Annotated in this window: 55 protein-coding genes (1 of these 55 only partly in view); 26 read left to right on the top strand and 29 right to left on the bottom strand. The window is 74.0% G+C overall.

Annotation, left to right across the window (positions count from 1 at the left end; genetic code table 11):
* On the top strand, positions 1–560 hold a 560-nt coding region (locus MNY62_RS08250; RefSeq protein WP_242343673.1), incomplete at its 5' end, for a hypothetical protein.
* 10 nt (positions 561–570) lie between these two features.
* Here the strand turns inward: MNY62_RS08250 and MNY62_RS08255 are convergent.
* Together MNY62_RS08255 and MNY62_RS08260 are read right to left on the bottom strand one after the other, a co-directional pair.
* The gene (locus MNY62_RS08255; RefSeq protein ID WP_242343674.1) at positions 571–3,174 is read right to left on the bottom strand and encodes a fimbria/pilus outer membrane usher protein; all 2,604 of its coding nucleotides are present in this window, start codon (positions 3,172–3,174) and stop codon (positions 571–573) included.
* The gene (locus MNY62_RS08260; RefSeq protein WP_242343675.1) at positions 3,164–3,910 is read right to left on the bottom strand and encodes a fimbrial biogenesis chaperone; all 747 of its coding nucleotides are present in this window, start codon (positions 3,908–3,910) and stop codon (positions 3,164–3,166) included. The genes MNY62_RS08255 and MNY62_RS08260 overlap by 11 nt, the downstream gene beginning before the upstream one ends.
* Positions 3,911–3,972: 62 nt before the next feature.
* On the opposite strand from MNY62_RS08260, the gene MNY62_RS08265 reads away from it, so the two are divergent.
* From MNY62_RS08265 to MNY62_RS08275, 3 genes are all read left to right on the top strand, one after another.
* On the top strand, positions 3,973–4,473 hold the full coding sequence (locus MNY62_RS08265) for a Csu type fimbrial protein (protein WP_242343676.1): 501 nt from the start codon (positions 3,973–3,975) through the stop codon (positions 4,471–4,473).
* Positions 4,474–4,707: 234 nt separating this feature from the next.
* Positions 4,708–5,214, top strand: coding sequence for a Csu type fimbrial protein (locus tag MNY62_RS08270; protein WP_242343677.1), 507 nt, complete (start codon positions 4,708–4,710; stop codon positions 5,212–5,214).
* A gap of 264 nt (positions 5,215–5,478) precedes the next feature.
* Positions 5,479–7,758 carry a response regulator gene (locus MNY62_RS08275; RefSeq protein WP_242343678.1) on the top strand — a complete coding sequence of 760 codons (2,280 nt, stop codon included), beginning with the start codon at positions 5,479–5,481 and terminating at the stop codon, positions 7,756–7,758.
* A 15-nt stretch (positions 7,759–7,773) separates the two neighbouring features.
* On the opposite strand, the gene MNY62_RS08280 is transcribed toward MNY62_RS08275, so the two are convergent.
* A complete protein-coding gene (locus MNY62_RS08280; protein WP_242343679.1) occupies positions 7,774–8,436 on the bottom strand; it encodes a hypothetical protein in 663 nt (220 codons plus the stop codon).
* A 149-nt stretch (positions 8,437–8,585) separates the two neighbouring features.
* On the opposite strand from MNY62_RS08280, the gene MNY62_RS08285 reads away from it, so the two are divergent.
* The 9 genes from MNY62_RS08285 to MNY62_RS08325 all read left to right on the top strand — a co-directional run bounded on the left by MNY62_RS08285 (position 8,586) and on the right by MNY62_RS08325 (position 16,724).
* Positions 8,586–9,245, top strand: a complete 660-nt coding sequence (locus MNY62_RS08285; RefSeq protein WP_242343680.1) for a hypothetical protein — start codon at positions 8,586–8,588, stop codon at positions 9,243–9,245.
* Between the two features lie 26 nt (positions 9,246–9,271).
* A complete protein-coding gene (locus tag MNY62_RS08290; RefSeq protein WP_242343681.1) occupies positions 9,272–10,153 on the top strand; it encodes a phosphatase PAP2 family protein in 882 nt (293 codons plus the stop codon).
* 80 nt (positions 10,154–10,233) lie between these two features.
* Positions 10,234–11,190 carry a COX15/CtaA family protein gene (locus tag MNY62_RS08295; RefSeq protein WP_242343682.1) on the top strand — a complete coding sequence of 319 codons (957 nt, stop codon included), beginning with the start codon at positions 10,234–10,236 and terminating at the stop codon, positions 11,188–11,190.
* A gap of 129 nt (positions 11,191–11,319) precedes the next feature.
* Positions 11,320–11,937 carry an OmpA family protein gene (locus tag MNY62_RS08300; RefSeq protein WP_242343683.1) on the top strand — a complete coding sequence of 206 codons (618 nt, stop codon included), beginning with the start codon at positions 11,320–11,322 and terminating at the stop codon, positions 11,935–11,937.
* A 382-nt stretch (positions 11,938–12,319) separates the two neighbouring features.
* Positions 12,320–13,276, top strand: a complete 957-nt coding sequence (locus MNY62_RS08305; RefSeq protein WP_242343684.1) for a DUF5996 family protein — start codon at positions 12,320–12,322, stop codon at positions 13,274–13,276.
* Between the two features lie 95 nt (positions 13,277–13,371).
* Positions 13,372–13,779 (top strand): bacteriohemerythrin, encoded by a 408-nt coding sequence (locus tag MNY62_RS08310; protein ID WP_242343685.1) that lies wholly within the window; start codon positions 13,372–13,374, stop codon positions 13,777–13,779.
* 207 nt (positions 13,780–13,986) lie between these two features.
* Entirely contained in the window at positions 13,987–14,916 is a 930-nt protein-coding gene (locus tag MNY62_RS08315; protein WP_242343686.1) for a zinc metalloprotease, read from the top strand.
* Between the two features lie 200 nt (positions 14,917–15,116).
* Positions 15,117–15,266 carry a hypothetical protein gene (locus MNY62_RS08320; RefSeq protein ID WP_242343687.1) on the top strand — a complete coding sequence of 50 codons (150 nt, stop codon included), beginning with the start codon at positions 15,117–15,119 and terminating at the stop codon, positions 15,264–15,266.
* 441 nt (positions 15,267–15,707) lie between these two features.
* A complete protein-coding gene (locus MNY62_RS08325; protein ID WP_242343688.1) occupies positions 15,708–16,724 on the top strand; it encodes an aldo/keto reductase in 1,017 nt (338 codons plus the stop codon).
* 12 nt (positions 16,725–16,736) lie between these two features.
* On the opposite strand, the gene MNY62_RS08330 is transcribed toward MNY62_RS08325, so the two are convergent.
* Positions 16,737–17,579 (bottom strand): S1/P1 nuclease, encoded by an 843-nt coding sequence (locus MNY62_RS08330; RefSeq protein WP_242343689.1) that lies wholly within the window; start codon positions 17,577–17,579, stop codon positions 16,737–16,739.
* 243 nt (positions 17,580–17,822) lie between these two features.
* Between MNY62_RS08330 and MNY62_RS08335 the strand changes: the two genes are divergently transcribed.
* From MNY62_RS08335 to MNY62_RS08350, 4 genes are all read left to right on the top strand, one after another.
* Complete coding sequence (locus MNY62_RS08335) at positions 17,823–18,479, top strand: hypothetical protein (RefSeq protein ID WP_242343690.1); 657 nt, start codon at positions 17,823–17,825, stop codon at positions 18,477–18,479.
* Positions 18,476–19,630 (top strand): M48 family metallopeptidase, encoded by a 1,155-nt coding sequence (locus MNY62_RS08340; protein ID WP_242343691.1) that lies wholly within the window; start codon positions 18,476–18,478, stop codon positions 19,628–19,630. Before MNY62_RS08335 ends, MNY62_RS08340 begins: the two co-directional genes overlap by 4 nt.
* Positions 19,627–20,196 (top strand): hypothetical protein, encoded by a 570-nt coding sequence (locus MNY62_RS08345; RefSeq protein ID WP_242343692.1) that lies wholly within the window; start codon positions 19,627–19,629, stop codon positions 20,194–20,196. Before MNY62_RS08340 ends, MNY62_RS08345 begins: the two co-directional genes overlap by 4 nt.
* Positions 20,197–20,270: 74 nt before the next feature.
* Positions 20,271–21,425, top strand: coding sequence for an MFS transporter (locus MNY62_RS08350; protein WP_242343693.1), 1,155 nt, complete (start codon positions 20,271–20,273; stop codon positions 21,423–21,425).
* Positions 21,426–21,451: 26 nt separating this feature from the next.
* Here the strand turns inward: MNY62_RS08350 and MNY62_RS08355 are convergent, their stop codons facing one another.
* The 3 genes from MNY62_RS08355 to MNY62_RS08365 all read right to left on the bottom strand — a co-directional run bounded on the left by MNY62_RS08355 (position 21,452) and on the right by MNY62_RS08365 (position 24,038).
* A complete protein-coding gene (locus MNY62_RS08355; protein ID WP_242343772.1) occupies positions 21,452–21,934 on the bottom strand; it encodes a DoxX family protein in 483 nt (160 codons plus the stop codon).
* Positions 21,935–22,064: 130 nt separating this feature from the next.
* Entirely contained in the window at positions 22,065–22,928 is an 864-nt protein-coding gene (locus MNY62_RS08360) for a putative RNA methyltransferase (protein ID WP_242343694.1), read from the bottom strand.
* A 57-nt stretch (positions 22,929–22,985) separates the two neighbouring features.
* The gene (locus MNY62_RS08365) at positions 22,986–24,038 is read right to left on the bottom strand and encodes an NAD(P)H-dependent flavin oxidoreductase (protein ID WP_242343695.1); all 1,053 of its coding nucleotides are present in this window, start codon (positions 24,036–24,038) and stop codon (positions 22,986–22,988) included.
* A 221-nt stretch (positions 24,039–24,259) separates the two neighbouring features.
* Between MNY62_RS08365 and MNY62_RS08370 the strand changes: the two genes are divergently transcribed.
* Positions 24,260–25,114, top strand: a complete 855-nt coding sequence (locus tag MNY62_RS08370) for a DoxX family membrane protein (RefSeq protein WP_242343696.1) — start codon at positions 24,260–24,262, stop codon at positions 25,112–25,114.
* A gap of 7 nt (positions 25,115–25,121) precedes the next feature.
* Here the strand turns inward: MNY62_RS08370 and MNY62_RS08375 are convergent, their stop codons facing one another.
* From MNY62_RS08375 to MNY62_RS08425, 11 genes are all read right to left on the bottom strand, one after another.
* Positions 25,122–26,717: a methyl-accepting chemotaxis protein gene (locus tag MNY62_RS08375; RefSeq protein ID WP_242343697.1), complete on the bottom strand. Its 1,596-nt coding sequence runs from the start codon at positions 26,715–26,717 to the stop codon at positions 25,122–25,124.
* A 101-nt stretch (positions 26,718–26,818) separates the two neighbouring features.
* Entirely contained in the window at positions 26,819–27,667 is an 849-nt protein-coding gene (locus MNY62_RS08380; protein ID WP_242343698.1) for an ABC transporter permease, read from the bottom strand.
* Positions 27,664–28,122 (bottom strand): nitrous oxide reductase accessory protein NosL, encoded by a 459-nt coding sequence (locus tag MNY62_RS08385; protein WP_242343699.1) that lies wholly within the window; start codon positions 28,120–28,122, stop codon positions 27,664–27,666. Before MNY62_RS08385 ends, MNY62_RS08380 begins: the two co-directional genes overlap by 4 nt.
* Entirely contained in the window at positions 28,119–29,042 is a 924-nt protein-coding gene (locus MNY62_RS08390) for an ABC transporter ATP-binding protein (protein WP_242343700.1), read from the bottom strand. The genes MNY62_RS08385 and MNY62_RS08390 overlap by 4 nt, the downstream gene beginning before the upstream one ends.
* Positions 29,039–30,433, bottom strand: a complete 1,395-nt coding sequence (gene nosD / locus MNY62_RS08395) for a nitrous oxide reductase family maturation protein NosD (protein ID WP_242343701.1) — start codon at positions 30,431–30,433, stop codon at positions 29,039–29,041. The genes MNY62_RS08390 and nosD overlap by 4 nt, the downstream gene beginning before the upstream one ends.
* A complete protein-coding gene (locus tag MNY62_RS08400) occupies positions 30,430–31,110 on the bottom strand; it encodes a hypothetical protein (RefSeq protein ID WP_242343702.1) in 681 nt (226 codons plus the stop codon). The genes nosD and MNY62_RS08400 overlap by 4 nt, the downstream gene beginning before the upstream one ends.
* Before the next feature lie 14 nt (positions 31,111–31,124).
* Positions 31,125–33,029, bottom strand: a complete 1,905-nt coding sequence (gene nosZ, locus MNY62_RS08405) for a Sec-dependent nitrous-oxide reductase (protein ID WP_242343703.1) — start codon at positions 33,027–33,029, stop codon at positions 31,125–31,127.
* Entirely contained in the window at positions 33,026–34,297 is a 1,272-nt protein-coding gene (locus MNY62_RS08410; protein WP_242343704.1) for a c-type cytochrome, read from the bottom strand. Before MNY62_RS08410 ends, nosZ begins: the two co-directional genes overlap by 4 nt.
* A 3-nt stretch (positions 34,298–34,300) precedes the next feature.
* On the bottom strand, positions 34,301–35,656 hold the full coding sequence (locus MNY62_RS08415; RefSeq protein WP_242343705.1) for a cytochrome b: 1,356 nt from the start codon (positions 35,654–35,656) through the stop codon (positions 34,301–34,303).
* A gap of 9 nt (positions 35,657–35,665) precedes the next feature.
* Positions 35,666–36,166 carry a QcrA and Rieske domain-containing protein gene (locus tag MNY62_RS08420; RefSeq protein WP_242343706.1) on the bottom strand — a complete coding sequence of 167 codons (501 nt, stop codon included), beginning with the start codon at positions 36,164–36,166 and terminating at the stop codon, positions 35,666–35,668.
* Complete coding sequence (locus tag MNY62_RS08425; RefSeq protein ID WP_242343707.1) at positions 36,163–38,115, bottom strand: FAD-dependent oxidoreductase; 1,953 nt, start codon at positions 38,113–38,115, stop codon at positions 36,163–36,165. The genes MNY62_RS08420 and MNY62_RS08425 overlap by 4 nt, the downstream gene beginning before the upstream one ends.
* A 272-nt stretch (positions 38,116–38,387) precedes the next feature.
* On the opposite strand from MNY62_RS08425, the gene MNY62_RS08430 reads away from it, so the two are divergent.
* Positions 38,388–39,596 carry a glutathione-independent formaldehyde dehydrogenase gene (locus MNY62_RS08430; RefSeq protein WP_242343708.1) on the top strand — a complete coding sequence of 403 codons (1,209 nt, stop codon included), beginning with the start codon at positions 38,388–38,390 and terminating at the stop codon, positions 39,594–39,596.
* A gap of 106 nt (positions 39,597–39,702) precedes the next feature.
* On the opposite strand, the gene MNY62_RS08435 is transcribed toward MNY62_RS08430, so the two are convergent.
* Positions 39,703–40,014, bottom strand: coding sequence for a hypothetical protein (locus MNY62_RS08435; RefSeq protein WP_242343709.1), 312 nt, complete (start codon positions 40,012–40,014; stop codon positions 39,703–39,705).
* A 229-nt stretch (positions 40,015–40,243) separates the two neighbouring features.
* Between MNY62_RS08435 and MNY62_RS08440 the strand changes: the two genes are divergently transcribed.
* Positions 40,244–42,364, top strand: coding sequence for a cation:proton antiporter domain-containing protein (locus MNY62_RS08440; protein ID WP_242343710.1), 2,121 nt, complete (start codon positions 40,244–40,246; stop codon positions 42,362–42,364).
* An 81-nt stretch (positions 42,365–42,445) separates the two neighbouring features.
* Here MNY62_RS08440 and MNY62_RS08445 read toward each other — a convergent pair whose 3' ends face one another.
* Entirely contained in the window at positions 42,446–42,937 is a 492-nt protein-coding gene (locus MNY62_RS08445; RefSeq protein WP_242343711.1) for a hypothetical protein, read from the bottom strand.
* 406 nt (positions 42,938–43,343) lie between these two features.
* On the bottom strand, positions 43,344–44,711 hold the full coding sequence (locus MNY62_RS08450) for a sodium-dependent transporter (RefSeq protein WP_242343712.1): 1,368 nt from the start codon (positions 44,709–44,711) through the stop codon (positions 43,344–43,346).
* A 104-nt stretch (positions 44,712–44,815) separates the two neighbouring features.
* Here MNY62_RS08450 and MNY62_RS08455 point away from each other — a divergent pair, with 104 nt between their 5' ends.
* Positions 44,816–45,535 (top strand): alanyl-tRNA editing protein, encoded by a 720-nt coding sequence (locus MNY62_RS08455; protein ID WP_242343713.1) that lies wholly within the window; start codon positions 44,816–44,818, stop codon positions 45,533–45,535.
* A gap of 34 nt (positions 45,536–45,569) precedes the next feature.
* On the opposite strand, the gene MNY62_RS08460 is transcribed toward MNY62_RS08455, so the two are convergent.
* The 3 genes from MNY62_RS08460 to MNY62_RS08470 form a co-directional block, all read right to left on the bottom strand.
* The gene (locus MNY62_RS08460; protein WP_242343714.1) at positions 45,570–45,935 is read right to left on the bottom strand and encodes a VOC family protein; all 366 of its coding nucleotides are present in this window, start codon (positions 45,933–45,935) and stop codon (positions 45,570–45,572) included.
* A gap of 102 nt (positions 45,936–46,037) precedes the next feature.
* Positions 46,038–46,673: an outer membrane beta-barrel protein gene (locus tag MNY62_RS08465; protein WP_242343715.1), complete on the bottom strand. Its 636-nt coding sequence runs from the start codon at positions 46,671–46,673 to the stop codon at positions 46,038–46,040.
* 206 nt (positions 46,674–46,879) lie between these two features.
* Positions 46,880–47,308, bottom strand: coding sequence for a DoxX family protein (locus MNY62_RS08470; RefSeq protein ID WP_242343716.1), 429 nt, complete (start codon positions 47,306–47,308; stop codon positions 46,880–46,882).
* Positions 47,309–47,445: 137 nt separating this feature from the next.
* On the opposite strand from MNY62_RS08470, the gene MNY62_RS08475 reads away from it, so the two are divergent.
* The 3 genes from MNY62_RS08475 to MNY62_RS08485 all read left to right on the top strand — a co-directional run bounded on the left by MNY62_RS08475 (position 47,446) and on the right by MNY62_RS08485 (position 48,760).
* A complete protein-coding gene (locus MNY62_RS08475) occupies positions 47,446–47,778 on the top strand; it encodes an ArsR/SmtB family transcription factor (protein ID WP_242343717.1) in 333 nt (110 codons plus the stop codon).
* 83 nt (positions 47,779–47,861) lie between these two features.
* Entirely contained in the window at positions 47,862–48,095 is a 234-nt protein-coding gene (locus tag MNY62_RS08480; protein ID WP_242343718.1) for a hypothetical protein, read from the top strand.
* A gap of 62 nt (positions 48,096–48,157) precedes the next feature.
* Positions 48,158–48,760: a TMEM175 family protein gene (locus tag MNY62_RS08485; protein ID WP_242343719.1), complete on the top strand. Its 603-nt coding sequence runs from the start codon at positions 48,158–48,160 to the stop codon at positions 48,758–48,760.
* Between the two features lie 91 nt (positions 48,761–48,851).
* Here MNY62_RS08485 and MNY62_RS08490 read toward each other — a convergent pair whose 3' ends face one another.
* Together MNY62_RS08490 and MNY62_RS08495 are read right to left on the bottom strand one after the other, a co-directional pair.
* Positions 48,852–49,301 (bottom strand): DoxX family protein, encoded by a 450-nt coding sequence (locus tag MNY62_RS08490; RefSeq protein WP_242343720.1) that lies wholly within the window; start codon positions 49,299–49,301, stop codon positions 48,852–48,854.
* Positions 49,298–50,053 (bottom strand): YciI family protein, encoded by a 756-nt coding sequence (locus MNY62_RS08495; protein ID WP_242343721.1) that lies wholly within the window; start codon positions 50,051–50,053, stop codon positions 49,298–49,300. Before MNY62_RS08495 ends, MNY62_RS08490 begins: the two co-directional genes overlap by 4 nt.
* A 272-nt stretch (positions 50,054–50,325) precedes the next feature.
* On the opposite strand from MNY62_RS08495, the gene MNY62_RS08500 reads away from it, so the two are divergent.
* Both MNY62_RS08500 and MNY62_RS08505 read left to right on the top strand, forming a co-directional pair.
* Positions 50,326–51,204 carry a hypothetical protein gene (locus tag MNY62_RS08500; RefSeq protein ID WP_242343722.1) on the top strand — a complete coding sequence of 293 codons (879 nt, stop codon included), beginning with the start codon at positions 50,326–50,328 and terminating at the stop codon, positions 51,202–51,204.
* 164 nt (positions 51,205–51,368) lie between these two features.
* Positions 51,369–51,740: a hypothetical protein gene (locus MNY62_RS08505; protein ID WP_242343723.1), complete on the top strand. Its 372-nt coding sequence runs from the start codon at positions 51,369–51,371 to the stop codon at positions 51,738–51,740.
* 16 nt (positions 51,741–51,756) lie between these two features.
* On the opposite strand, the gene MNY62_RS08510 is transcribed toward MNY62_RS08505, so the two are convergent.
* From MNY62_RS08510 to MNY62_RS08520, 3 genes are all read right to left on the bottom strand, one after another.
* A complete protein-coding gene (locus MNY62_RS08510; RefSeq protein WP_242343724.1) occupies positions 51,757–52,365 on the bottom strand; it encodes a lysoplasmalogenase family protein in 609 nt (202 codons plus the stop codon).
* A gap of 115 nt (positions 52,366–52,480) precedes the next feature.
* The gene (locus MNY62_RS08515; RefSeq protein WP_242343725.1) at positions 52,481–53,674 is read right to left on the bottom strand and encodes an MFS transporter; all 1,194 of its coding nucleotides are present in this window, start codon (positions 53,672–53,674) and stop codon (positions 52,481–52,483) included.
* Between the two features lie 160 nt (positions 53,675–53,834).
* Positions 53,835–54,432, bottom strand: the 3' portion of a protein-coding gene (locus MNY62_RS08520) for an LNS2 domain-containing protein (RefSeq protein ID WP_242343726.1). Its footprint extends 419 nt past the window's final position; 598 of the gene's 1,017 nt are visible here — the last part of the coding sequence; the start codon falls outside the window, past its right edge — the gene reads right to left on this strand; it ends in the stop codon at positions 53,835–53,837.

Raw genomic sequence — 54,432 nt, forward strand, 5'->3', positions numbered from 1 at the left:
GCTGGCTCGCCGCCACGGGCGGCCTCGCCGCCGTCACCGGCGCGGTCGGCATCGCGCTCGCGCCCGCCGCGGCGCGGGCGGCCCTCGCGCTCCCCGCGGCGCTCGCCGCCCTCGTGGCGCTCCTCGTCTGGCGGCGGCTCGAGAAGACGACGTTCGGCGAGATCGTCGTGGCCGCCGCGCTCTCCTCGGCCGGGTGGGCCGTCGCCCTCGCGGGCCACGCGCCCGCGGAGGACGCGCTCGCGGCCGCGCTCGCGTGGATCCTGGCCTTCGCGGCGGCGACCCTCGGCGTGCGCGTCATCCTCGCCCGCGCTCGCTCGAAGGGCGCGGACGATCCCGGCAGGCTCCACGCCGCGCTCGCCGCCGCGCTCGCCGGCGTCGCGGTGCTGCTCTCCGCCGCCGGCCTCCCCGCGGCGCTCGCCTGGGCGACGCTCCCGACCGCGCTCCTCTCGATCGTGATCTGCCTCGCGCGGTTCTCGCCGAAGCGCCTGCGCCCGCTCGGCTGGGCCATCGTCGGCTCGTCCGCGGTGACGCTCGTGATCCTCGTCGCGGGCCTGCGGTAGCGCCTCACCCTCAGAGCAGCGGCTCGCGCGCCCCGCAGGTGAGGGTGCCGAGCTCGAGCACGCCCGTGCCACTCTGCGGGATCTCGAGCGGCAGCTCGCACAGCTCGCCCTTCCAGTAGATCCGCGCAGCGTGCGCGCCGGCGGGGACGTCCTCGAGCCAGAAGGCGCCGTCGGCGCCGACCGGCGAGCGGCGCGTGCCGCCGGGCACGTCCACCTCGAACGTCCCGTACGCCGGGACGTCGGCGCGGTCGCGCCGCGCGATCCGGAGCCAGCCCTCGACCGCGCGGAGCCGCGCGACGTCGAAGCGCACGAGCGCCGCCCCGCGAGGCCGCGCGGCGACGACATGCTCCGTGAGGCCGACGCGGTAGCTCTGCGGCACGTCCGCGTCCTCGATCCCGAGCCGGTTGCCGTAGTAGGGCAAGAGCCCCGGGACGAGCAGGTCGCCGTGCGCGTCGGTGCGCCCGACCGGGCGGCGGTCGAGGTAGGCGCGGACGCCGGCGACCCCCGGGACGCGCACGAGGGCGAAGCCCTGCTCGACCGGGCGCGTGGCGAAGAGCCGGCCTCCGAGGAGCACGAGCGCACCCGACGCCGAGGCCGAGCCGACGTCGGACCCGTCCGCGCGGTCGTAGCCGAGCTCGTAGCGCCCGAACTCGGGCTGCGCCTGCAAGAGGCCGCTCACGGAGCCGCCGGCGCCGGAGTCGGCGCGGAGCCGGTAGCCGACGCCCGGGCCGACCGGGACCGACCGCTGGAGCCCGCTGCTCGCGCTCGTGCCCGCGCGCTCGGAGCGGACGCCCGCGTCGAACGTCCCGCCGCCCGGCGCGGAGAGGACGAGCTGCGCGAAGAACGCCGCGGCCGGCTCCGCGGCGCGATCCTTCGTGAGCGAGGCGGACGCGAGGAGCCAGGCGCCGGCGCGGATGCGCAGGGAGGTGCGCGCCTCGAGCCGCTGGCTCGCGCCCGCGTCGCGCTGCTCCGCGCCCACCCACTGGAGCTGCACGCTCGCGCGGCCGCCGAGGGGCGCCGCGACGTGGGCGCTCGCGCGCCACAGCGCGCGATCGGCGCTCGCGGCGAGCGTGGAGTTCGCGTACCGGCTCGAGAGGAGCGAGGCGTCCGCGCCGAGCGCGAAGCGGCGCGCGGCGTGGCGCCAGGCGACGAACGCGGCGGCGCCGGGGGTGCGGTCGTCGGCGCTCGCGGCTCCGGCGAGCTCGAGCTCGCTCGAGCCGAGGCCGAGCGCGGCGGAGGCGCCGGCCTGCTGCACCCGGGGCCCGAGCTCCAGCCGGCCGCCGCCGGTGAGCCAGTCCGTGAGGCCGCGCCGCTGCCGCGCGACGAGGACGGGATCGCCGTAGGCGAAGCTCGCCGTGCCGAAGCGCTCCCGCACCGCGCCGAGCCACAGCCCGGGCTCGTCGAGGCCGCGGGCGAGCAGCCCCTGCGCCTGGTAGTGCGCCGCCTCGATCGCCTGCGTGCGCCCGAACGCGTCGCGCACCACGATCCGGACGTCGTTCGCGCCCGCGGTGACCGGCAGGTTGGAGAGGTCGTAGGTGCCCGGGGCGACCGTGAGCGTGCGCGCGAGCGCGCCGTTCACGTAGACGTCGACGGTGGAGGGCGTGGCGGCGAAGGCGGTGGCGCCCGGGAGTGGCGTGCGCGCGAGGTAGGGGTCGAGCGACACGTCCCGCGCGAGGCCGACGCCGCCGAGGAGCGGCGCGCCGGAGAGCGCGTCGGGCGGGACGAGCGCGTCGCCCGCCGTCAGGCGCAGGAGCCGCTCCGGGCGATCCACGGTGAGCGTCGTGAGCCCGCGCACCGCGCCCGCCGCCCGCGTGGCCGAGACCGACCCGGCGAGGAGCGCCGGGCCGCGCGACACGCCCGCCTCGAGGAAGCCCGACACGTCCTCCTCCGTGGTGGCGCGCCCCGCGTAGTTGAGGAACGCGCTCGGCGCGTCTCCCGTCTCGAGCCCGGCGGGGCGGCTCGAGGCGCGCAGGTCGAGCGCGCCGCGACCGAGGAGCGGCTGGGCGACCTCGAGCCGGATCGCGAGCGCGCGCTCGTCGAGGTCGAAGCGCACGCCGGGCGCGAGCGAGCGGAGCGACACGACCGCGCGGCCGTCGAGCTCGCGGCGGGCGCCCCCGAACCCGGCGAGGCCCGCGCGAGAGAGATCGGCGGGCGCGATCCAGATGTCCTGCGGCGCCACGAGGACGAGGGCGGTGTCGGCCGGCACGCCGTTCACGAAGAGCTGGAGGAAGGCCGGCCGGAGATCGCCCTCGGCGGCGGACAGGTCCTGCTCGGCCGCGGCGGGGTGCGGGGGCGGGGCCGCGTCGAGCTGCTCCGTGGCCGAGAGGGCGAGGGCGGTGGGGGGGAGGGGGGAGCTGGGGGTGGGGGTCGCGGTCGCGATCTGGGTCGAGGTCGCGGTCGAGGTCGCGGTCGGGGTCGCGGTCGGGGTCGCGGTCGGGGTCGCGGTCGGGGTCGCGGTCGCGGTCGCGGTCGGGGTCGGGGTCGCGGTCGGGGTCGCGGTCGGGGTCGCGGTCGGGGTCGGGGCCACCGTCGAAGTCGAGATCGCCGCCACCGCCGCCGCGGCGGACGCGGCGGCGACGAACGCGAGGACGCGGGCGAGGCGGCTACGGGTCACGGCACGCGCCCGGGGCGCGCGCTTCGATCGCGCCGCGCTCCAGCGCGGCCGAAGCGACGACGGTGGCGGCCCGCGCGCACGCCTCCGCCGGGACCTCGACCTCGTACACCCGCTCGCCGCCGGCGAGCACGTACCAGGCCTCGAGCGACCTCTCGAACAGCCGCGCGCCGTCGGCCGCGACGAGCGCGAGGCTGACCGACCTCGGTCGCAGGCGGACCGTACCCGGGTTGCGCAGCGCGAAGCGGACGCGCGACCCGTCCCGGCCGAGGAAGGCGAGCTCGCCGCGCTCGACGCGGGCGGTCGGGGCGAGGAAGACGGGCACGCCGATGCGCGTCAGCACCCGCACGTGCGCGGCGTCCTCTGCGCTCTCGGCGCGGGGCAGCTCCTCGATGAAGATGCGCCAGGTGCGCTCGGCCGCCGCCGGAGCGACGTCGGTCCCGATGCGCAGGGAGCGCGCCTCGCCCGCGGCGAGCTCGAGGAGCGGCGGGAAGACGGCGAGCTCGCGCGTGGGGGAGAGGTCCATCGCGCCGTCCGGCTTCTGCGCCCACCGGTACGCGCGGATCTGGTAGCGCGCCGGCGCGCCGCCGCCGTTCCTGAGCGACATGAGCGCGGTGCGGGCGCCGCCTGACAGCTCCACGTTCACGGGCGAGACGTCGAGATCGCCGGCACGGGCGGCCGTGGGCGCGAGCGCGGCGAGGACGAGGAGGGCGCGGGCGGCGCGGAGGAGCGGTCGCATTGGGACGTGGACTGGCGAGGTCGGTGGCGCCGGAGTCTAATACGCGCAATCTCGCACCAGCAATGAAACGGCCGCTCTCACAGCGTCTCACCGCCGCGCGTCACGCGGCGCTCGCCGTGGCGGCGATGTGCGCGGCGTCCGGCGCGCACACGGCCGTCGCGATCCAGCCCCCGGCCTCCGGGCCCACCTGTACCGTGAGCGCGGGGAGCGCCATCGCGTTCGGCGCCTACGATCCCTTCTCGCCCGTGCCGCTCGACTCCGTCGGAACGCTCACGCTGGACTGCCCGATCGGCCAGGTCGCCACGGTGACGATCGGGACGGGCCAGGCGGGCACCTTCTCGCCGCGCGCGCTGCGCGGGCCGGGCGGAGCTGCGCTCGGGTACAACCTCTACCTCGACGCGCAGCGCACGCGGGTGTGGGGCGACGGGACGGGCGGGACGTCCACGGGACCGTTCGACAGCAGGAAGGGGAAGCAGGTGTCCATCTTCGCCCGCGCCTTCGCCGGCCAGGACGTGCCCGCGGGCGCGTACGCCGACACGGTCGTCGTGACGGTCGAGTTCTGAGCGTCGCCCGCGCTGCCCGTCGGGACACGCGCAGTCGCGTCGGCGAGGCGGCCTCACGCTCCACGCTCACGATATCGCGTGCGGGCGCGGCGCCCGTTCACTCACCTCGGCCGCCGGTGGCGCACGTTTCCGCGTCACGTCCGCGTGGGCTTCCTCGCGATCCGCGCGGCGCTAAGCTGGCGATCATCCGGCGCGCGTGCAGGATCCGGCGCCGAACCCTCGCCAAGGAATCATATGAACCGCACCGCCCTCCGCCTCTCGCTCGCGCTCGCCGCCGTCCTCTCGTCCACGGCCGCCCGCGCCGGGACCGCCACCGCGACCATCAACGTGAGCGCGCAGGTTCCGCAGAGCTGCAAGATCACGAGCAGCTCGGACATCGCCTTCGGCGCGTACGACCCGGTGGTCACCCATGCGTCGGCTGCGAAGACCGCGACCGGCAGCGTCACGCTGCAGTGCACGAAGGGTACGACCTACGACCTGAAGCTCGGGCTCGGCTCGAACGCGGCGGGATCGCAGCGGCAGCTCAAGAGCCCCACGACGAGCGCCGTGCTCAGCTACGACCTCTACTCGGACACGGCCTCGCCCGCGACGCCGTGGAACGAGACGACCTACGTCACGAAGACCGCGGCCAACATGAGCCCCGCGACGCTCACGATCTACGCCGAGATCCCCGCCGGCCAGCCGACGGCGGAGGTCGCGGCCGACTACGCCGACTCGGTCACGGCGACGCTGAACTTCTAGCCTCGTCGGACGTCGACCCGCCGGCAGGCTGCGGCGCGGAGGGGGAGACCCGGGACCTCGGTCCCGGGTCTTTCTTCGTTCATGGCCGGGCGACCTCGGCGGCGGCGTCGTCGGCGCCCCGCTCCTCCTCCCCGCCAGCCCGGCCGTCTCCCCAGCAGGGGCCCTGTTCGCGCGAAGCTCCAGCGGTCTATCTGAGGGATCCCTCGCGTGGTGCCCCTCCGCAGCACGCGCGGCGCCGGCGCCTCGCGCATATCCAGGTCGGAGATGGAGAACTCGCCCCCTTCGCCCGCGGAACACCCGTTCGACGAGCGCTCCGAGGCCTCGGCGCGCGCGAGCCCCGAGCGCAACACCACGCGCGAGGAGCGGCCGCGCCCCGACCCCGAGCGCCCGGTCGCGATCGGCGAGCCGCAGCCCATCGACGTCCTCGCCGTCGACGACGACCCGCGGAACCTCGAGGTGACGCGCGCGCTCCTCTCCCGCTCCGGCGCGCGAATCGTGGAGGCCTCCACCGCCGAGGAGGCGCTGCGCATCCTCCTCACCCGCGAGGTCGCGCTCATCCTCCTCGACGTCAATCTCCCCGGGATGTCGGGGCTCGAGATGGCGAAGCTCGTGCGCGCGCGCGAGCGCACCCGCCACACGCCCATCATCTTCCTCACCGCGAGCTCCGACGTGCGGCTGCTCGAGCGCGGCTACGCCCTCGGCGCGGTCGACTTCCTCACCACGCCCGTGCCGGAGCAGGCGCTCCGCGCGAAGGTCGCGTTCTTCATCGAGGCGCACCGGAAGAACGAGGTGTTGCGCCGCAACTCGGAGCTTCTCCGCGCCGCGCACGAGCGCGAGCTCGCCCGGAACGTGGCCGAGGCGCGGCGCCGCTGGGAGGAGGAGGCGCTCCGGCGCGAGATGGAGCGGGATCGGCGGCTCGTGGAGACGCTCCACAAGGCGAACGAGCGCCTCAAGATCCTCTCCGGCGTCCGGAGCGACCTGCTCTCGACCGAGAACGTGCGCGAGCGGCTCCCGGCGATCTGCGAGCGCGTCGCCACGCAGCTCGGCCTCGAGCGCTGGGCGGTGCACGTCGCCGGCCCGGACGGCCGGCTGTCGCTCGTCGCCGCGGGCGGCGCGCAAGACGACGCGGCGGAGCGCGTGGCGTCGCTCGACTCTGCCGAGGCGATCCTCGGCGGCCTCGCGCCGTGGGTGTCGGGGCGGGGAGAGCCGCTGCCGCCCGTCGCAGCCGCGCTCGGCGCAGCCTGCTGTGTGGCGCGGCCGTGCCTCGCGGGCGGGAAGGTGATCGCCACGCTCGCCTTCGGCTCCGCCGAGCGGGACGCGTGCGATCCGGACGATCCCGCCACGCTCGAGCTCGTCGGCTACGCCATCGCGATGGCGCTCGATCGCGATCGACTCATCGCCGAGCTGCAGGGCCGCAACGCGGAGCTGCGCGAGGCCGACCATCGCAAGGACCAGTTCCTCGCCATGCTCGCGCACGAGCTCCGCAACCCGCTCGCGCCCGTCTCGAACGCGGTGCGTCTCCTCCAGGAGTACGGCGCCGACGCGCGCGTCCGGGAGCGCGCGCTCCAGGCGGCGGGGCGGCAGGTGCGGCACATGGCGCGGCTCGTCGACGATCTGCTCGACGTGTCTCGCATCCGGAGCGGGAAGGTCCGCCTGCGCAAGGACGTCGTCGATCTCGTCCAGGTGGTGCGGGACGCCGTGCAGACGATGCAGGAGCTCGTCATGTCGCGGCGCCACGCCCTCGGGGTGTCCCTGCCGGACGGGCCGCTCCTCGTGGAGGGGGACACGGTGCGCCTCGCGCAGGTGGTCGAGAACCTCGTCGCGAACGCCGCGAAGTACACCGATCCCGGCGGGCACCTGCGCGTCGCCCTCGCGCGGGCGGGGGACGAGGCCGTCCTCTCCGTCCAGGACGACGGCATCGGCATCGCGCCCGAGCTCGCGACCGGCATCTTCGAGCCGTTCGTGCAGGCCGAGCAGGGCATGGACCGCTCCCGCGGCGGCCTCGGCATCGGACTCTCGCTCGTGAAGAGCCTCGTCGAGATGCACGGCGGCAGGGTGGGCGTGGAGAGCCCCGGCCCGGCGCGAGGCTCGACCTTCACGGTGCGGCTCCCCGCGCTCGCCGCCGACACCGCGGTCCCAACGCCGGCTCGTCCGACGTCGCCCGCGCCCCCCGCCGCCGAGCCCACGGCGCCGCGCGACATCCTCATCGTCGAGGACATCGCCGACATCCGCGAGACGCTCGGCGAGCTCCTCCGCCGCCGCGGCCACGGGGTGCGCGAGGCCGATGGCGGGCGCGCCGCCCTCGAGCTCGCCCGCGCGGCGCCCCCGGAGATCGCGCTCGTCGACATCGGGCTCCCCGAGATCGACGGGTACGAGGTGGCGCAGCGCCTGCGCGAGATCGCGCCTGCGACTCGGCTCGTCGCGCTCACCGGCTACGGCGGCGCCGAGGACCGGCGCCGCGCCTCCGAGGCCGGCTTCCGCGCGCACCTGGTGAAGCCGATCGACATCGACGACCTCATCGCCCTCATCGACACGCTGGACTGACGCGCCGGCGCGACGTCAGGGCACCGGCTCACCGCGCACCTTGGCGCGGAGGTCCACCCACCAGTCGTTCACCGTCCCGTACACGTTGTCGGGTCCCTGGTCGGCGCGGCTGGAGGTGTCGAGGTGGCAGACCACCTCGAGCGCGGTGACGCCGTCGCCGGCGTCGTAGGCGACGAGCGAGCCCGACTGCACGCGGATGTCCTCGATCCCGTCGACCTTCTGGTAGCGGAACCCGATCTGCTCGGGCGCCTCCATCGTGCCGAGGAGCGGCCCGCCGCGGTACACGATCGTCCAGCGCCCCTTGTAGATGGCGGGGCCGGCGGCGTAGCGGATCGAGAAGGAGATGGGGTAGTCCGGCTCGACGTTCGGTGTCGCGTACCAGCTGTCCGTCCCGTGGATGCGACTCACGCGCGGGTCGCGCAGCGCCTCGAGCACCTGCGGCAGCGACGCGTGCAGGTACGCCGCGCCGTGCGCGAAGGCGAGGCGACCCTCGCGCCAGCCGGCCACGATCTGGATCGCCTCGGGGTGCCGGTCGTCCCCTTCCGGCGGAGGGAACGCGGCGGTGGAGGGCTCGATCGGCTGGTAGCCGTCCTTGGGGTCGAACGGGGTCTTCACGTTGTCGGGGCAGCCGGCGAGCGCGGCGGACGCGAGCAACGCGACTGCATGAGGGAAGCGCATGGTCGGCCTCCGGGTGAACGCATAGCGCCGCGGCGGGCCGGTGCCGCTCCCACGCGGCGCCGCACCCCGAGCGGGAGACCTCGAATCGGCTCGTTGACGGAAGGTTCGGGCGGTGGTGCGCTCGTGCTCCCGACTCGCACGAGGTCACCATGAAGAAGCTCCTCGCACTCTCCGTCGCGCTCGCCCTCGCCGCCTGCGGCGGCGGCAGCGACAAGAAGAGCCCGGCGCTGACCGGGAAGCTCTACGGCCAGACGTTCGATCCGTCCGAGATGGTCTTCTCCGGGCCGAGGTCGAGCGACTCCTGCAGCTTCACCTTCTCCGGGACGACCGTCGCGTTCGGGAACAGCGCCCTGATCCTCGGCTTCGGCGCGCAGAGCGGCGTGTGCGCGCTCGCCACGGACGCGTGCGCCGGCAAGAAGAGCTTCCCGTTCGTGTGGGGGCTCGTCGCGACCGCCAGGCTCGGCGGAGCGGCGCAGCCGCTCACGACCGGCTCGTACACCGTCTACGCCGACATCACGCAGGCGGTGCCCACGAACCCCCTCGATCCCATCCGCGCCGCGGTGTTCCAGGGCGACCGGACCGACGCGAGCTGCGTCCCGGACGCGAACCCGCCGGCCGCGACGGGCACGATCCGCATCGACGCCCTCTCCGCCTCGGCGGTGAGCGGCGAGCTCGACCTCACCTTCGCCGACGGGCAGGGGGGCTTCCTGCGCGGCCCGTTCACCGCCGTCCCCTGCGCCGGCGCGGAGTTCGACGCGTGCCTCCCCGCGCCGCCCGCGTGCACGACCGGCACTCCGACCTGCCAGTGATCACCGCGTCTCGCGAGGCCGCCGTCGTGCGCCGCCTCGCGCTCGTCCTCGCCGTCGCGGTCGCCGCGGCGGCGCCCGCGGGCTCCCGCGCCGGGGAGGACGAGGGGGTGTACCTCGGCCCGCGCTTCCGCTGGGCCGAGATGCCCGTCCTGAAGCGGGTGCTGCACGACGTCGTCGCCATCCCCGCGAACGCGCCGCGCTGGAGCGCGGGCGAGTGGGCGGAGCTCGCCCTGTGGTCGGGCGCGGTCGGCGTGCTGATGTTCCCGCTCGCCAACCCGCGCGACGCGCAGCTCGATCGCTGGATCCACCGCGAGCTCGATCCGCGCCTGCCCACCGTCTGGACCGACTGGATGCAGCCGCTCCTCTGGAGCGGGATCGCGGCGGGCGGCCTCGGGACCTGGGCGTGGGCGGTCGCGAACGGCAACGAACGGGTCGCGCAGGGCTGCTCGCTCATGGGCGAGGCGCTCGCCGTCTCGCAGATCTACCACCTCACCTTCAAGTTCGCGCTCGGGCGCGACGGGCCCTGGGACGGTGACCAGAGCGGCGACATCAAGGGTCCGGCGAACGCGCTGCGCGTCTACCCGGCGGGCACCCCGTCCGGCCACGCCGCCACGATCTTCAGCCTCACCACCGCGGGTCTCTCGTACTTCCAGCCTCGGGGCTGGGTGCAGGCGCTCGGCTACGGCGCCGCCGGCACGCTGGTCGCGTTCCACGTCATCGATCACCGCCACTTCCTGTCGGACTCGCTGTGGGGCTCGGCGATGGGGTTCTACGTCGGGCGGTGGGTGGTCCGGCACCGTGCGTCGCCCCTCGACGACGCGGGCCGCGCGGTCCGCGCCCCGCGGGCGGCGATCGTGCCGCTCGCCGTCCCCGGCGGCGCCGGGCTCGCCCTCGTCGTCCGCAACTGACCGGAGCGCCTCCCGCCCCCCGGTGGGGGCTGCGGTGCCATGCCGTTGATCCGCGCCAGGGCCGGTGTTTTCTCTCCCGCATGCGCTCGTTCACCCGGTTCGCCTGGGCGGTCCTCACCTACAACCTGCTCGTCGTCGCCTGGGGCGCCTTCGTGCGCGCGACCGGGTCGGGCGCGGGCTGCGGCAAGCACTGGCCCATGTGCAACGGCCAGGTGGTGCCGCGCGCGCCCGCCGTCGAGACCGTGATCGAGTTCACCCACCGCGCGATGAGCGGCGTGGCGCTCCTCCTCGTCGTCGCGCTGGTGGTCGCCGCCGTCCGCGCGTTTCCCGCGGGTCACCCGGTCCGGAAGGCGGCGTGGGCGTCGCTCGGGCTCATGATCCTCGAGGCGCTCGTCGGCGCGGGGCTGGTCCTCTTCGGCTGGGTGGCGAAGGACACCTCGTTCGCCCGCGGCTGGGTGATGGGGGTCCACCTCGCGAACACCTTCCTGCTGCTCGGCGCGCTCGCGCTGACCGCCGACTGGAGCGCGCAGCCCGGCGGGATGCGCTTCGCGGGGCGGGGCGCGATCGCGGGCGGGCTATGGCTCGGGTTCGCGTCGGTGCTCCTCGCCGGCGTGACCGGCGCGGTGGCCGCGCTCGGCGACACGCTCTTCCCGGCGACGAGCTTCGTCGAGGGGCTGCGCCAGGAGCTCTCCACCGAGGCGCACGTGCTCCTGCGCCTTCGCGTGCTCCACCCGTTCGCGGCGATCGCCACCGCCGGGGTGCTGCTCCTCGTGGCGCGGCTCGCCCTCCGGCTGCGCCCCGACGCGCGCGTCCGCCGCGCCGCGCTCGGGCTCGTCGGGCTGGTGGCGGTCGAGCTCCTCGCGGGCGTCGTGAACGTCGCCCTGGCGGCGCCCGTCTGGCTGCAGCTCGTGCACCTCCTCCTCGCCGACCTGATCTGGATCGCGCTCGTCCTCCTCGCCGCGGCGAGCCTCGCGCCGGGCCGCGTCGAGGTCACTGCCGAGACGCCTGCCGCCCTGCCCGCCGGCCTGGGCGGCTAGCCACAGCCCCCCTCGCCGTTACCTCCCGGGAGGCGACCGGGTACAATGCCGCGCCTCGTGCGTGCGGCCGGGGGGCTGCGCTCGTCCCGAGCGCTGGCTCGGTCGCACGGGAGAACAGGAGAAACGGAAATGCACGTTCGGTCCACCCGGGTCGTCGCGCTTGCGACCCTCGTCACCCTCATCGGCTGCGGCACCGCCGGAAAGCGCACGGCCATCGGCGGCGGCGCGGGCGCGCTCCTCGGCGCGGGCGTCGGCGCGCTCGCGGGCGGCAAGAAGGGCGCCCTCATCGGCGCGGGCGTCGGCGCGCTCGCCGGCGGCTCGGTCGGGCTCTACCTCGACAAGCAGCACAAGGAGCTCGAGAAGGTCGCCGAGGCGAAGCGCACCGAGAACGGGATCCTCGTGAACATGAAGAACGACATCCTGTTCGACACGGGCAGCGCCGACCTGAAGGCCGAGGCCGTCGCCCAGATCACGCAGGTGGGCGACATCCTGGCGAAGTACTCCGACGACCGGATCCAGATCGACGGCCACACCGATTCGTCCGGCTCGAACGCGACGAACGAGGCGCTCTCGCGCAAGCGCGCCGACTCGGTCCGCACGGTGCTCGTGTCCCGCGGCGTTCGCGAGGAGCAGATCACGGTGGCCGGCTACGGCGAGTCGAAGCCCATCGCCGACAACGCCACGAAGGAAGGGCGGGCGAAGAACCGGCGGGTCGAGGTGCATATCGACGTGCCGAATCCGAGTTAGTGACGGGGGACTGCGTCCCCCGCCCCGTCGACGGCTGACCGCCGTCGCCGGGGCCCCACCCCCGCTCGGCGGGTCCCGTGAGCCTGCGCGCTCCCGCTGACGCGGGGGCACGCAGGCTCCCCGCCGGGAGGGGCTGCGCCCCTCCCCGTCGCTTCGCGCCGGGGCCCCTCCCTGCGGGCACGGCCGTTCCAATGGACGAAGTGGCTCGCGGGTCAGCTGAGGCTGGCGAGCGGTGGAGCGGTAGACCACTCGCCTCCTCGACTCCTGCCGCTCGTGGCTCGCTCGATCGCTGGCTTCGGCCGCTCCACCTGGCGCTGGCGAATGCCCTGTTGCGCTGCGCAGCTTCAGGGGTACGACGCGCCGCGGGCGTGGGGAGGGGAGCATGCGAGATCGGATCGCGTGGCCGGAGCTGCCGCTTTCGCGCTGGAGCGACACGCGCGCGACGCTGCACATGTGGACGCAGGTCATCGGCAAGGTGCGCCTGGCGTCGACGCCGCTCGTGAACCACTGGTGGAACGTGCCGCTCTATCCGACGGCGCACGGGCTGACGACCTCGCTCATGTTCCACGGCGCGACCGGCTTCGAGATCTCCCTCGATCTCCTCGACCACCAGCTCGAGGTCACGACGAGCGACGGCACCTTCGGCGCGATGCCGCTCGTGGCGCAGCCGGTGTCGCGGTTCCACGCGCGGCTCATGGGGATGCTCCACGACCTCGCCATCGACGTGCCCGTCCGCACGACGCCGGTGGAGGTGCCCGATCCCATCCCCTTCGAGAAGGATCACGTCCACGCATCGTACGATCCGGAGTGGGCGCAGCGCTTCTGGCGCGTGCTCCTCGCGACGACCCGGGTCCTCTGCGACTTCCGGGCGCGCTTCCTCGGCAAGGCGAGCCCCGTGCACTTCTTCTGGGGGAGCTTCGATCTCGCGCTCACGTTCTTCTCCGGCCGGCGAGCGCCGGAGCGGCCGGGCGCGGACCGGATCACGCGGGAGGCCTACTCGCACGAGGTGATGTCGTTCGGCTTCTGGCCGGGCGGCGGGGGGTTCGAGGACGCGGCGTTCTACGCGTACGCCGCGCCCGAGCCGCCGGGCTTCGCCGACGCGCCGATCCGCCCGCGCGAGGCCCGCTACGATCAGGCGCTGCACGAGTTCCTCCTTCCCTACGCGGCGGTCTGCGCCGACGCCGATCCGGACGCGCGGCTCCGCGAGTTCCTCGAGACCGCCTACGAGGCGGGCGCCGAGCTCGGGGGCTGGGATCGCGCTGCGCTCGAGCGCGGCGCGCCGGCGGAGGCGGCCGCGGCGGCATACGGGGAGGGCCCTGGCGCCCCGCCGCTCCACTGAGGCGCTGCGCCGACACCCCCCGCGGGCGTTGAGGCCCGCTCGCCCGCTGGGAATGGGAGGCCGAGCGGATCACGAACGGCACACGCGGAGGAGTCATGAAGGAGACGCACGCCTGGAACGACCGGCTCGAGGTCGGGCACGAGGCGATGGATCACGACCATCACCTGCAGATCGGGCTCGCGAGCGCGTTCGTGGACGCGATCGAGCAGGGCCGCCCCTGGATGGCGCGGCGCCTCGCCGACCAGCTCCTCTCCTACAGCGTGGTGCACTTCGGCAGCGAGGAGCTGCTCATGGAGTCGAGCGCCTTCCCCGACCGCGACGCCCACGCGGGCGAGCACGGCGCGTTCCTCGAGCAGATGCGCGAGCTGCAGCGCGCGTTCGCGAGCGGAGACGAGCAGCTCGCCACCACCGCCGCGCTCGATCTCCGCGCCGCCCTCGCCGCGCACATGAACGACGCGGATCGGCGCCTCGCCGCGCACGTCGCGCCGATCGCGCGCCGCTGAGGCGGCTTCATCTCCGAAAGCTCCGCGGGGCGGCGAGCACCCGTCCGTGCGTCCACGCCGTGCTCGCTGCGTGGGTCGCGCGCACGCACTCACTCATACATGGAGCGCTCGACGGGTCGCGTGTGCCCCGCCCTGTCGGGGTGGGGCGCGTTGACCCACCGCGATATCGACCTCTACGATGGCCCCTCCCATTCCGAGGAGGCGTGCTTGCCCTCACCCCGTGCCCTGTCCGCCGCCGCGCTCGCGGCAATTGCCCTCACCGCCTGCGAGGGCTCCCGCACCGACCCGAACCTCGCCGCCTCCGATCAGGCGCTCGCGGCGAATCACCAGATCCGCACCTGTGGCACCGAGACGCCGAGCGCGACGGAGCTGGCGCGCGTCTCCCGCGAGGTGGACGCGGCGCTGCGGACCTCCAACGCGGAGCTCGCCGCGGCGCGCACCGCTGGCTCGGTCGTCGTCCCGGTCTGGTTCCACGTCGTGAACCAGGGCGCCGGGCTCGCGAACGGCGACGTCCCCCAGTCCCTCATCGACGCGCAGCTCCAGGTGCTGAACGACGCCTACGCGGGCCGCTCCGGCGGCGCGCCGACGGCGTTCACCTTCACGCTCGCCGGCGTCACCCGTACGACGAACGCGACGTGGTTCGGCTCGTGCGACGTCTCCTCGGTCGAGTCTCAGATGAAGACCGCGCTCCACACCGGCGGCGCGGGAACGCTGAACGTCTACACGTGCAACCCGGGCGGCGGGCTCCTCGGCTGGGCGACGTTCCCGTGGAACTACGCCTCGAGCCCGAAGATGGACGGCGTGGTCGTCCTCTTCTCCTCGCTCCCCGGCGGTGGCGCCGCGCCGTACGACGAGGGCGACACCGGCACGCACGAGGTCGGCCACTGGCTCGGCCTCTACCACACGTTCCAGGGCGGGTGCGCCGGCGGGGACAGCGTCTCCGACACGAACGCGGAGCGCTCGGCGGCGTACGGCTGCCCGACGGGCCGCGACACCTGCAACGGGAAGCGCTATCCGGGCGCGGATCCGATCACGAACTTCATGGACTACACGGACGACGTCTGCATGTTCCAGTTCACCGCCGGTCAAGCGTCCCGCGCGGACGCGCAGACCGCGACGTACCGTCCGGCGCCGTAGCTCCACTTCACCTCGCCCGGCAGCCCGCGCGGGCGTCCAGACTGCTCGAGAGGCCCGGATGCCGCGAGGCGCCGGGCCTCTTCCATTGCCGCCGGGCGCTCGCATGCTCTCCCGGCTGGGCGGCCCCGGCCGCTGCAGGAGGGGGAATGACGGCCGAGCGCCGCGGGTTCGATCGCACGGTCCCCCCACCGGAGGTGTGTGTGACGACGTCCCTGGCCGTGCTCCTCGCCCTGTCGATCCTCGGGCTCCTCGGCGCCCTGGCCGTGCTGACGCGCGGGTCCGGGCCGGCACGGCTCCGCGCGCGCGTGACGGTGCCCGTCCGCGCGAGCCGCGCCCGCCGCCGCCGCTGACGGTGAGTCGATCCCTCGGCGCGCGCGCGACCCTCTCCCGGTCGGCGCCGCTCCGGTGAACGCGCATTCATGTCGGCGCGCGTGGGCGTCTTGCGCCCGCCGCCGGCATCCCCGCGTTCGAGCGTCCCCCGCGCGTGGGATGCTGCCGCCCTGGAATTCACGGTTCGTGCTGTACGCGCAGGACGCGCGCCTCCCACGTGAACGCGCTGGCAGGGGGTCCGGGGCGAACGGGGTAGACACCGTAGGTGAAGTGTGACGGCGGCCGAGGCCGCGGCGCGCTCCGCCGAGCCGTTCCGATGGGCCGAGCGCGACGCGAGCGGAGCGAGCTCGGCGCGCGAGCGCTCGCCAGGACGGCGCGAAGGCCCCGCGGCCAGGCTCCCGGGTTCAGCCTCCCATCGCGTCCGCTCCGCGCCCATCGTTCCGGCGAGGGGGGACGCCACGATGACGCGCCGAGAGTTCCTGGAGCTGGCGGCCGCGATGACGCTCGTGCCGCTCGCCGCGTGCGGCGGCCGGACGGGGCAGGGTGGGACGCACGAGAGCGTCCCGGCGGCGGGCGGTGCGCTCCCGCAGCGGAAGCTCGGTCGTACGGGCGTGGCGGTGTCGCTCGTCGGCCTGGGCGGCTTCCACATGGGAATGCAGGAGACGGAGGAGGAGAGCCTCCGCATCGTCCGCACCGCCATCGACGGCGGGATCACCTTCCTCGACAACTGCTGGGACTACAACGACGGCGAGAGCGAGCGGCGGATGGGGAAGGCGCTCCAGGGCGGCTACCGCGAGAAGGTCTTCCTCATGTCCAAGATCGACGGGCGAGACGCCGCGACCGCGGCGCGCCAGATCGACGAGTCGCTCCAGCGCCTGCGGACCGACCGGGTGGACCTCATGCAGATCCACGAGGTGATCCGCCCGACCGATCCGGAGCGCTGCTTCGCGCAGGGCGGCGCGGTCGAGGCGCTCGTCGCCGCGCGCCAGGCCGGCAAGATCCGCTACATCGGGTTCACCGGCCACAAGTCGCCCCGCTGGCACCTCGAGATGCTGCGCCAGGCGGACGCGCACCGCTTCACGTTCGACACCGTCCAGATGCCGCTCAACGTCCTCGACGCGCACCACGACAGCTTCGAGAGGAACGTCCTGCCCGTGCTCGTCGAGAAGAACATCGGCGTCATCGGCATGAAGCCGCTGGCCGACGCGCGGATCGTGATGCAGGGGATCGCCTCCGCGGAGGAGTGCCTCGGCTACGCGATGAGCCTCCCCGCGAGCGTGGTCGTCACCGGCTGCGACTCCGTCGAGCGCGTCGAGCAGGCGCTGCGCGTCACGCGGGGGTTCCGCCCCCTCACCGAGGACGGCGTGAACGCGCTGCTCGCCCGCAGCGCGCCGGCGGGGCAGGACGGCGCGAACGAGCTCTACAAGACCACCGAGCAGTACGACGGGACGGCGCAGAACCCGCAGTGGCTCGGGTAGCTGGAGCGCCGCTCAGCGCGGCCTGGCGCGGGCCTCCCGCGCCACGGCGATCCGGTCGAGCAGCGCCGCGAGCCGCACGCCCGCCTTCTGGAGCTGCGCCTCGACCTGCGCCCGCTGCATTGCGGCGTACGCGTCCGGGAGGACCAGGACCCGGCCGCCTCGCGGGGGCGGCCCGAGCTCCGCGTACAGCGCCCTCGCGAGGGCGTGCGACTCGTTCGCCCACGCGGCGGGCGAGAGCTCGGCGGCCGCGCGCGCGGCGTCGCCGGCGCTGACCTCGCGCGCGAGGGCGCGGCCCGCGGCGATCGCGCCGCGGCGGTAGAGGATCGGCTGGAGCACGTCCTCGTCCCATACGCGGTGGAGGCTCCGCGTCTTCCTCCCGCCGCGCGCGCGCCGCGTCTCGAGCTCGGTCCCGCCCCGCTCGCGCCCGTCCGCGTGCAGCGGCTGGTGGAGGTCCGCCACGAGGTGCACGAGCCAGCGGAACGCGTCCGCCCTGCGAACCGCGGCGTCTCCGCCGGAGAGCTCGGCGATCGCGCGCTCCAGCGCCGCGACGACGCACGCGTCCCTCGGACAGTCGCGCTCGCGCTCGTAGCCGGCCGCTTCGGGCGGGATGTTCACGTAGTGCCAGGGCCGCGTGGCGGGATCGCGCTGAGCGTCGGCCCAGCCGGCGACGTCGGACATGGGGGTCGCGCCGAGGAGCTCCCGCACGAGCCGCCGCGCCGCCGGCGTGAGCCGCTCCTCGGCGATCGCCGCGGCGACGCGGTGGCCCTGCGCGGACCAGGCGTCGGCGGGGAACGGCGTCGCGGCGAGCGCTGCGGCGAGCGAGAGGAGCGGGAGCGCGGCGGGGGTGCGGGTCATCTGGCCTCGGCGGCGGGGGTGGGTCGGGAGCCTACCGCGCGGGGACCACGCCGGGCGCGGAGGAGCCGACCCGCGGCGCCCAGGAACGCAGCGGCCGCCTGCCTCGCGCCGGCGAGCGGACGGCGATATCGACGGCAGGTGAAGCCAGCCTCGTTTGACGTTCCGTGTGGAACGGTCCCACCCGGTCACCCTCGCGACCGACACGCTGCGTCCGCTACGCTGCGCGCCGTCCGGGAGGGAGCCTTGTCGAGACGCTTGCTGTGGGTGACGTTGCTCGTGGCCGCCGCGGGCTGCATGCCCTACCACCGCGCCCGGCCCGGCGCCGAGACCTGGCGCAAGGGCGTGAAGACCGTGGGCGTGCTCCCGGCGATCCGGATCCTCGAGGTCGCGCCGGGGGGCGTCGAGGAGGTGCACGAGGAGTGGACGGAGCAGGGGGCGCGGAACGTCGTGAAGGCCCTCTCCGACGGCCTCGCGGCGCGCGGGCTCCGGCCCAAGGTGATGAGCTGGAAGACCGACGAGGAGCTCGACGACGTCCGGCTGCTCTACGCCGAGGTCGCCGAGGCGATCTGGCTCTACACGTATCCGCCGTACGCGTTCCCGTACAAGACTGAGCGGTTCGAGTACTCGGTCGGCCCCATCGGCCGGATCCTCGACCGCGCCGGCGCCGACGTGCTGCTCGTCGCGGCGGGCCAGGACAGCGTCGGCTCCGACGGCCGGAAGCTCTCCGTGTTCGCCGGGATGCGCGCGATGGCGCTCCTCACGCTCGGGCTCGTCGACCGGGAGGGCAACGTGGTCTGGTTCGACGTGTGGGGCGGCGCGGGGATCGACCTGCGCGAGGACGCCGACGTCCGCGCCTCCGTCGAGAAGCTCCTCTCGGAGCTGCCGGGGGCCATCCAGTGACCGCGCGCGTCCTCGGGGCGATCGCCGCGGCCGCGCTCGTCTCCGCCTGCGCGATCGCGCCCCCGCGCGCGGCGCGCCTCCCGCCGATCACCGCCCCGGGCTTCGCGCCGGAGCGCGACGAGCGGCGGCTCTGGCACGAGGCCGAGGAGATGGACGCCCGGGCGAAGAAGAGCGGTGCCGTGCTCGCCGACGCCGGGCTGGAGCGCTACCTGCTCGGCGTCGCCCGGCGGCTCACCCCGCGCGCCGCGCTCGACCGGCTCGACGTGCGAGTGCGCGTCATCGAGGCGCCCGGCCTCTCCGCGTTCGTCTCGCCCGACGGCGGCGTGTTCGTGACGATGGGGCTCCTCGCGCGGCTCGAGAACGAGGCGCAGCTCGCGATCGTGATCGGCCACGAGCTCGTCCACGCCGTGAACCGCCACGCGATCGTCGAGTACCGCACGTTCAAGGAGGGCGCCGCGCTCGCGTCCGGGCTGCCGTTCGGGCTCGGCGCGGTCGGCACCCTGGCGGCCGTGACCGGCTACTCGCGCGACCTCGAGCGCGAGGCGGACGAGGAGGGGCTCGCGTTCGCCGCTGCGGGCGGCTGGGACGTCGGCGAGGCGACGCGCCCGTTCGAGCACCTCGCCGCGTGGGTGAAGGAGGAGGAGATCGAGGAGCCGTTCGTCTTCGCCACGCACCCCCGGCTGGAGGAGCGGATCGAGAGCTACCGCGCGCTCCTCCGCACCCGCTATGCGGGCCGGCGCGGCGGGGACCTCGGGCGGGAGCGCTACCTCGCCGCGGTGCGCGAGGTCGTCCTGGCGAGCGCCCGCCTCGACCTCGCCGCCGGCCGGTTCGGGCCCGCCGAGCGGGGCGCGAAGGCCTACCTCGCGCTCCGGCCGGGCGGCGCACAGGCGTACGCGCTCCTCGGCGACGTCGCGCGGCAGCGTGGCGGGGACGGCGCTCCCGGGGCCGCGCTCGCCGCGTACCGCCGCGCGGTCGAGCTCGACCCGCGCTGCCCCGAGGCGCAGCGCGGCCTCGGCCTCGCGCTCGCGCGGAGCAACGACCGGGAGGGCGCGCGGGCGGCGCTCAGGGCCTACCTCGCCCTCAGCCCGGCCGCGGTGGATCGCGCCTGGATCGAGGGCGACCTCGCGGCGCTCGAGGGGAGGGCACGATGAGGATCCGGCTCGCGACGCTCGCCTGCCTCGCCGCGCTCGCGGCGGGCTGCATCCACGACGAGGCGCCCTGGCGCGAGGTGGGCGGCAAGTACGACTCCGGCAACTGGTTCGGCCCGCGCATCTCGATGGCGCTGCCGGACGACTGGATGAAGCTCAACCACGTCGACGACGGGCTCGTCGCGACGCGCGACGGCTTCAACCTGCAGGCGATCAAGATCCGGCGGGTCGATCCGGGCAAGCCGCTCCCGCACACGAAGAAGACGGTGACGAAGGGGATGCGGCCCAGCGAGCTCGCCGAGGTCCTCCTCGACGACCTGCGCAGCGACGGTTCGGTGAACGGGCTCAAGGTCCTCGAGACGCGCCCCGCGAGCATCGCAGGCGCGGCCGGGTTCCGGACCACCGTCGCGTTCAAGGACGCCTTCGGCCTCAAGGTGCGGGTCGCCCTCTGCGGCGTGCTGATCGACGGCCACGCCTGGCAGATCGCCTACGTCGCGCCGGCCCGCCACTACTTCGAGCAGGACCTCGCCACGTTCGACGCGGCGCTCGCGAGCTTCCGGGTGCGGTGAGGGGCTCGCCGTCCTCGTGAGCCGAGCCCGCGGTGCATCGGCCCGAAGGCCGCCGCTGCGGTATCGTGCGCGCGATGGATCGCGAGCGCGTGGCGCTGTACGTCGGGACGGTCGCGGCCTACGCCGACATGTACGTGACGCAGCCGATCCTCCCGCTGCTCTCGCGGGAGTTCGGCGTGGGCCCGGCGCGCGCGGGGCTCACCGTCTCGGCGGTCGTCCTCGCCGTCGCGGCCGCCTCGAGCGTGTACGGCCCGCTCTCCGACGCGCTCGGGCGGCGGCGCGTGATGGCGAGCGCGACGGCGGTCCTCTCGCTCGCGACCCTCGCCTGCGCCGCGGCCCCCTCCTTCGGCGCGCTCGTCGGTCTGCGCGCGCTGCAGGGCGCGTTCGTGCCCGGGATGACCGCCGTCTCGGTGGCCTACGCGGGCGACCGCTTCTCCCCCGCGGAGCTCGGGCGGGTGGTGGCCGGCATCATCGCCGCGTCCGTGGTGGGCGGGCTCGTCGGGCGCGTGGGATCGGGCGCCATCGCCGCGCACCTCGGCTGGCGCGCCGCGTTCGTGGCGTTCGCGGCGCTCACCCTCGCCGCGGCGGCGGTGCTCGCTCGGGGGCTCGCGCCGGGCGCGCGCGTGGTGGGGCGCGGGGTCGTCGCGGCGTACGCCGGGATGCTGCGCCACCTCCGCGATCCGCGCCTCGCAGGCGCCTACCTCGTCGGCCTCTCGCTCTTCTTCGGCTGGATCGGGATCTTCACCTACCTGCCGTACCACCTGTCCGCGCCGCCGTACGGGCTCTCCACCGCGGCGGTCTCGAGCGTGTACGTCGTGTACGCGGCGGGCGTCGTGGCCTCGCCGCTCGCGGGCAGGCTCTCCGGTCGCGTGCCGCCGTGGCGGCTCATCGGCATCGGCCTCGCCGGGGAGGCGCTCGGGATGGCGCTCGCGCTCGCGCGGCCCCTGCCGCTCGTGGTGGTAGGCCTCGTCGTGCTCGTGCTCGGCACGTTCACCGCGCAGGCGGTGGTGCCGGCCTTCGTGAACGCCTCGGCGCGGACCGCCAAGGGCGGCGCGAGCGCGCTCTATCTCGCCTTCTACTACGCGGGCGGGACGCTCGGCTCGGCGCTCCCCGGCCTCGCCTGGCAGGCGGGCGGGTGGGGCGCGGTGGTGGCGGTCTGCGCAGCGTCGGTCGGGGTCGGCCTCGCGGCGAACGCCGCGCTGTGCGGGCGCGGCGAGCCCGGGTCGTAGCGCTGCCGCTCCGCCTGCCTGCCGCGCTACTTCAGCAGCTTCACGAGGCCGAGCGCCCGGGACTGGCGCCGCGGGGCGAGGGCCCATCCGCGCCAGCTGCGCGCGACGCTCCGCTCGACGAGCTCGTGCGTCGAGAAGCGACCCGGGCCGGCGGTGAGCAGCGCGGCGGCGATCCCCATGAGGGCGAGGTTGAACTCGAACCCGCCGTTCACGTTCGAGAAGCCCTTCGGCGCGTGCACCTTCGCGACGGCGACCGCCTGCGTGCCGAGGATCGCGAGCGCGCCGAGCCGGGTGCCGATCCCGAGGATCGCGGTCGCGCCACCGAACACCTCCGCGAGGCCGGTGAGCGCGGCCCAGGTCGTCCCGGGCTTGAAGCCGAGCCCCTCGAACATCTCCCCGGTCTGCTTCGGCCCCTCGCCGCGCAGCTTCTGCAGGCCGTGGTAAATCATCGTCGCCCCGAGCGAGGCCCGCACCGGGACGAGCGCAACGTCCTTCGCGACAGCGGTCATCGAGCTCACGAGATCTCCCCCCGGAGAAATCTGGTGCCCGGGGCGTGCACGACAAGCAGCGCGCCGCCTCACGGGCGCCGCCATGCCGGGCGGCGCACCGGGGGCCCGCCCGGGCCGCCGCGGACGGTGCTCAGCCTGCGCGCGGCCGGTAGGTGCCGACACGGACCGCCGCGGTGACCCGCACCGGCTCGGGGAGCGCGGCGATCCGGGCGGCGAGCGCGCCGGCGTCGGCGTGCCACGCGCTCGGCCCCATGCCCACGAGCGTCCGCACCTCGGCGTGCCCGAGGGTGAGCACGCGCGCGGCGTGCGTCTCCCCGGCGAGCACGAAGCGCTCCCCGAGGCTCGCCTCGACGCGGTCGGCCTTCTCGGGGTCCACCGCGAGGAGGCTCAGGGCGTCCACGAGCGCGCCGAGGTGCTCGGGCGCGGGCGTGACGACGAGGAGCGCGCCGTCCTCCGAGAGCACGCGGTGGAACTCGGGACCGTTGCGCGGCGCGAAGACGTCGAGGACGAGCCGGGCCGCACCGCCGGCGATCGGCAGGCCGGCCCACGTGTCGCACAGCGCGGCCGCCGCCCGGGGGTGAGCGCGCGCGGCGCGGCGCAGCGCCGGCTTCGAGACGTCGAGCGCGAGGCCCGAGGCGTCGGGGAGCGCGTCGAGCACGGCGGCGAGGTGGTGCCCGGTGCCGGCGCCCGCGTCGAGGACGAGCCTCGCGGCGTCACCCCCGCCGGCCCAGGCCTCCCGCGCGGCCGCGACGAGCGCGTCCGTCACGAAAGCGTAGTGCCCCGCGGCGAGGAACGCCGCGCGGGCGGCGATCATCTCGGCGGTGTCGCCCGCGTGCGCGCGGCGGCCGGTGTCGAGGCTCACGTAGCCCTGCCGGGCGAGGTCGAAGCTGTGCCCCGCGGGACAGCGCAGCGCCCGGCCGCTCCCGGCGGCGACCTCGGCGAGCGCCGCCGCGCAGAGCGGGCAGCGCAAGGCGTTCAGGATCTCGGCGAGCATCGCGGCGGGCTTAGCACGAACCGCGATCGCTCGCGCGGGGACTCGCGTGCGCCGGCCTCACGCCCCCAGCTCCTCGACGAGGCGCCGGACGAGCTCCCGCGCCGGCAGCGCGCGCGCTCGCGCGACGCCCTGCCCGGCCCAGAGCGACAGGAGCTCGGCGTCTCCCGCGCGCGCCGCCGCGGTGCGCATCGGGCGCGTGAGCGCGTTCTGGAGCGGGTAGGGGAGGATCGCGCCCGGGTCCGCCCCCACGAGACGCATGAAGTCGTTCACGAGCCCGCGCGCCGGCCGCCCCGAGAACGCGCGGGTGAGCGCGGTGGTGTCGGCGCGCGCGGCGAGGAGCGCCCGCTTGTAGGGCTCGGACGTGCCGCCCTCCGGCGTCACGAGGAACGCGGTGCCGAGCTGAGCGGCGGAGGCTCCGAGGCGCAGCATCGCCGCGATGTCGCGACCGTCCATGAGCCCTCCCGACGCGATCACCGGGAGGCGCACGGTGGAGACGCTCTCGCGGACGAGCTGCGCGGTGGGGACGAGCGCCGCCTCGAAGGGCCCCGCGAACGTTCCCCGGTGCCCGCCGGCCTCGGCGCCCTGCGCGACGACGGCGTCGACGCCGGCCTCCTCGAGCAGCCGCGACTCCTCGGCGGAGGTGGCGGTCCCCATCGTGAAGATCCCGCGCTCGCGGAGGCGCCGCAGGGCGTCCGCCGAGGGGATGCCGAAGGTGAAGCTGAACGCCGCGGGGCGTGCGTCGAGCACGATCGCGAGCTGGGCCTCGAACGGATCCTCCGGCAGCGACGGGACCGTGGGCGGGGGGATCCCCAGCCTCGCATGGATCGGCGCGAGGAGCTCGAGCATGCGCTGCGCGTCTCCGCTCGCGCGCGCGTCCCACCCGCCGGCGAACAGGTTCACCGCGAATGGCCTCGCCGTCCTCGAGCGGATCTCGCCGATCGCGTCCTCGAGCTGCTCGGGCGTGAGGTATGCGGCGCCGAGGCTGCCGAGCGCGCCCGCCTCGGAGACCTCCGCCACGAGCGCGTTCGTGGGCACGCCGCCGAGCGGCGCCTGGATGATGGGGTGCTCGATCCCGAGCCGCGCGACGAGCGCGTTCGCCTGGCCTGCCATGCGGTCTCTCCCTTCGCACCCGGCGGCCTCGCGCGAGTCCCTGGGGGGGCGCCCGCGGAGGTCGTCCCGAGGCTTAAGGTGGGAGGCGGGGCGGCGTCAGGCCCGCGCGGCGGGACGCCCCGTCGGTGGAACGCCGGCGATCGCGCCGAGCGTCCTTGCGAGGCCGACACCCGAAGGGAACGGTGGGAACTCGGCGCCCGCCTCGGCGTGTCCCAGGCGCCATGCAACCGACCTCGCGCGCCGATCTCTCCCTCCTCGTCCTCCGGCTCCTCGCGACGCCCATCTTCGTCGGCGCAGGGGTGAAGCACCTCGTCGCCTCAGGCCGCGTCGCGGCGCGGCTCGCCGCGGCGCCGCACGCGGACCTCGCCCTCGCGCTCGCTCCCGCACGCACGCTGGTCGTCCTCTCGGGCGTCGCGCTCCTCGCCGGCGGGCTCGCGCTCTTCACCGGCCTGTTCACGCGCGCTGCCGCGCTCGGCCTCCTCGCCGTGCTCGTGCCGATCACCGTCACCGTGCAGCTCGGCGCCGAGACGAATGGGCCACTCCTCAAGAACGTCGCCATCGCGGGCCTGCTCCTGCACCTCGCGCTCTCGGGCGCGGGCGCGTTCGCGCTCGACGCGCTCCTCTCCCGGCGCTGGCGTCTGCGCGCCGGCGCTGCGGGCGCGGCCATCGCGGCGGCGCTCCTCCTCGCCGCGGGAGGCCTCGCGCCGGCCTCGACGGCGCGGGCGGCCGAGCCGCCGGCCGAGCGGCGGGTCGTGCTGCTCGTGCAGGGGGCCCAGCAGCTCGACCCGGTGCTCACCACCGCCGGGCAGATGCTCGCCGGCCGTGGCCTCCCGGCGCGCGAGGTGCGCGTCATCGCCTGCGGTGGCGCGCTCGAGGCGCTCCTGCGCGGCAGCCCCGCGGAAGGCCAGGTCGCGAAGGCGACCGCGGCCGGCGTCCAGCTCGTCGCCTGCGGCCTCACGCTCGAGAAGAAGGGGATAGAGCCGTCACGGCTGCAGGCCGGCGTCGGCGTCGTGCCGAACGGCATCGTCGAGGCCCTGCGGCTCGAGTCGGAGGGCTGGCTGTCCCTCGCGCTGTAGCCCCGGCTCAGGCGGCCGCGCGCGACCGCGGCGGCAGCTCGCGGCGCGCCGCGCCGCCGTCCGCCTCGACCTGGAAGAAGGCGATCGCGGCGCGGAGCGACTTCGCCTGGCCGGCGAGCTCCTCCGCGGTGGAGGCCATCTCCTCGGCCGCCGCCGCGTTCCGGCCGACGATCCGCTCCAGGTCCGCGAGCGAGCCGCTCACCTCCTCGGCGCTCGCACCCTGACCGTGGGTCGCCCCGGTGATCTCCCGGACGAGGCCGGCGGTCCGCTCCACGCCGGGGACGATCTTGGCGAGGGCGCTCCCCGCCTCCTCGGCGACCGCGACGCTCGTCCCTGCGAGCGCCCCGATCTCGCCGGCTGCGCGCCGGCTCCGCTCGGCGAGGCGCCGGACCTCGGCAGCCACGACGGTGAAGCCGCGGCCGTGCTCGCCCGCGCGCGCGGCCTCGATGGCGGCGTTCAGCGCGAGGAGGTTGGTCTGGTAGGCGATCTCCTCGACGATCGAGATCCGCTCGCCGATCTCCTTCATCGCGGCGACCGCCCGCCCGACCGCCTCGCCCCCGGCGCGGGCGTCGCGCGCCGCGGTGGTCGCGGCCGCGCCGGTGCGGGCCGCCGCCTCCGCGGTCCTTTGCGCGAGCGCCGCGATCTCCCGCATCGCCGCGGCGGCGCGCTCGGCGGACGCCGCCTGCTCGGAGGAGCCGTGCGAGAGCTCCGCCGAGCTCTGCGCGAGCTGGCCGCTCCCCGCCGCGACGCCCTCCGCCGCCGCCTGCGCGCGCGCCACCACCTCGCGCAACGCCGCGAGCATCCGGCGCAGCGCCTCGAGCAGCCGCCCGACCTCGTCCGCCCCGTCGTCCTCGACCGCGAGGTCGAGCCGTCCGGCGGCGACGGCGTCGAGCGCCTCGCCGAGCCGGGCGAGGCGCGCCGTCACGGTCCGGACGAGCAGCGCGGAGACGACGAGCCCCACCGCGAGCACCAGCGCGCCGAGGCCGAGCGAGCGGAGGAGCGCGTCGCGGAGCGCGGCGTCCAGCGTCTCGGTGTGCACGTCCACGCCCAGGAAGAACTCGGTCCCCGCGGGCGAGCGGAGCGGTACGTACACCGAGCGCAACGAGTCGGTTGGGTCGACGTAGGTGTCGAAGTGGACCTGGTGGTCCGCCCACGCCGCGCGGAGCCCGGGGCTCGGGTGCGCCGTCCTCTGGAAGAACGCCGGCCCGGTGCCCTTCTCCAGCTCCTCGCGCGTGGCGCTCGAGGACGTGAACGCGCCCGAGCCGTCGCGCACCACGACGGTGTAGACGTAGGCGAGCCCGCTCTCCTCGACGAGGGCCGACAGGCGGCGCTGCAGCGCGAGGTGGTCCGCGCGGGAGACCGAGCTCGCGTCGCGGATCCCGTCGTGGAACGGCGCGAGGAAGAGCGCCGCCGCGCGCGCGCAGGTGAGCAGCTTGTCGTCCAGGGCGGCGCGGATCTGCGCCTCCTGCGTGCGCTGCGCGAGGGCGACGAACGCCGCGGTGACGAGCAGGTTGAGGGCGGTGAGGACGACGAGGAGCTTCGTCCGGAGCTTCAGGTCCCGGAACCGGAGCGGCAACCCGCGCTCCCTCGCTGGTCTGACCATCGCCCCCTTCTAACGCCGCTGCGACGCTGTGACCCGTGACGCGTTCACGGGACGCTGGCCGGCGTGGGGTCGGGGCGGCACGGAGCGCACCCCCTCCCACCTCACAGGTCGATGTGCCCGAGCCGTCGGATCGCGGCCGCGACGGGCAGGACGATCCACGCGAGCACCGAGGCCCCGAGGAGCAGCGCCGCGCCCACCGGGCCGCCGGTGAGGCGCAGGAGCGCGAGCGACGCGGCGCCGAAGGCAGCCGTGCCCTGGACGGCGAGGAGCGACCCGACCCGGATCGCGCTCGCCGGGTTCAGGACGACCGAGGCGACGAGGAGGCGCGACGCCGCGGTCGAGCGGAGCAGCGTGGCGATGCCCAGGGCCGCGACGTCGACGAGCACCGTCGCGGCGAACCAGACGACGAGCGCGAGCGCGAGCGCCCGGACCCGCTTGCGCCCCACCGCCCCGGCGCCGACGAGCGCCGCGATCGCGAGGAACACCGCGGTGAGGAGGATCGCGCCCAGCACGAGGAGGAAGTACGCGCCCGCGCCCTCCTCCCCGGCGTTCAGGAACACGACGAGCCCCGCCGCGCCGAAGCCGATGAGCTCGGCGGCCGAGAGCGCGACGAAGAGGCCGGCGAGCTGCCCGAGGAGGACGACGCCCCGCCCGATGGGCTGCGAGAAGAGGAGCTCGGCGGTGCCCCGCTCCGGCGCGACGGCGAGCACCCCCATCACGAGCGCCGCGAGCGGCACCACCAGCACCACGAGCTGCACGAGCGACACGCTGGTGCGCGCGAAGTCCTCGAAGCCGCTGCCGCCCGAGAGGATGTAGCCGCTCGCGGCGACCCCCACGGCGAGCAGCGCGAACACCGCCGCGAAGATGGCGGTCCAGCGCGAGCGGACCGCGAGCGCGATCTCCTGGCGCGCCACGAGGGCGAGGGCGGCGAGCCGGGTCGGCGCGCTCATCTGCCGTCCGGTGGCCCGGCGGGGCCGAAGATCTCCGCCGCGCTGGCCGGGACGCCGCCCTGCGCGGCGGGATCCGCGTCGCGCGAGGCGGCGTCCGCGTGGGCGACGAGGTGGGAGCCCATGGGCGTCTCGAGGCGCGGGCTCCGCGTGTACACGGCGCGCGCGGTCCGGACCCACTCGCCCGTGCGGTGATCGGCGACCCACGCCACCGCCCGCGCGCGCGGGCGGGACGCCGCGAGGTGGCGGGCGAGGCAGCCGAGGTCGTCGAAGAACAGCGGCTCCTCGCCGGGCGCCACGAGCTGCGCGGCGAAGTGGCGGTCCGAGACCGCCATCCGGCAGAACGCGCAGGCGTCGTGGCGCGTGTCGAGCGGCGCGGGGGCGGGCGGCCCGGACCGGCAGGCGAGGGCAAAGAGGAGCGCGACCGCGGGGAGCGCGCGAGAGAGGGAGCACGTCATGCGCGAACCTCCGGCCCGGCGCGCTCGGCGGCGCCGACGAGCTCGTCGTAGAGGAGATCGAGCCTCCCCTCCTCCGAGGAGAGCCCGCGCAGCTCGGCGCCGCTCGCGCGCACGGCCTCGAGCGCGGCGGCGCGCACCGCGGCGGGCCCGATCACCACGATCTCGTCGTCGTGGAGCGCGGCGCCGGGCGCGATGCGCGCGAGCGCGGCGGCGAGCGTGGCCGGAGCGCGCGCGACGCGCAGGCGCAGCACCCCGCGCCGGGCGAGGCGATCCGCGAGCTCGGCGCGATCGAGGTCCCCCACGAGCGCCCCGTCCACGAGCACCGCCACCCGATCGGCGAGCCGCTCGACGTCGGCGAGCTGGTGCGTGCTGAAGAGCACCGCGCGCCCCTCGCTGCGGCCGCGGTCGGCGAGCGCGTGGGCGGCCGCGAGGCCGGCGCGGTCGAGGGAGGAGGTGGGCTCGTCGAGCAGGAGGATGGGCGCGTCGGCCAGCGCCACCACGGCGAGCCCGAGCCGCTGGACCATGCCGCCGGAGTAGGTCCCCACCGGACGGTCCGCCGCGCCCTCGAGCGCGGCCATCCCGAGCGCCGCCTCGGTGCGCCCGGGCGCGGCGCCCCGCAGCCGCCGGTAGAACTCGACCACCTCGCGCCCGCTGAGCGCCTCCGGGAACGCGACCTTCTGCGGGAGGAACGAGACTCCGCGCCGGGCCTCGGGCAGCGCCGCGGAGCGGAGCGGCTCGCCCACCTCCACGCTGCCGTCGGTCGGCCGGACGAGCCCGGCCGCGGCCTTGAGGCAAGTGCTCTTCCCGGAGCCGTTCGGGCCGAGGAGCGCCACGACCTCGCCGCGGCGCACCGCGAGGTCGACGCGCGAGACCGCCCGCTGGCGGCCATACCGCTTGCCGAACCCGTCGAAGCGGATCACGCCGCCTCCGCGGGCCGCCGAGGTCGCGCGCCGGCGAGCAGCGCCCCGCCCGCGGCGAGCGCCGCGAGCGAGCCCGCGAGCCCGAACGGATCGGGTCTCCGCGGCCGCGGCGAGGGGCGGGGGACGGCGGGGAGCGGGGGCGGGCGCGCGAGGGGCCGCCGGTCGGCGACCTCGGCGGGCGCGAGCACCGGGAACGCGCGCTCGGCCACCCCCAGCGCCGCGGCGGCGAGGCTCTGGGCGAGCAGATCGGCGGCGGTGAGGTTGCCGCGCAGGTGATCGAACAGGCTCCCGAGCACGAACGGCCGATCGGAGACGCCGTCGCCGTCGAGGTCGGGCTCGTCGTTGTCCGACCAGTAGTTGCCGTCGAGGACGGTGTCGGTCCGGCGGCCCACGAGCGTGAGGGAGGTGAGGTTCGCGATGAAGGCGTTCCCCTCGATCCGGTTCTCGCCGCACGAGTCGTACACCACGAGGGCGGTGTCCGACTCGGCCACGACGTTCCTGCGCAGGAGGTTGCGGTAGGAGCCCTCGAGGAAGACGCCGCGCGCGTTGTCCGCGAGGAGGTTGTCCTCGGCGAGCGAGTCGTCGCAGGCCTTGAGGAGCAGGCCCACCGAGGCGAAGCCGCGGTTGTGGAGGAAGCGGTTCCGCCGGAAGACGAGCCGCCGCGAGTACATGAGCACGCCGCCGGCGTCCGAGCGCTCGAAGAGGTTGTCCTCGAAGACGTTGTCGTCCGAGTACATGAAGTGGATCGCGTAGCGCAGGTCGCGGACCGAGTTGCCGCGGATCGTGCCGTGCGGCGAGGACTGGATGTAGAGACCGTCGCGGCAGTCGGCGATGTCGTTCCCCACGAGCGTGAACCCGTCCGTGTTCCAGACGTGGATGCCCGAGCCCTTCTCGCCCGGATCCTTCCCGCGGATGCCGCGCACCACGTTCCCCTCGACGCGCGCGCCGGGCGCCTCCCGCAGGTACACGCCGAAGAGCGCGTTCGCGATCCGGTTGTCGCGCACCACGGCCCCCGGGGCGGAGACGTGGATGCCCGAGCTGTCGCGGCCGAGATCACCGCCGCCGCGCCCGTCCACGTCGAGCCCCTCGACCGTCACCCCCGCCGCCCGGATCCGCACCACGCTCCCCTTGCCGGAGCCGCGCAGCAGCGGCCGCCCGCGCCCGGCGAGCCGGAGCGGGCGGTCGATCACGAGGTCGCCGTCGTACGTCCCCGGCCCGACCTCGACGGTCGCGCCCGCAGGCGCTGCGTCGACGCGCGCCTGGAGCGGGGAGGCCTCGCCGGGGGGTGGCCGGCCCTCGAGCTGCCCCGGCGCGACGCTGGGCATGTCGCCCGCGGCCTGCGCCGCGAGGAGCGCCACGAGGAGCCCCTCGACGAGCGGCGCCGCCGTCATGCCTGCTCGGCGGCGAGCTCGCGGCGAGCGCCGCGGACGGCGAGGACGAACGCGACCGCCATCGCGACGGCGGCGACGATGATCGCCCACGTGCCAATCCCCGGGTACGAGTACACCTCGAAGTTCGCGAGCTGCTTCGACCCGAACACCGGCGGCATGAACGGCGGGACCTTCACGGGCGCGGTCGGCGCGAGCTCGTGGCCGTACGCCCACATCGTCTTCGCGAACGACCACAGGGAGAACGCGCCGACGTACAGCGACAGGACGGTCACGTCGAGCACGTTCCCGACCGTGCCGAACACCGCCGCGCGGAGGAGCAGGAGCGCGAGCGCGCCGAAGACGAACGGCATCCACAGGAACTCCTTGAAGCTCTCCTGCGCGAGATCGTGCATGCCGATGTAGTGGTTGAGGAGGTTGATCTCCTTCAGATCCTGGCCGCCGTTGCCGCCCACGAGGCGCGAGGCGTGGATGTGGAGCCGCAGGCCGTCCTGGTACTGCGGCGCGAACATCGTCATGTCCCACAGCGACTGCGTGAGGGCGACGACGAGCAGCGCCGCCGCGAGCACGAGGAGCGCCCGCGGCGCGGCGCTGATCGGGGAGTCCAGCACCCGATGGCTCCTCACGATGTAGCCGCGCAGCCGCCCCCGCGGCGCCGCCATCACCAGCTCCGATCGCATCGCCCCCTCCGTCGTCAGTCGTGCTCCTCGCCGTGCTTGCGGCCCTTCTCGTCGCCTCCCGCGCGCGGCTTCACGATGAGATAACCCTGCATCTCCTGGTGGAGCGCCGAGCAGAAGTTCGTGCAGTAGTAGGGGAACACGCCGGGCTTGTCGGCCTTGATGGTGACGGTCTTCGTCTCGCCGGGATCGACGACCAGGTTCCGGTCGTAGCCGAGGAGCCCGAACCCGTGGAGCTCGTCGGTGGTCTGCTCGATGTTGGTGATGGCGAACGTGACGGTGTCGCCCTGGTTCACCTCGACGCTCGTGGGCGTGATGGTCGAGCGGACCACCACGGTGCGCACGACGACCCGGTCGCCCTCGCGCTTCGGGCCCGCCTCCTTCACGTCCCAGGTCGCGAGGGGGTGCTTGTTCTCCTCCTTCGGATAGACCTCGATCGGCTTCACCTTGTCCGCCTTGATGATCTGCGCGTAGTGCGGCTCGGGCTCGGTGAAGGCGTCGTAGAGCAGCTTCATCTTCTCCTCGGTGATGTCGATGAGCTGCGACGACTCGGGCTGGGAGGGGCCGAGGGACAGGTGGCGCCCGTGGGAGAGCTTGTTCAGGGACACGACGTACTTGCCGTCCGGGCTCACCGTGTCACCCTCGGCGGCGGCGAGGTGGCCGACCGAGTACGAGACCGGGATCTTGTCGACGACCTCCCACGTGCCGAGCTTCCACTTCGCGATGGCGCTGTCCACGAACAGCGAGGTGTAGGCGAAGCCGTCCGGGCCGAACTGCGTGTGCAGCGGGCCGAGGCCCACCGGCACCTCGGCGTCCTTGATCGACTCGTACTTGAGCACCGGGATCCCGTCCTCGTCGCCGATGAAGTCCTTGTTGCGGATCGCCGTCTGCACCTTCTCGAAGTTGAAGGCGGTGGTGACGCCCTGGAGCTTGCCCGAGCCGATGATCCACTTGCCGTCGGGAGACACGTCCACGCCGTGCGGCGACTTCCCGCAGGGCATGAGGTAGATGAGGCCGGGGACCTCGCGCGGGTCGAGCACGCGCACGCCGCCGATCATCTTGCCCTTGCCCTCGGCGATGGACTTCTCGGCGAGCCGCCAGTCCACCGCGGCGATGTAGTCGCGGTCGCGCTGCGAGGCGGTCACCTCGAGCTTCCCCGTGCCCCGCTCGGAGTTGTAGCAGGTGAAGAACATCCAGCCGTCGGACACGCCCTTGCCGGCGTCGCCGAGGTCCCAGTCGAACGGCGGCGTCACGATCTCCCAGCCGAGCGACATCTCGCCCGACTTGGGATCGATCTTCACGCCGACGACGACGCCCTTGTAGTCCGTCGCGTACTTCTCGATCGGCGCGTAGGTGCCGAGCGGGATCGGGACCGAGAAGCGCGACGACATCATCGCGTACTCGGTGTTCGGCGTGACGAAGGACGAGCCGTGGTTCCCGGAGACGTTCGGGATGGGCCCGAGGATCTGCTTCGTCTTGAAGTCGCGCAGGTCGATGCGCGCGACCCGGCCGTTCATGTCGTTGATGAACAGCCAGCGGCCGTCGTAGTCGCCCTTCGTCTCGGAGAGCGCCGGGTGGTGGGCGTCACCCCAGGTGTACGCCCCGAGCATCTTCCGCGTGTCGTCGTCGTACCCGTAGCCCGTCCCCGGGTAAGGCGTGAACACCGGGATGGTGCCGAGGTGGCGCATCGAGGGCAGCCCGTAGACGAACACCTGCCCGGAGTGCCCGCCCGACGAGAACATGTAGTACTCGTCGAGATCGCCGGGCGCGACGTAGGTCTTCTGCGCGGCCACCGCCACGTCCGAGGCGGCGGCTGGCGCGCGGCGCCCGCCCTTCGGCTTCGACGGCGCGCAGCCCGCGACCGAGATCATCGCCAGCGCGGCCGCAGCGATCGCGACGCGCCTCTTCCCCTGCAACGTCATGGCGTCCTCCTCGTGTTCGCGGGCTCGCCGCCCGGCTCCCTGGGCTTCGCGGCGGGCTCCTCTTTCTTCGCGCGCTCCTGCTGCCAGGCGGCGAACGCCTCGCGGAGCTTCGCGATCGCGACCTTCTTCTCCTCGGGCGTGAGCACGATCTGGCGGGAGAGCACCACCGCCATCGTGCCGGTCGGCGCCGCGAGGAAGTCGTCGAGGGTGCGGCCGAAGCGCTTCTGCACGTCCTCGACGGCGATCGACAGGTCGGGGCCGATCTGCGCGGGGCTCCTCACGCCCAGCGACGAGATGCTGTGGCAGACGAAGCAGCCGGTCTTCACGAACCACGCGCCCGGCCCGGTGCGCATCCGCTCCTCCTCCGCCACCTCCTGCGGCGTCTGCGGCTCGCTCCGCGGCGCGCCGGGGGCGTAGGACGCCGGCAGCGACGTGCGCCGCCACGACGTGACCAGCATCGCGAGCGCCTGCACCTCGCGCGTCGTGAACCCGAAGTTCGGCATCACCGTCTCGGGCACGATCGCCTTCGGCTCCTTGAGGTGCGCCACGTGCCAGGCGAAGGCCGTCTTCTGGCCGAGCAGGCGCGAGTGGTCGTACTGCTCGGGCGCCTTGTCGCCGACGTAGGTCAGGTCGGGGCCGATCGTGCCGCCGCGCCCGTTCACGACGTGGCACGCCCGGCAGCCCTTGTCGCGCACGAGCTTCTTCGCGAGGTTCACCGCGTCGGCGCCCTTGGTCTCGCGCTCGTAGCGGTGGCACAGGTTGCAGTTGATCTGGATGAGCGCGCCCTTGTCCTCCCAGGCGAGCGAGTACGCCTCGCCGAGGTAGGGCCCGAGCACCGGCTCCTCCCAGTGCGGCGCCGGCCCGTGCGCCTCGTCCGCGTCGATGGCGTAGCCCTGGCCGCCGTGGCAGGCGGTGCAGCCGAAGCGCTGGACCGGGTGGATCCGGATGATCTCCGGCGGGTGCGTCCGGAACGGCTCCTCCGCGTCCTCGAAGCCCTTCCACGGCCCGGCCTGGTGGCAGGTGATGCAGCGATCGGCGCGGCGCAGCTCCGGGGCCCAGATCTGGACGAGCCCGTCGTGGACGCCCTGCGCCTTCTCCGCGCCGAACTTCTCCTCGACGCGCTTGCGGAACTCGGCCTGGTACCAGCGCCAGTCCTTCGCCCGATCGCTCCAGACGAACAGGACCGTGGAGACGACGAGGAGCACGCCCACGATCGCGAAGACGAGGCGGTCACGGGAGGCGAACGGCGATGGGGTGACGGGTTCCATGGCCTAGAACCGGGTCGGCATCTCTGGCCAGGCCTGCCACGGCCAGTAGAGGTGCCAGTAGGGGCCGCGCGAGAAGGTGCCGACGATGGTGAGGAGGATCACGATCGCGACGATGACGAGGAACACGGCGTTCTGGGTGCGGCGGCTCCGGGGGAACCACCGCCCCGCCGCCGCGGCCGGGCTGCGATCGAGCCACGGCCAGACGACGAGGAGCGCGACGAGCAGGCCGGGCAGGATGACGCCGCCGACGAGCGCCCCGTTCACGGTGAAGGAGCCGATCCGGATCGTCGTGTCGGTGACGATCTCCTGCAGCCAGAGGAAGTACCAGGGGGCCTTCGCCGGGTTCGGCGTGACGAGCGCGTTCGCCGGCTCCTCGAGCGGCGACGGGACGAACACCGCCAGGATCGAGATCACCGCGACGGTGCCGAGCATGACGAGGGCGACGCGGCGGGTGAGGTCCGGGACCGAGCTGACCGTGGTCTCCGGCCGCTCGACGGACGAGGCGCGGATGAGCGGCCCCTGCCCGCGCGCGACGCCGAGCAGCGAGTAGGTCTTCGTGCGCGTGCGCTCGGCGGGGACCTCCGCCGGCGCGGGCAGGCGCGTCGCGTGGTCGGCGCGCGCGAGCCCGCCGTCCTTGCGGATGCGCCACATGTGGTAGGCGAACAGCACCCCGAGCACGCCCGGCAGCACGATCACGTGCAGGACGTGGAAGCGCGTGAGCGTCGGCTGGTCGATGGCGCGTCCCCCGAGGAGGAGCTCGCGCATCTGCGCCCCGACGAGCGGCACCGCCGACGCGATGTTGGTGCCGACCGTCACCGCCCAGTAGGCGAGCTGGTCCCACGGGAGCAGGTACCCGGTGAAGGACAGGAACAGGGTGAGGAGGAACATCACGACGCCGATGACCCAGTTCCACTCGCGGTTCTGGCCGCGGCCGACGCCGTTCTTGTACGCGCCGGTGAGGAAGACCCGCGCGAGGTGCAGGAAGACGACCGCCACCATGAGGTGCGCGCCGAGCCGGTGCACCGCCCGGATCCAGGAGCCGAACGTGACGACGTTCTCGATGTCCTTCACGGACCCGTAGGCGCGCTCGACCGAGGGGATGTGCAGGAACAGGAGGGGGATCCCGGACGCGACGAGGAGCGCGAGGAGCGCGGTCGAGATGGTCCCGAGCCAGAGCGAGTAGCGCCACTCCATCGACTCCTTGAGCGAGCGCGCCGGGAACCAGTGGAGGATGAAGTTCGCGACGATCGCGTCGCCCGCCTCGCGATCGGAGGCGGGGCGCACGCTCCACAGGCGGCGCAGGTGGACGCCTGGCGCGGGGCGGGGCGCTTCGGGCGGGACGGTCGGCAGGACGGCCATGGCGCCTCCTCAGGCGGTCGTGAGGCGGAAGCTGCGCTCCACCGGCTTCGCGAGATCCACGACGAGCTGCCCGTCGTCGGGGGCGACCGAGAGCGCCCACCACTCGAGCGGCCGCGGCGCCGGCCCGGCCACGTTCTGGCCGTCGCCGGTGTACTGCGAGCCGTGGCACGGGCAGAGGAACCGGTGCGTGAGCCTGAGCTCGGCGCCGCCGACCTTCTTCATGACCGGGGAGGAGAGCGCCTCCGCGCGGACGGTGCAGCCGAGGTGGGTGCACACCGCCGAGATCGCGTGGAAGACGTTGCCCTCGCGGAACACGAACAGCCGCTGCTCCGGGAGGAACTTCATCCCCTCCGGGAACTCGGCGGGGATCCCGAGCTTCACGACCGTGGGCGCGTCGTAGGAGACGTTCGGGACGAGCGAGCGGAGCGACGCGAGCCCCTGGCCGGCGACGGAGGCGAGCCCCACGCCGATCCCGAGCTTCTTCAGGAACTCCCTGCGATCCGAGGTCATGGCGTCCCCTCCGGCGCGGCCGCCGCGGTCCACCGCTCCGTGAACGTGAAGCGCTCCATCGTCATCGCGTCCGTGGGGCAGCGGATGGCGCAGAGCCCACAGCGGATGCAGGCGGTGTCGTCCTTCAGCATCGCGGAGAGCGGCAGCCCCTCCGCCGCGGCGAGCGCCACCACCGCGGCGCGCTCCGCCTCGGGCAGCTCCACCTCGTCGAGCGGCACGAGCGCGAGGCAGTACTCCGGGCAGACGTCGACGCAGCGGCTGCAGAGGACGCACTTCTCCGGGTCGTAGATGGTCTGCACGTGGCAGACGAGACAGCGCGCCCCCTGCTGGCGCGCCTCGAGCTCCGAGAAACCGACCTCGACCTCGGCGATGCCGGTGCGCCGGTCCACCGGCAGGGTCGGCGGCGCCTGGCGGTCGAGGAGCTCGTAGCCGGGGATCATCCGGTACTCGCGCGTCGGGATCTTCTCGACGTCGAGCCGCGTCTCGAGCCTGGCGCGCTCCCCGGCGAGGAACCGGTGGATCGACCGCGCCGCGCGCTTGCCGTTCGCGATGCCCTCGATGAGGTTCCGCGGCCCGAAGGCGACGTCGCCGCCCGCGAACACTCCCGGCGCGGACGTGGCGAGGGTGCCCTGGTCCACGCGGATCGTGCCGCCGGGCGTGAGCTCGACGCCGTCCTCCGGGTGCAGGAACGACAGGTCCGCCCGCTGCCCGATGGCGAGGATGCAGCCATCGGCCTCGAGCGGCATGACGTCGGCGTCGTCGTAGCGGGGCGCGAAGCGGCCGCTCGCGTCGAACACGGAGAGGACCTTGCGCAGCTCCACCGCCCGGAGCTTGCCGCCCTCGCCGAGGAACCGGCGCGGGCCGCGCCGGGGCAGGAACCGGACGCCTTCGCGCTGCGCCTCCTCGAACTCCTCGTGGCCCTGCGTGGTGCGCAGGACGGGCATCTCCTCGAACGCCTCGAGGGAGACGATGGTGACCTCCGTGGCGCCGCCGCGCAGCGCCTCGCGCGCGGAGTCGAGCGCCTCCTTGAGCCGCGCGTCGGCCTCGCCGCCGGTCTCGCCCGAGAGCGCCCGGAGCTCCTCCTCCCGGCTCACACGCAGCGCGGTGCGCGCGGCGTCGAACGCCACGAACCCGCCGCCGATCACCACCACGCGCCGCCCGAGATCGAGCCGGAACCCCTGGTTCGCGTTGAGCAGGTAGTCGATGGCCTTCACGACGCCGTCGAGCTCGACCCCCGGCAGCTGGAGATCGCGCCCCTTCTGCACGCCCACCGCGAGGAAGACCGCCTCGAACCCGTCTGACCGGAGCGCCGCGAGGCCGCGCTCCGGCGTGAGCGGCGTCTCCAGCCGGAGCGTGACGCCGAGCGAGAGGATCGCGTCGATCTCCGCCTGGATCAGGCTGCGCGGGAGCCGGTACTCCGGGATGCCGTAGCGCATCATCCCGCCCGGCTCGGCCGAGGCCTCGAAGACCGTGACGTCGTAGTCGAGGAGGGCGAGGTCGTGCGCCGCCGAGAGCCCCGCCGCGCCCGCGCCGATCACCGCGACCTTGGGCCGCCGCGCCGCCGGAGTCTGCCCGACACGCTCGACCGGCAGGTGCCCGGCGTAGCGATTCCCCTCGCGCATCGGCTCCGTGCGCAGCCGGGCCTGCGTCTCCGGGTGCATCGACTCGACGCCGTAGCGCTCGCACAGCGTCCGCTTGAGCGCGCGGATCGTGATGGGACGATCCACGCTCCCCCGCCGGCACGCCTCCTCGCACGGCGCGGCGCAGACGCGGCCACACACCGAGGCGAACGGGTTCGGGGCGCGCGCGACGAGGTACCCCTCCTCGTAGCGGCCCTCCGCGACGAGCTGGACGTAGCGCCCCGCGTCCGTGGCGACCGGGCAACCCGCCTGACACTTCACCTGATCTTCCCAGTCGCGCAGCCCGGGTATGCGCGCAGCGATCCCCATCGCGCTGGATTCTCGGCGCGGCACGAGGACGCGAGCCGGTCTTGCTGGGCACTCCCCAACGTCGACGGTAGGCCGCTCGGTCACTCCGCCTGGGCTCGTCGCCTCGGGTGTGGCACGACGCCGCGGAACGCGCGCTCCCGGGGCGGCGAGGAGGCCGAGGCCGGCGGGCGGACGTGCCGGACGAGAGCGCGGCGGCGTGGGGCCGGACGGCTCCCGGCCCGGTGCCGCCCGCGCGGCGCGTGCCGAATTTCCGGTCTTCCAGGAGGTCACACATGCGAGCAGTGGTGTGGAAGGGGCCGGGGAAGGTGTCCGTCGAGCAGGTGGAGGACCCGCGGATCGAGAGCGCGACGGACGTGCTCGTACGGATCAGCACCGCCGGTATCTGCGGCAGCGATCTGCACATGTACGAGGGGCGCACCGCCGCCGAGCCGGGCGTGGTCATGGGCCACGAGAACATGGGCGTCATCGAGGAGGTGGGGGCCGCGGTGCAGCAGCTGCAGAAGGGTGACCGGGTGGTCCTGCCCTTCAACATCGCCTGCGGCACCTGCTTCAACTGCTCGCGCGGCTACACGAGCGCGTGCCTCGTGACGAACGACGAGGCGGCCGGCGCGGCGTACGGCTACGTGGGGATGGGCCCGTACAAGGGCGGCCAGGCGGAGCTCCTGCGCGTCCCATGGGGCGAGGCGAACTGCATCAAGCTGCCGGGCAAGCCGGGCGACGAGCTCGAGGACGACTTCCTGCTCCTCTCCGACATCTTCCCGACCGGCTACCACGCCGCGGAGATGGCGAAGGTGCAGCCCGGCTCCACCGTCGCGATCTTCGGCGCCGGCCCGGTGGGTCTGCTCGCCGCGTACAGCTCCATGCTGCGCGGCGCCGCCGAGGTGTACGTCGTCGACGCGATCCCGGAGCGGCTCGAGAAGGCGCAAAAGATCGGCGCCATCGCGATCGACTTCCGCAAGGGGCCGCCGGCCGAGCAGATCCGCAACCTGCGCCTCGCGAACCCCCTCGTGCGCGGCGCCATGCGCCGGGGCGAGGAGAAGATGGCGGGCGTCATGTGCGGCATCGACGCGGTCGGCTACCAGGCCAAGGACTTCGCGGACCCGAGCAAGGAGCACGCGACCTCGGTGACCGAGCAGCTCGTCGAGGTCGTGAACCCCACCGGCGCCCTCGGCATCATCGGCGTCTTCCTGCCCGAGGATCCGGGCGGCAAGGACAAGGCCGCGAAGCAGGGCGCCTACACCCTGCCGTGGGGCAAGCTGTGGGAGAAGGGGCTCCAGGTCGGAATGGGGCAGACGCCGGTGAAGAACTACAGCCTGGTGCTGCGCGACCTCATCATCGCCGGCCGGGCGAAGCCCAGCTTCATCGTGTCTCGGCGCATCCCGCTCAGCGAGGCGCCCGACGCGTACCGGAAGTTCGATCGGCGCGAGCCCGGCTACACCAAGGTCCTCATCAAGCCCGGCCAGGAGGCGGCGGCGCGCTGAAGGATTCTGGCGGGGCCTGCGACGACGGCTGGTCGCCGTCGTCGGGGCCCCTCCCGTCACAGCACGACAGCCTGGCTGACGAGCCGACCGCCTCCTGGCGGTCTCGTCAGCTGGTGCGCGAGTTCCTCCGCCCCGGGTCGCCGGGCTCGGCGGCGGAGGCCGCGGTCTCCTCCTGCTCGCGCGCCGCGCGGAGCCTCGCGCGTGCGCCGCGCGCCAGCACGGCCGCGCCCACGCCCGCGGCGACCGGCGTGCCCGAGAGGACGCGCGGCGTGGTGCGCTCAGTGCTCTGGAAGGTGAGGGGCATCGACAGCGCGCCCAGCAGGAGGCAGCAGAGGCTCGCGAGCGTGAGCAGCGTGACGCGGTTCGCGAGGTGCCCCGCGTCGTGGGCCGGCGGGGTCTCGGGTCGGTTCGTGTGCATACCGAAGTCGTTACCACGGGTCTGCGCGAGCTGGCACCTCCCGCGCGCTGGCGCGCTCGCGCGGCGCGGGGCTCCGCTCCGCTGCAGGAGCCGCTGAGCGCGCGCGAGGGCCCCGGCAGAGACGCTCGCGCGCGGATTTCTCGCGCGCGAGGCGATTTCCGACCGACGGCCGGGCCCGCCATCGGTAAGTTGGCTCCCTCGACCACTCACCTGCAGGAGGTGTCCCGGCGTGTCCGGAGCCCACGTCTTCCTTCATGCGCTCGTGATCGTCCTCGCGGTCGCGGCGATCACGACGGTCCTCTTCCAGCGGCTCCGGCAGCCAGTGGTGCTCGGCTACATCCTCGCCGGCCTCATCGTCGGCCCGCACGTGCCGGTGCCGCTCGTGGCCGACGTGGACGTCGTCCAGACCCTCTCGGAGCTGGGCGTCATCCTGCTCATGTTCGGCCTGGGGCTCGAGTTCAGCCTGCGCAAGCTCGTGGAGGTCGGCCCCACCTCCGGGGTCACGGCGCTGGTCCAGTCGAGCATCATGGTCTGGCTCGGCTTCCTCGCGGGGCGCGCGTTCGGCTGGTCCGCGATGGAGAGCGTCTTCGCGGGCGCCATCGTCGCGATGTCCAGCACGACCATCATCGCGAAGGCGTTCGACGACCTGAAGGTGCGCGGCCGGCTGAGGGACCTCGTCGTCGGGGTGCTCCTCGTCGAGGACCTGTTCGCGATCCTCTTCATGGCCGTGCTCACCGCGGTCGCGACCGGCGCGGGGCTCTCGCCCGGCGCGCTCGGCCTCACGCTCGGAAAGCTCGGCGCCTTCCTGGCGGCCCTCCTCGCTGCCGGCATGCTCGTCGTGCCCCGCGCGATCCGCTACGTGCACCGGCTCGGCCGCCCCGAGACGCTCCTCGTGACGAGCCTCGCGCTCTGCTTCGGCATCTCCTACCTCGCGCTCGCGGCCGGCTACTCCGTGGCCCTCGGGGCGTTCATCGCGGGCTCGCTCGTCGCGGAGTCCGGCGAGGCGCACTCCGTCGAGGAGCTCGTCCGGCCGGTGCGCGACCTGTTCGCGGCGATCTTCTTCGTCTCGGTCGGCATGCTCATCGACCCGGCCCTCGTCGCCGAGAACTGGGTCGCGATCGTGGTCTTCATCCCCCTCGTCGTGCTGGGGAAGTCCGCCGCGGTCGCGCTGGGCGCGGTCTTCACGGGGAGCAGCGTCCGCACCTCCGTCCAGGCGGGCATGAGCCTCGCGCAGATCGGCGAGTTCTCCTTCATCCTCGCCGCCCTCGGCTCCTCGCTCGGCGCGACCCGCGACTTCCTCTACCCCCTCGCGGTGGCGGTCTCGGCGGTGACCACCCTCACCACCCCCTGGCTCATCGGCGCCTCCGGCGGCACCGCGGCCTGGCTCGATCGCAAGCTGCCGCACTCCGTGCAGACCGTGCTGTCGCTGTACGGGAGCTGGATCGAGCAGCTCCGCACCTCGCCCCGCCGGCAGTCCGCCGGCGCGCGGGTCCGCCGCGTCGTGCGCGCGATGCTCCTCGACGCCGGGCTCCTCGTCGCGATCGTGATCGGCGGGTCCTTCGCGGCGGGGTCGGCGGCTCGCGCGCTCGTCGGGCACCTCGGCATGGGGGCGACGCTCGCGCACCTCGTCGTGGTCGTCGCGATCTCGCTCCTCGCGCTCCCGTTCGGCGTAGGGCTCGTCGTGAACGCCCGGCGCCTGGGCCTCACGCTCGCCGCGATCGCCCTGCCCGAGAGCGGCGCCGGACGGCTCGATCTCGCGCAGGCGCCTCGCCGCGCGCTCGTCGCCTCGTTCCAGCTCGGCGCGACGCTGCTCGCGCTCCTGCCGGTGGTGGCGCTCACGCAGCCGTTCCTGCCGAGCGGGGCCCCCGGGGCGCTGCTCCTCCTCGGCGCGCTCCTCGTGTTCGGGGTCGGGTTCTGGCGGAGCGCCACCGAGCTCCAGGGCCACGTCCGCGCCGGCGCGCAGGTGATCGTCGAGGCGCTCGCCAAGCAGGCGGTGCCGAGCGGCGAGGGCCACTCTGGGGACGCCCTCTCCGCCGTGCGCGCGATGTTCCCCGGGCTGGGCGAGCCGGTGGTGGTGCGGCTCGGCGCCGAGAGCGCTGCGTCCGGGCAGACCCTGTCCGAGCTCGCCATCCGCGGGCGAACCGGCGCCACGGTGCTCGCGATCTCGCGGGCGGCCGGCCCCGTGATGATCCCGGCGGCGGCCGAGGTCCTCCGTGCCGGTGACGTCCTCGCGCTGGCGGGGACGCATGAGGCCACCGACGCTGCGCGCGCACTGCTGGGCGCGGAGCTCGTCGACCGCGGGCCCGCGATGGCTGCCCCGGATCGCGCGGGCACGCCTGCGGCGCCCTGACGGCCCCGGCGCACGGGGCGAGAAACGCCGACGACCCGGCGAGAGGCCGGGTCGTCGGTTCCTGCGAAGAGCTCGGCGGGGCTACGGCTTCGCGGGCGCGGGCGCCGGGGCGGGCGCAGGCGGCGCAGGCGTGGGCGCCGGCTCCGTCTCCATCCGCTCCTGCGCGGCCTTGGCCTTCTCCTCGCCCTTCGCCTTGGTCTCCGCGGCGGTCGCCTCGCCCTTCGCCTTGCCGGTCTTCGCCTTGGAGACGCCCTTCGCCTTGCTGGTCTTCGCCTTCGCCTTCGCGGTGGTGGCCTGCTCGTGCCCCTTGGCCTTCGCCTCGGCGGCCTGCTCCTTGGCCTCCGTCGCCGCGGACTCGCTCTTCTCCTCGGCCTTCTTCGCGGCGGCCTCGCTCTGCGCGTCGGCCTTCGTGGCCGCGGCGCTCGACTTCGTCTCGGCCTGGGCGCCGGTCTCCTGCGCCTTCGCCTTGGCCGTCCCGAGGTGCTCCCCCGCGGCCGGAGCCTGGGCGCGAGCAGGAACAGCGAAGCCGACCAGCGCCGCGAAAGCGATCGTGACTGCGATCCTCTTCGTCATCTACGTGTCCTCTCGAGTGCGGGAGCGGCATCGCTCCCTGGGTGAACCAGGCGCGGCCGCCAGAGCGGCCCAGCCGGGGCCTAAAGAGACCGCGAGTAAACCACCGTTCACCGCCGGCGCTCGATCCCGGAAAGGGCCAGCGAGGAACGGCGGGCCCGAATGGCCTCGGCGTCTCGAGCTACAGACGACCGCGTCCCGCGGCTATTCACTCGCGCGCGGAGTCGGATGGGCCGGTTCACCGCCGCGGCGCGAGCTCCTGCGGCCCAGCGCCGACAGCAATCGTCGAATTCGCTCCCCTTCTTGCTGTCGCGCCTCACGCGGACCGTTCCCGCCATCGGGGGACCGGTTCCGAGATCTGAGTGGTGTCCCTCGAAGGGTCCGAGATGGGTCGTCTTCGAACGCGGGGCTACGCCAGCCGGATCACGCCGAGGCTGTTGAGGAGGATGAGCAGGATGAGCCCCGGCGCGACGAACCGGATGAACGCGTAGAACGTCCGGTCGTACCAGCTCGCCGACGCGTGGCCCTTGTTCAGCTCGTCCATGAAGGCCTTCCTCGAGACGAGCCAGCCGCCGACGATCGCGATGGCGAGGCCGCCCACCGGGAGGAGCACGTTCGAGGACAGGAAGTCGAAGAGATCGAAGAAGTTCTTGCCGAAGAGTTTCACGTCCGCGAGGACCGGGCCCTGGGAGAGGGTCGCGAGGGTCCCGAGCGCGAACATCGCGCCGCCGGTGATGACGGCGGCGACCGGGCGGCGCACGTGACCCTTCTCGACGAAGAAGGCGACCGGGACCTCCATGAGGCTCACCATCGCGCCGATGGTCGCGATCGCTGCGAGGACGAAGAAGATCGCGGTGAAGAGCCCGCCGAGCGGCATCTGGGCGAAGACGAGCGGGATGGTGTTGAAGAGGAGCCCCGGGCCACCCGCCGGCGTGCCGCCGAGGGCGAACACCGCCGGGAAGATGGCGAGCCCCGCGAGCAGCGACACGAGGGTGTCGGCGAGCGCCACCCGCGTCGCGTTCGGGACGATCCGGGTCTGGTCCGGCATGTACGACCCGTAGGTCGTCATCGTTCCCATGCCGAGCGACAGCTTGAAGAAGGCGAGGCCGAGCGCCGAGAGCAGGACGCTCGCCGTGATCTTGGAGGGGTCCGGGCTGAACAGGTACGAGACGCCGGCGAAGGCGCCGGGGAGCGTGAGGGCGCGGAGATCGCAGACGAGGAGGAGGGCGAAGAGGAGCGGCATGAGGGTCTTCGTGACCTTCTCGATGCCCTGCGAGACGCCGGACGCGATGATGACCGTCGTGAGCGCGAGGACGGCGGCCTGCCAGAAGATGGGCTCCCAGGTCCCGCCCGCCAGGGCGCCGAAGGTCTCGGGCGTGAGCGGCTTGCCGGAGACGAACGCACCCGCCGACTTGAACACGTAGGCGAACACCCAGCCGGCGACGTCCGTGTAGAACGCCATGATGAGGACCGCCGAGACGAGGCCTGCCCAGCCGATCGCCGCCCAGAACGGCTGGCCCGGGACCACCCGGCCATAGGCGCGGACGGCGTCGAGGCGCATTTTCCGGCCGATGACGTGCTCCACGGCCATCACGGGAATCCCGACGAGCGCCACTGCGAGCAGGTAGGTGAGCACGAAGGCGGCGCCGCCGTTCGAGCCGGTGAGGTAGGGGAACTTCCAGATGTTGCCGAGCCCGATGGCGGAGCCGACGGTGGCGGCGAAGGCGCCGAGGTTCGAGGCAAAGGCGTCGCGGCTGGCGGTCTTCGATGCGGGCATGGGGCTCCTCGGCGTCTCTCGAGCCGGTTTCGAGGGTGCCCATCTAACACCGCGCGGGGGCGGTAATCTTGCGCGAGGACATGGGCGGCTCGAGGAGGGAACCGATGACGACGAGGCTCTATCTGGAGGACGCCTACCTCCGCGAGTTCGAGGCCGAGGTGCAGGAGAGCGCCGGCGGCGCCTGCACTCTGTCGCGGACGGCCTTCTTCCCGGGCGGCGGCGGCCAGCCGCCGGACCGCGGCGCGCTCGCCATGGGCGGCGAGGGCGGCGAGACCCTGCCGGTCGCCGCGGTTCACGAGGACGACGCCGGCCGGATCTGGCACGCGGTCGGCCGCGAGCTCGCGCCGGGCCAGCGGGTCCGGGGGATCCTGGACTGGCCGTGGCGTTACGCGCTCATGCGCCACCATGGCCTCATGCACGTGGTGAACACGGTGGCGCGCGAGGCGTTCGGCGGGATCATCACCGGCGTCCAGCTCGGCGCGGACCGCTCACGCATCGACTTCAGGCTGCCGTCGTTCGCGCGCGAGCAGATCGGCGAGCTCGAGGCGCGAGTTAACGCGGTGATCGAGCGGGGCCTGCGCGTCACCTCGGCGATCATCGGCGAGGAGGAGTTCCGGGCGCGTCCCGAGCTCGTCCGGACCCTGAACGTCCTCCCGCCCGTGGTGGACGGCCGCGTGCGGATCGTCGAGCTGGAGGGCTTCGACGCGCAGGCGTGCGGCGGGACGCACGTGCACTCGACGGAGGAGATCGGCCGCGCGCGCGTCGCGAGGTTCGACAACAAGGGGAAGGACAACAAGCGCTTCTACTGGGAGCTCACGGGGTGAGCCCGCGGACCGGCGCCCGCGGCCCTCGCCCGCCTCACGGCCAGGTGTTGGCGTCGTCGCCGAGGGGGCCGCGCTGCTCGCGGCAGACGCAGAAGCGCTGGCCGGTGGGGGCCTCCATCACCCACCACGTCCGCACCTGGGCGACCCGCTTCGCCCCGAGCGCTTCGAGCCGGCGTACCTCGGCCTCGACGTCGCTGGACTCGATGTCGAGGTGGACGCGGCTCGGGTGGTCGACCCGCTGGAGGAGCACGATGAGCCGGTCCCGGTCCTCGAGCGTCACGTAGTTCCCCTCGCGCTCGCGTTCGGGACGGCCGAGCGCGCCCGACCAGAAGCGCGAGGCCACGTCGAGGTCGCCGTCCTTGCAGTCGATCGTCACCGCGCAGAGCCTGCTCTTGTGCATGTCACCTCCGGTGCTGGCGATTGTAGCGAAGGGCGAGGGGCGCGGCAGCCCCGCGTCGAGGCCCTCTCCCCCCGGCGCGCCGGGGGGAGAGGGAGCGGAGCTTTAAAGGTCGAACCGCCCGCGGATGCCGAACTGCAGCCACTCGTGCATCGCCTTCTGGTCGATCTCGCCGGACATGGTGATGCCGGAGCCGTCGTCGATCGAGGTGTTCGAGTAGCGCGCGAGGCTGAGCCCGAGGTACGGCCCGATCGCGAACTGCGGGTTCACCACGTAGTCGGCGCCGCCGGTGAGGTTCAGGAGCTCGAACCCGCGGAACGAGACGGAGACCTTCTGGCCGCCGGACTCCGCGCTCAGGCTGCCCCACTCGTACCCGGCGCCCACGCCGGCGAACGGCCTGAGCTGCCCCATGGGAGCGAAGGTGTAGATCCCCTGCACGCCCGCCCGGACGACGCGCGTGGAGCAGTCGACCTGATCGCAGATCTGCTTGAACTGGTCGCCGGTCTGGCCGAAGCCGTACGAGACGTACCCGCCGAGGGCGAAGCTAGGGGTGAGCGCGTAGGTGGCGTCGAGCTGGATGGGGATCTGGCTCTTGATGCCGTCCGACATCTTCGAGTCCTTCGCGGCGTCGCCGAGCGCGGGGGCGTACCCGAGCCGGAGGCCGAGCGAGACCTGGGCGTGAGAGGCGAACGGGACTGCGAGCAGCGTGAGGGCAAACAGGGCAGGGAGCAGCTTGCGCATGGGGATCTCTCCTCGTGAGGGTAGGACCGCTGCGCCCCGCTGTTCACCGAACGTGCCAGGGCCGCGCCGTCGCGATGCTCCCGAGGGATCTCCGATGCTTCGGCGGCGCCGTGTGGTCCCGGAGGATACGTGCGCTCACGTGAGCCCTGCGCACGCGCGGTGCGCGTTCGCCACGTCGGGGGAACGAGCCACAGGGCGGGAGCGCGTCAATGTCCGCGCGGCCCACCGCGCAGCGCGTCGACCGAGATCGCCCCCGGCCCGCGCGCCGTCACGTAGAGGAAGAGGAAGCAGTACAGGGCGGCGAGCTCGCCCTTGTTCACCGCGGGCAGCCACGCGAAGCCGGAGAGGGCGAGCTTCCAGTGGAACTGGAGATAGGCGACGGCCATCGTGCCCGAGGCGAGGAACGCCGCGGCGCGCGTGAAGAGCCCGAGCGCGATGAGCGTCCCGGCGGCGAGCTCGATGATCCCGCCGAACCAGAGCTGCGTGCCGGCCGCGGGGCCGGGCCCGGCGGCGAGCCAGCCGAGGATCTTCTGGGCGCCGTGGAACATGAACATCGCGCCGGCGACGGCGCGCAGCGCGGTGTAGAGCGGGGTCTCGAGACGCGCGGCGGTCGCGGCCAGGGCACGGGTGGTCATGCCCGGATACCTAACGACGGGCCGGCGCGCCTCGCGAGCCTTTCAGCAGCGCTCCGTCACCTACACCGGCGCCGCCGGAGGTGCGCCTTGACTCGAGAATCATCGACGGTTATCGATGCCCTCGGGGGGCGGTCACCATGCCGGTCGGGCTCACCGACGAAGAGTTCTGCACCATCGCCAGGGCGCTCGCGGATCCTCAGCGCTGCGAGATCCTGGAGCGCGCGTCCGCCGCCGGCGAGCTCCCGTGCTCGGCGATCGTCGAGTCGGCCGCGCTCTGCCAGTCCACGGTGTCGCACCACCTGAAGGAGCTCGCGAACGCGCAGCTCCTCGAGCGGCGGCGGGACGGCCACTTCACCTACTACCGCTTCCGGCGCGACGTGATGGAGGCGTACCTCGACGCGCTGCGGGCGCGGACCCTCTCGGGCGCGGGCCGCCCCAAGCCCGCGGAACGAAAGGCGCGCAGCCTGTGAGCGTAGCGGCCGTGCCCTCGAGCCACGGCCGTTCCGGTTGAAATCGACAGATTTCGATTTAAGTAACTGACCAGGAGCGTGCGATGAACACCTGGTCCCTCGTCCCGATGCTGCTCGTCGATCCCGCCGTGCCCGTGGAGGCGCGCCTCGCGCTGCACGCCTCGCTGTTGATGAGCGACGCGGTCCGCGCTCGCGAGGCGCGCGCCCTCGCCGGCCGCGTCCTCGTCGAGCGCAGGATGCTGTCGGCTCGCGACGCGGCGGAGCTGGTCGGGGTCGAGGCCGTGGCGATCGAATCCCACCTGCCGCTCGCCGCGTGAGGGGGCCCGCTCCCCGTTTCCGACGGAACGCGCCGAGCCGCGCGGCCGATTAGTGTCGGGCCATGGGAAAGACCCGGCTCGAAGCCTTCAGCGACGGCGTGCTCGCGATCGTCATCACGATCATGGTGCTCGAGCTGCGCGTCCCGGAGGGAGGTCACGACCTCGCCGCGCTGCGGCCGCTCCTGCCGGTGTTCCTGAGCTACGTGCTCAGCTTCGTGTACGTCGGGCTCTACTGGAACAACCACCACCACATGCTCCACGCGACGCACCGCGTGAGCGGGCGCATCCTCTGGGCGAACCTGCACCTCTTGTTCTGGCTCTCGCTCGTGCCGTTCACCACGCACTGGGTCGGAGAGAGCCCGAACGAACCGTGGCCGGCGGCGGTGTACGGCTGCGTGCTGCTCTCGGCCGCGATCGCCTACTACCTCTTGCAGGGCTCGATCCTCGCGCACGAGGGGCCCGGCTCGACGCTCGCCCGCGCGATCGGGAGCGACTGGAAGGGGAAGAGCTCGCCGATCGTCTACGCGCTCGCGATCGGGCTCGCGTTCGTCCATCCGTGGATGTCGTACGCGCTCTACGTCCTCGTCGCGATCGTCTGGCTCGTCCCCGACAGGCGGATCGAGCGGAGGCTCGACTCGCCGGGCAGGGAAGTCGACACCCAGTGAAGAGCCGGCGGCCGCGTCGTCTCACGTCCCGGCGGGTCGACGCTCATCCCGCAGGTCGCCGTGGATCACGGCGAGCTCGTTCGCGGCGGCATCACGTCAGATCCCTGCGCGAAGGGACGAGCGCCCGCAGCCGGGCCTCGCGCAGGAACAGCCCTCCCCACAGCAGCGCGCCCACGTAGACCGGGAAGAGGACGTGGCTCACGAGCGGGTCGCCGACGCGCACGTGGGTGGAGACGGCGCCGCCCAGATAGCCCGTCAGCAGGATCGCGCCGAGCACCGAGGTCCTTGGCGCGAGGTAGACGGCGAGGAGGGCGAGCTCGAGCGCGCCGATCCCGCGGGCGAGGCCGACCGGATAGCCGAGCCGGGCCATGGACTCCACGACCGGCTCCGGCACGAGCAGCTTGATGACGCCGTCGAGGGCGAGGAACAGCGCGGCGAAGGCGCTCAGGGACCGTCCGGCCCAGAGCCCCTTCCGCGAGGCGTGGCGCGCGGCGCGCGCGGGCGCTGCCGCGAGCTCGGCAGGGGCGGCGCTCGCGCTCATGCGATCCCCCGCTCCGGCGCGGAGTGCTCGACGTCGAACAGCGGGCGGACGTCCATCTCGACGTCGCCCACGACGTCCGCGAAGCGCTGGGCCCAGTAGAAGACGTCGTCCTTCGTCTTCACGTCCAAGATGACGAAGCCGGCGATGAGCTCCTTCGACTCGGCGAAGGGGCCGTCGATCACCGTGCGCTTGCCGCCGCGGTACCGGAGGCGCCACCCCGTGGAGCTGGGCATCAGCCCCTCGGTCGCGAGGAGCACGCCGGCCTTCGACATGTCCTCCACGAGCTTCGCCATGTCGGCCATCATCTGCGGGCTGGGCGGAGCGCCCGCCTCCGAGCTCTCGTCCGCCTTGTGCACGGCGAGGACGCGCAGGGGCGCGTCCGTCGGCTTCGGCATCACCCCGAGATCCCAGGGCTCGGTCACCGGCCCCACGTCGATCTCCACGTCTCCCACGATCCGGGCGAAGCGCGTAGCCCACTCGATGGCCTCGTCCATCGACTGCACCTTCATGAGCGCGAAGCCGGCGACGAGCTCGTTCGAGCCGACGAGCGGGCCCTTCGTCAGGGTGCGCTGGCCCCGGGAGAAGTTGAGGCGCACGCGCGTCGAGCTCGGCCGGAGCCCCTCCCCGTTGCGGAACACGCCGGCCTTCGCCGCGTCCTGGACGAGCTTCCCCATCCCAGCCATGAGCTCCGGGCTGGGGAGGACGCCCGCCTCGGTGCTCGCGTTCACCTTGTGCATGATCATGTAGCGCATCGCCGTCTCTCCTTCGGTGGGCCGGGGTCGAGCTCCCGGGTCTAAGGGGACGTCGAACGACGCTCCGCGAGATCGACACGGCGGCCCGGTCTCCTTTCGGGGACCGACGAATTCCAGGAATGAGGATCACGAAGAGGCGGGCGCGCGGCGACGCGAGCGCGTGACGGCGGCAACGCCGCCCCGTGCGACATCCTGTCCAGAATCCTCACGGCGAGCCCGGGCTCTCAGGCTCGATCGCCCGGTCGCGCGGCACCGCCGCGAAAGGAACCGCCATGAAGATGAGACTCGCCCTCGGCTACCTCCTCCTCGCCACCTCGGCCCTCGCAGCCGACCCCGCGATGAAGCCCTTCGTGCTCGCCTCGCGTGGCTCCGGAGACGTGGACGGTGCGGCGAAGACGGCCAGGCAGAAGCTCCAGGCCGCGGGCTTCGAGATCGCCGGGAGCTACGCGCCCTATCCCGGCGCCCTCGTGCTGGCGGTGACGAACGAGACCCTGAAGACCGAGGCGTCCAGGACCCCCGCCGGCGGCTACGCCGCGGCCCAGCGCGTCACGATCACGAAGATGGGCGAGGAGGTCCAGGTCGCCTACACGAACCCGTCGTACATGGCGGCGGCCTATCGCCTCCCCGGCGACCTCGCTCGGGTCGCGGCAGCTCTCGAGGGCGCGCTGGGGCGGATGGAGGAGTACGGGCCGTCCGAGGGAAGGAGCGCGAAGGACCTTCGCAAGTACCACTACATGGTCGGCATGGAGTACTTCGACGAGCCGTCGAAGCTCGGCCAGTTCGCGAGCCATGACGAGGCGGTCAAGGCGGTCGAGGCCGGACTCGCCGAGCGGCGCGGCGGATCGAGCAAGGTCTACCGGATCGACCTCCCAGACGGCAGGCAGACGGTGTTCGGCGTGGCGCTCGCCGACGGCTGCTCGGGCGACGCGCGCATCATGAGCGAGATCGACTTCAAGGCGATCCGCTCCACCGGCCACCTGCCGTACGAGATCCTCGTCACGGACGGTGACGTTCGCGCGCTCTACGCCCGCTTCCGGATCGCGGTGAACTTCCCGGACCTCAAGATGATGGGCTCGCACAGCTTCATGAACATCCGCTGCGCGCCCGAGGCGATCGAGAAGGCGCTGAAGGCGGTGGCCGGGACGAGGTAGGCGACCTCGGGGCCGCAACGCACTGCTCGGGATCCTGCATGCCCGCATGCCCACCGCTCGAGCCGGCGGGTGTGGGCCGCGGACCACGCGTGCGAGCGAGGGCGCGTCGCTTTCGGAGAGGCTTCGGGGCGCGCAAGCTGCGGGTGGTGGGACCGGGAGGAACCATGGTCCATATCGGAGAGCTGAGCGAGAACATGACGCTCCGCGCGCGCGACGGCGTGGAGCTCGGGACGATCATCCGGCTCGAGCCGGCCGGGATCCTCGTCGAGAGCGGGGTGTCCTTCCTGAAGGACCATCTGGTCCCGATCGACCTCGTGAGCGAGGTGCGGGACGGAGCTGCGTACCTGTCCGTCACGCGTGGGGAGCTCCGGCTCGAGCGCGAGGGCCACACCGCGATCGCAGAACGGAGGGTTCGCGACGAGAGCTCGGAGTTCGCGCACGAGGACCAGGGGCTCGTAGCTCCGGGCGACAACGTGAGGGAAGGCGAGGCCGCCCACGCCGAGGAAGGCGAAGGATCGGGCGCGCCCATGACCTGAAGCTCGCGGCGACGGGCTACCCGACCGCGAGCGCGAGGAGCAGCTGCCCGGCGTAGTAGAGCGGCAGCCCGACGACGCGGTTCGACATCCCCGGCTTCACGAACCGGTCGCGCGCGACGAGCAGGTCCGAGAGGTAGAAGAGCAGCGCGCCGGCGCGGACCGCGGGGCGCTCGACGCCGAGCGCGAGCCAGAGCATCGCGGAGATGACGGCGCAGTAGGCGACGACCGGGATGCGCAGATCGCCGAGTCCAGCCCAGAGCCAGCGGAGCGCCGTGCCCGTCGCCGCGAGGACGACGAGCGCGAGCGCGAGCGATGGGTGGGTCACGCGCGCGAAGGCCGCGGCATAGGCGACGTGCGCGAGCAGGAACGCGACGAGCCCACCGAGGAACGCGAGCCGCCGTCGCGAGAGGAGGAGCGCGTCGCCCAGCACGGAGAGGACCAGGCCCGCGAGGATCCCGCGCTCGAACGCGCCCTCGACGCCGAGGGCGAGCGCGAGGGCCACGAGCGCCGCCGATGCTCCGACCTTCCCGAGCGCCCTCAGGGCCGGCGCTCCGCGCGCCTCCGCCGTGAGGTGCACGGCGAGGAGCGCCGCGACGGACCCGATGGCCACCCATTCGGCCGGCATGGCGGGAGTCGAGCACGACCGCGGAAGGGCGTCCACGCGCCGGGAAGGGCAGGGGGCTGGAGAGGTCAGGACGCGCGCGGCGCGCGTCGCTCCGCCACGGCGCCGAGCCGTTGAGCTAGCCGCGCGCCACCGCAGCGGAGGCCTCCACCGCCTCTCGGTGCCCCACCGTCGCCCACGCGACGATCGCGAGGGCCGAGAACACCGCCCCGGCGGCGCACACCGCGGACCAGCCCCCGGCGCTCCACGCCCACGCGCCGGCCGTCGAGCCGGCGGCGCCGCCCGCGAAGTAGGTCACCATGTAGACGGTGTTGATGCGGTTGCGCTTCTCGGCCGAGAGGCCGAGCACGATGGTCTGGTTCGAGATGTGGTTCGCCTGCGCGCCGAAGTCGAGGAGCACGACGCCGGCGGCGAGCCCGGCGAGGCTCGCCCGTCCGAGCGCGAGCACGCCGAACGAGGCGAGCACCGCGACGATCGCGCCGAGGTTCACGATGCGCGAGCCGTGGCGGTCGGCGAGGCGCCCCGCGACCGGCGCGGCGATCGCGCCGGAGACGCCGACGACGCCGAACAGCCCGGCGACGCTGCTGCCGTAGCCGAGCGGCGGGCGCGCGAGGTGGAAGGCGAGGGTGGTCCAGAACACGCTGAACGCGGCGAACGCGAGCGCGCCGAGGAGCGCGTGCCGCCGGAGCAGGGGCTCCTCGCGCACGAGGCGCGGCAGCGAGGCGAGGAGGTCCGCCCAGCGCGCGCGGGAGGGCGGCTCCTGCGCCGGGAGCACGAACCGGAGCGCGATCGCGAGGAGCAGCATCGTCCCCGCGGCGCCCGCGTACGTCGCACGCCAGCCGATGTGCGCCCCGAGCACGCCGCTCACCGTGCGCGAGAGGAGGATCCCGACGAGGAGCCCGCTCATCACGAGTCCGACCGAGCGCCCCCGCGCGGCGGGATCGGCGACGGCGACGGCGTACGGGACGACGAGCTGCGGGACGATGGTCGTGGCGCCGAGGAGGAAGCTCGCGGCGAGCAGCGCGCCGAGACCCGGCGCGACCGCGACACCGACGAGCGCCGCGCTGACCGCGCCGGTCATCGCCACGATGAGCCGTCGCCGCTCGTGCCCGTCGCCCAGCGGGACGAGGAGCAGCATGCCGACGGCGTACCCGATCTGCGTGGCGGTCGAGACGAGCCCGGCGGTGCCGGGCGCGACGTGCAGCTCGGCCGCGATCATCGGGAGGAGCGGCTGGCTGTAGTACAGGTTCGCGACGGTGAGGCCGGCGGTGCCGGCGAGGAGCCAGAGGAGGCGGCGGACGGGGGCGCTCATCGAAGCCCGCAGATCTACCGCGCCCCCACCACGTTCGCCCGCCAGATCGGCCCTGCGGCCGCCCGCGGGCGCGCCGGCCGAGCCTGCGCCGCGCGTGGCGGGAGCGGATTCCGCTCGGTGATCTACCTCGGTCGCTCACCTGCAGCCGCGGTCTCGATCGTCACGGCGTGAACGGCTGCTCGACGGCGGGCAGCGCCCGGACCTCGGCCGCGCGCGCCTCCCACGAGCCCGCGACGGCGTTCGTCCCGCCCGCGCCGCCGTTCGGGCCGATGATCCAGGTGCGCTCCGCGGGGACGCCGGCGCCGGCGTAGGCGTACACGTCGGTGGTCGCGTTGCCGTACGCCTCCTCGAGCACGAACCCCTGCGCGCGCAGCCCCTCGAGGAACGCGAGCTTGTAGGCGCCCACGCCCGCCTCGGTCGGGAGCGCCTCCGTGTTCGAGTCCGTGGTGTGCAGCGCGCCGGGCGCGAAGTCGCCCGCCGCGAGCCAGGCGCGCGTCTTCGCGGCGAGCCAGTACGGCCGGCCCGTCAGGTAGACGAGGACGTAGCCGCGGCCCGACAGCGCGCGCGTGAGCGCCGCCGCGCCCGGGTACGCCTCCGGCACGTCGTTGCCGGTGAAGATCGGCGCGAACAGGTCGGTGAGGACGTCCTGGACGAGCTCCTCGTCGCTCGTCGTGAGCGTGCCGTCGATGTCGGTCACCGCGAGGCGCGCGCCGCGCGGCAGCACCCAGATACGCCCCGGCGCGACGCTCGCGTCGCCG

Origin of the sequence: Anaeromyxobacter terrae, from assembly GCF_022690685.1 — a bacterium.
Lineage (GTDB): Bacteria > Myxococcota > Myxococcia > Myxococcales > Anaeromyxobacteraceae > Anaeromyxobacter > Anaeromyxobacter terrae.

Excerpts from the sequence above, each read along its gene's own strand:
- MNY62_RS08260 (WP_242343675.1), bottom strand. The coding sequence starts at position 3,910 with ATGCGACCGCTCCTCCGCGCCGCCCGCGCCCTCCTCGTCCTCGCCGCG.
- MNY62_RS08265 (WP_242343676.1), top strand. The coding sequence starts at position 3,973 with ATGAAACGGCCGCTCTCACAGCGTCTCACCGCCGCGCGTCACGCGGCG.
- MNY62_RS08270 (WP_242343677.1), top strand. The coding sequence starts at position 4,708 with ATGAACCGCACCGCCCTCCGCCTCTCGCTCGCGCTCGCCGCCGTCCTC.
- MNY62_RS08275 (WP_242343678.1), top strand. The coding sequence starts at position 5,479 with ATGGAGAACTCGCCCCCTTCGCCCGCGGAACACCCGTTCGACGAGCGC.
- MNY62_RS08280 (WP_242343679.1), bottom strand. The coding sequence starts at position 8,436 with ATGCGCTTCCCTCATGCAGTCGCGTTGCTCGCGTCCGCCGCGCTCGCC.
- MNY62_RS08285 (WP_242343680.1), top strand. The coding sequence starts at position 8,586 with ATGAAGAAGCTCCTCGCACTCTCCGTCGCGCTCGCCCTCGCCGCCTGC.
- MNY62_RS08295 (WP_242343682.1), top strand. The coding sequence starts at position 10,234 with ATGCGCTCGTTCACCCGGTTCGCCTGGGCGGTCCTCACCTACAACCTG.
- MNY62_RS08300 (WP_242343683.1), top strand. The coding sequence starts at position 11,320 with ATGCACGTTCGGTCCACCCGGGTCGTCGCGCTTGCGACCCTCGTCACC.
- MNY62_RS08305 (WP_242343684.1), top strand. The coding sequence starts at position 12,320 with ATGCGAGATCGGATCGCGTGGCCGGAGCTGCCGCTTTCGCGCTGGAGC.
- MNY62_RS08310 (WP_242343685.1), top strand. The coding sequence starts at position 13,372 with ATGAAGGAGACGCACGCCTGGAACGACCGGCTCGAGGTCGGGCACGAG.
- MNY62_RS08325 (WP_242343688.1), top strand. The coding sequence starts at position 15,708 with ATGACGCGCCGAGAGTTCCTGGAGCTGGCGGCCGCGATGACGCTCGTG.
- MNY62_RS08330 (WP_242343689.1), bottom strand. The coding sequence starts at position 17,579 with ATGACCCGCACCCCCGCCGCGCTCCCGCTCCTCTCGCTCGCCGCAGCG.
- MNY62_RS08345 (WP_242343692.1), top strand. The coding sequence starts at position 19,627 with ATGAGGATCCGGCTCGCGACGCTCGCCTGCCTCGCCGCGCTCGCGGCG.
- MNY62_RS08350 (WP_242343693.1), top strand. The coding sequence starts at position 20,271 with ATGGATCGCGAGCGCGTGGCGCTGTACGTCGGGACGGTCGCGGCCTAC.
- MNY62_RS08355 (WP_242343772.1), bottom strand. The coding sequence starts at position 21,934 with ATGACCGCTGTCGCGAAGGACGTTGCGCTCGTCCCGGTGCGGGCCTCG.
- MNY62_RS08360 (WP_242343694.1), bottom strand. The coding sequence starts at position 22,928 with ATGCTCGCCGAGATCCTGAACGCCTTGCGCTGCCCGCTCTGCGCGGCG.
- MNY62_RS08365 (WP_242343695.1), bottom strand. The coding sequence starts at position 24,038 with ATGGCAGGCCAGGCGAACGCGCTCGTCGCGCGGCTCGGGATCGAGCAC.
- MNY62_RS08370 (WP_242343696.1), top strand. The coding sequence starts at position 24,260 with ATGCAACCGACCTCGCGCGCCGATCTCTCCCTCCTCGTCCTCCGGCTC.
- MNY62_RS08375 (WP_242343697.1), bottom strand. The coding sequence starts at position 26,717 with ATGGTCAGACCAGCGAGGGAGCGCGGGTTGCCGCTCCGGTTCCGGGAC.
- MNY62_RS08380 (WP_242343698.1), bottom strand. The coding sequence starts at position 27,667 with ATGAGCGCGCCGACCCGGCTCGCCGCCCTCGCCCTCGTGGCGCGCCAG.
- MNY62_RS08385 (WP_242343699.1), bottom strand. The coding sequence starts at position 28,122 with ATGACGTGCTCCCTCTCTCGCGCGCTCCCCGCGGTCGCGCTCCTCTTT.
- nosD (WP_242343701.1), bottom strand. The coding sequence starts at position 30,433 with ATGACGGCGGCGCCGCTCGTCGAGGGGCTCCTCGTGGCGCTCCTCGCG.
- MNY62_RS08400 (WP_242343702.1), bottom strand. The coding sequence starts at position 31,110 with ATGCGATCGGAGCTGGTGATGGCGGCGCCGCGGGGGCGGCTGCGCGGC.
- nosZ (WP_242343703.1), bottom strand. The coding sequence starts at position 33,029 with ATGACGTTGCAGGGGAAGAGGCGCGTCGCGATCGCTGCGGCCGCGCTG.
- MNY62_RS08410 (WP_242343704.1), bottom strand. The coding sequence starts at position 34,297 with ATGGAACCCGTCACCCCATCGCCGTTCGCCTCCCGTGACCGCCTCGTC.
- MNY62_RS08415 (WP_242343705.1), bottom strand. The coding sequence starts at position 35,656 with ATGGCCGTCCTGCCGACCGTCCCGCCCGAAGCGCCCCGCCCCGCGCCA.
- MNY62_RS08420 (WP_242343706.1), bottom strand. The coding sequence starts at position 36,166 with ATGACCTCGGATCGCAGGGAGTTCCTGAAGAAGCTCGGGATCGGCGTG.
- MNY62_RS08425 (WP_242343707.1), bottom strand. The coding sequence starts at position 38,115 with ATGGGGATCGCTGCGCGCATACCCGGGCTGCGCGACTGGGAAGATCAG.
- MNY62_RS08430 (WP_242343708.1), top strand. The coding sequence starts at position 38,388 with ATGCGAGCAGTGGTGTGGAAGGGGCCGGGGAAGGTGTCCGTCGAGCAG.
- MNY62_RS08435 (WP_242343709.1), bottom strand. The coding sequence starts at position 40,014 with ATGCACACGAACCGACCCGAGACCCCGCCGGCCCACGACGCGGGGCAC.
- MNY62_RS08445 (WP_242343711.1), bottom strand. The coding sequence starts at position 42,937 with ATGACGAAGAGGATCGCAGTCACGATCGCTTTCGCGGCGCTGGTCGGC.
- MNY62_RS08450 (WP_242343712.1), bottom strand. The coding sequence starts at position 44,711 with ATGCCCGCATCGAAGACCGCCAGCCGCGACGCCTTTGCCTCGAACCTC.
- MNY62_RS08455 (WP_242343713.1), top strand. The coding sequence starts at position 44,816 with ATGACGACGAGGCTCTATCTGGAGGACGCCTACCTCCGCGAGTTCGAG.
- MNY62_RS08460 (WP_242343714.1), bottom strand. The coding sequence starts at position 45,935 with ATGCACAAGAGCAGGCTCTGCGCGGTGACGATCGACTGCAAGGACGGC.
- MNY62_RS08465 (WP_242343715.1), bottom strand. The coding sequence starts at position 46,673 with ATGCGCAAGCTGCTCCCTGCCCTGTTTGCCCTCACGCTGCTCGCAGTC.
- MNY62_RS08470 (WP_242343716.1), bottom strand. The coding sequence starts at position 47,308 with ATGACCACCCGTGCCCTGGCCGCGACCGCCGCGCGTCTCGAGACCCCG.
- MNY62_RS08475 (WP_242343717.1), top strand. The coding sequence starts at position 47,446 with ATGCCGGTCGGGCTCACCGACGAAGAGTTCTGCACCATCGCCAGGGCG.
- MNY62_RS08480 (WP_242343718.1), top strand. The coding sequence starts at position 47,862 with ATGAACACCTGGTCCCTCGTCCCGATGCTGCTCGTCGATCCCGCCGTG.
- MNY62_RS08485 (WP_242343719.1), top strand. The coding sequence starts at position 48,158 with ATGGGAAAGACCCGGCTCGAAGCCTTCAGCGACGGCGTGCTCGCGATC.
- MNY62_RS08490 (WP_242343720.1), bottom strand. The coding sequence starts at position 49,301 with ATGAGCGCGAGCGCCGCCCCTGCCGAGCTCGCGGCAGCGCCCGCGCGC.
- MNY62_RS08495 (WP_242343721.1), bottom strand. The coding sequence starts at position 50,053 with ATGCGCTACATGATCATGCACAAGGTGAACGCGAGCACCGAGGCGGGC.
- MNY62_RS08500 (WP_242343722.1), top strand. The coding sequence starts at position 50,326 with ATGAAGATGAGACTCGCCCTCGGCTACCTCCTCCTCGCCACCTCGGCC.
- MNY62_RS08505 (WP_242343723.1), top strand. The coding sequence starts at position 51,369 with ATGGTCCATATCGGAGAGCTGAGCGAGAACATGACGCTCCGCGCGCGC.
- MNY62_RS08510 (WP_242343724.1), bottom strand. The coding sequence starts at position 52,365 with ATGCCGGCCGAATGGGTGGCCATCGGGTCCGTCGCGGCGCTCCTCGCC.
- MNY62_RS08515 (WP_242343725.1), bottom strand. The coding sequence starts at position 53,674 with ATGAGCGCCCCCGTCCGCCGCCTCCTCTGGCTCCTCGCCGGCACCGCC.